The sequence below is a fragment of the Rhodococcus sp. O3 genome, from assembly GCF_048897285.1.
GTDB lineage: Bacteria > Actinomycetota > Actinomycetes > Mycobacteriales > Mycobacteriaceae > Rhodococcus.
Map to the genome: position 1 here is coordinate 1 of NZ_JBMBTE010000013.1, position 56,152 is coordinate 56,152.

Annotated in this window: 59 protein-coding genes (1 of these 59 cut by a window edge); 19 read left to right on the forward strand and 40 right to left on the reverse strand. The window is 68.1% G+C overall.

Translation table 11 applies throughout. The features are described from left to right. Positions 1-74: 74 nt before the first annotated feature. From ACN675_RS06415 to ACN675_RS06425, 3 genes are all read right to left on the reverse strand, one after another. Positions 75-1,031 (reverse strand): aldo/keto reductase, encoded by a 957-nt coding sequence (locus ACN675_RS06415; RefSeq protein WP_420750063.1) that lies wholly within the window; start codon positions 1,029-1,031, stop codon positions 75-77. A 70-nt stretch (positions 1,032-1,101) separates the two neighbouring features. Continuing rightward, positions 1,102-2,511 (reverse strand): acyl-CoA reductase, encoded by a 1,410-nt coding sequence (locus tag ACN675_RS06420; RefSeq protein ID WP_420750064.1) that lies wholly within the window; start codon positions 2,509-2,511, stop codon positions 1,102-1,104. A 7-nt stretch (positions 2,512-2,518) separates the two neighbouring features. Continuing rightward, complete coding sequence (locus ACN675_RS06425) at positions 2,519-3,814, reverse strand: hypothetical protein (RefSeq protein ID WP_420750065.1); 1,296 nt, start codon at positions 3,812-3,814, stop codon at positions 2,519-2,521. Positions 3,815-3,908: 94 nt separating this feature from the next. On the opposite strand from ACN675_RS06425, the gene ACN675_RS06430 reads away from it, so the two are divergent. After that, a complete protein-coding gene (locus ACN675_RS06430) occupies positions 3,909-4,583 on the forward strand; it encodes a TetR/AcrR family transcriptional regulator (RefSeq protein ID WP_420750066.1) in 675 nt (224 codons plus the stop codon). 93 nt (positions 4,584-4,676) lie between these two features. On the opposite strand, the gene ACN675_RS06435 is transcribed toward ACN675_RS06430, so the two are convergent. From ACN675_RS06435 to ACN675_RS06445, 3 genes are read right to left on the reverse strand one after another with little or no spacing between them, the layout of a single operon-like run. Further along, a complete protein-coding gene (locus ACN675_RS06435) occupies positions 4,677-5,306 on the reverse strand; it encodes a TetR/AcrR family transcriptional regulator (RefSeq protein WP_420750067.1) in 630 nt (209 codons plus the stop codon). A gap of 13 nt (positions 5,307-5,319) precedes the next feature. Then, positions 5,320-6,132, reverse strand: a complete 813-nt coding sequence (locus ACN675_RS06440) for an SDR family oxidoreductase (RefSeq protein WP_420750068.1) — start codon at positions 6,130-6,132, stop codon at positions 5,320-5,322. Next, positions 6,129-6,572, reverse strand: coding sequence for a VOC family protein (locus ACN675_RS06445; protein WP_420750069.1), 444 nt, complete (start codon positions 6,570-6,572; stop codon positions 6,129-6,131). The genes ACN675_RS06440 and ACN675_RS06445 overlap by 4 nt, the downstream gene beginning before the upstream one ends. A 101-nt stretch (positions 6,573-6,673) precedes the next feature. On the opposite strand from ACN675_RS06445, the gene ACN675_RS06450 reads away from it, so the two are divergent. The 4 genes from ACN675_RS06450 to ACN675_RS06465 are packed head-to-tail and all read left to right on the forward strand — an operon-like array spanning position 6,674 to position 10,743. Then, positions 6,674-7,975, forward strand: coding sequence for an acyl-CoA dehydrogenase family protein (locus ACN675_RS06450; protein WP_420750070.1), 1,302 nt, complete (start codon positions 6,674-6,676; stop codon positions 7,973-7,975). Continuing rightward, on the forward strand, positions 7,972-8,994 hold the full coding sequence (locus ACN675_RS06455) for a phosphotransferase family protein (RefSeq protein WP_420750071.1): 1,023 nt from the start codon (positions 7,972-7,974) through the stop codon (positions 8,992-8,994). The genes ACN675_RS06450 and ACN675_RS06455 overlap by 4 nt, the downstream gene beginning before the upstream one ends. Next, positions 8,991-9,773, forward strand: coding sequence for an enoyl-CoA hydratase/isomerase family protein (locus ACN675_RS06460; protein WP_420750072.1), 783 nt, complete (start codon positions 8,991-8,993; stop codon positions 9,771-9,773). Before ACN675_RS06455 ends, ACN675_RS06460 begins: the two co-directional genes overlap by 4 nt. Positions 9,774-9,777: 4 nt before the next feature. Beyond that, positions 9,778-10,743, forward strand: coding sequence for an NADPH:quinone oxidoreductase family protein (locus ACN675_RS06465; RefSeq protein ID WP_420750073.1), 966 nt, complete (start codon positions 9,778-9,780; stop codon positions 10,741-10,743). A gap of 64 nt (positions 10,744-10,807) precedes the next feature. On the opposite strand, the gene ACN675_RS06470 is transcribed toward ACN675_RS06465, so the two are convergent. From ACN675_RS06470 to ACN675_RS06530, 13 genes are all read right to left on the reverse strand, one after another. After that, the gene (locus ACN675_RS06470; RefSeq protein WP_420750128.1) at positions 10,808-11,302 is read right to left on the reverse strand and encodes a hypothetical protein; all 495 of its coding nucleotides are present in this window, start codon (positions 11,300-11,302) and stop codon (positions 10,808-10,810) included. Beyond that, entirely contained in the window at positions 11,299-11,904 is a 606-nt protein-coding gene (locus ACN675_RS06475) for a TetR/AcrR family transcriptional regulator (protein WP_420750074.1), read from the reverse strand. The genes ACN675_RS06470 and ACN675_RS06475 overlap by 4 nt, the downstream gene beginning before the upstream one ends. Before the next feature lie 132 nt (positions 11,905-12,036). Then, positions 12,037-13,185, reverse strand: coding sequence for a thiolase family protein (locus ACN675_RS06480; RefSeq protein WP_420750075.1), 1,149 nt, complete (start codon positions 13,183-13,185; stop codon positions 12,037-12,039). A 40-nt stretch (positions 13,186-13,225) separates the two neighbouring features. Next, entirely contained in the window at positions 13,226-14,035 is an 810-nt protein-coding gene (locus ACN675_RS06485) for an enoyl-CoA hydratase/isomerase family protein (protein ID WP_420750076.1), read from the reverse strand. Next, complete coding sequence (locus ACN675_RS06490) at positions 14,032-15,273, reverse strand: CaiB/BaiF CoA transferase family protein (RefSeq protein WP_420750077.1); 1,242 nt, start codon at positions 15,271-15,273, stop codon at positions 14,032-14,034. The genes ACN675_RS06485 and ACN675_RS06490 overlap by 4 nt, the downstream gene beginning before the upstream one ends. Further along, positions 15,273-16,040: an SDR family NAD(P)-dependent oxidoreductase gene (locus ACN675_RS06495; protein WP_420750078.1), complete on the reverse strand. Its 768-nt coding sequence runs from the start codon at positions 16,038-16,040 to the stop codon at positions 15,273-15,275. The genes ACN675_RS06490 and ACN675_RS06495 overlap by 1 nt, the downstream gene beginning before the upstream one ends. Then, positions 16,040-17,206, reverse strand: coding sequence for an acyl-CoA dehydrogenase family protein (locus ACN675_RS06500; RefSeq protein ID WP_420750129.1), 1,167 nt, complete (start codon positions 17,204-17,206; stop codon positions 16,040-16,042). Before ACN675_RS06500 ends, ACN675_RS06495 begins: the two co-directional genes overlap by 1 nt. Positions 17,207-17,303: 97 nt before the next feature. Beyond that, the gene (locus ACN675_RS06505; RefSeq protein WP_420750079.1) at positions 17,304-17,618 is read right to left on the reverse strand and encodes a hypothetical protein; all 315 of its coding nucleotides are present in this window, start codon (positions 17,616-17,618) and stop codon (positions 17,304-17,306) included. Continuing rightward, complete coding sequence (locus tag ACN675_RS06510; RefSeq protein ID WP_420750080.1) at positions 17,615-17,968, reverse strand: hypothetical protein; 354 nt, start codon at positions 17,966-17,968, stop codon at positions 17,615-17,617. Before ACN675_RS06510 ends, ACN675_RS06505 begins: the two co-directional genes overlap by 4 nt. After that, complete coding sequence (locus ACN675_RS06515; protein WP_420750081.1) at positions 17,965-18,672, reverse strand: ABC transporter ATP-binding protein; 708 nt, start codon at positions 18,670-18,672, stop codon at positions 17,965-17,967. Before ACN675_RS06515 ends, ACN675_RS06510 begins: the two co-directional genes overlap by 4 nt. Then, entirely contained in the window at positions 18,669-19,382 is a 714-nt protein-coding gene (locus tag ACN675_RS06520) for an ABC transporter ATP-binding protein (protein ID WP_420750082.1), read from the reverse strand. The genes ACN675_RS06515 and ACN675_RS06520 overlap by 4 nt, the downstream gene beginning before the upstream one ends. Continuing rightward, a complete protein-coding gene (locus ACN675_RS06525) occupies positions 19,360-21,495 on the reverse strand; it encodes an ABC transporter permease subunit (protein WP_420750083.1) in 2,136 nt (711 codons plus the stop codon). The genes ACN675_RS06520 and ACN675_RS06525 overlap by 23 nt, the downstream gene beginning before the upstream one ends. Continuing rightward, on the reverse strand, positions 21,495-22,892 hold the full coding sequence (locus tag ACN675_RS06530) for an ABC transporter substrate-binding protein (RefSeq protein ID WP_420750130.1): 1,398 nt from the start codon (positions 22,890-22,892) through the stop codon (positions 21,495-21,497). Before ACN675_RS06530 ends, ACN675_RS06525 begins: the two co-directional genes overlap by 1 nt. Positions 22,893-23,268: 376 nt before the next feature. On the opposite strand from ACN675_RS06530, the gene ACN675_RS06535 reads away from it, so the two are divergent. From ACN675_RS06535 to ACN675_RS06565, 7 genes are read left to right on the forward strand one after another with little or no spacing between them, the layout of a single operon-like run. Further along, positions 23,269-23,820, forward strand: coding sequence for a carboxymuconolactone decarboxylase family protein (locus ACN675_RS06535; RefSeq protein WP_420750084.1), 552 nt, complete (start codon positions 23,269-23,271; stop codon positions 23,818-23,820). A 4-nt stretch (positions 23,821-23,824) separates the two neighbouring features. Further along, positions 23,825-25,108: an aromatic ring-hydroxylating oxygenase subunit alpha gene (locus ACN675_RS06540; RefSeq protein WP_420750085.1), complete on the forward strand. Its 1,284-nt coding sequence runs from the start codon at positions 23,825-23,827 to the stop codon at positions 25,106-25,108. Then, complete coding sequence (locus ACN675_RS06545) at positions 25,089-25,418, forward strand: hypothetical protein (protein ID WP_420750086.1); 330 nt, start codon at positions 25,089-25,091, stop codon at positions 25,416-25,418. The genes ACN675_RS06540 and ACN675_RS06545 overlap by 20 nt, the downstream gene beginning before the upstream one ends. Positions 25,419-25,420: 2 nt before the next feature. Beyond that, positions 25,421-26,632 carry a metal-dependent hydrolase family protein gene (locus ACN675_RS06550; protein WP_420750087.1) on the forward strand — a complete coding sequence of 404 codons (1,212 nt, stop codon included), beginning with the start codon at positions 25,421-25,423 and terminating at the stop codon, positions 26,630-26,632. Further along, positions 26,619-27,032 carry a nuclear transport factor 2 family protein gene (locus ACN675_RS06555; protein ID WP_248673428.1) on the forward strand — a complete coding sequence of 138 codons (414 nt, stop codon included), beginning with the start codon at positions 26,619-26,621 and terminating at the stop codon, positions 27,030-27,032. The genes ACN675_RS06550 and ACN675_RS06555 overlap by 14 nt, the downstream gene beginning before the upstream one ends. Further along, positions 27,029-28,120 (forward strand): acyl-CoA dehydrogenase family protein, encoded by a 1,092-nt coding sequence (locus tag ACN675_RS06560; protein WP_420750088.1) that lies wholly within the window; start codon positions 27,029-27,031, stop codon positions 28,118-28,120. The genes ACN675_RS06555 and ACN675_RS06560 overlap by 4 nt, the downstream gene beginning before the upstream one ends. Then, positions 28,117-28,938, forward strand: a complete 822-nt coding sequence (locus ACN675_RS06565) for an acyl-CoA dehydrogenase family protein (RefSeq protein ID WP_420750089.1) — start codon at positions 28,117-28,119, stop codon at positions 28,936-28,938. The genes ACN675_RS06560 and ACN675_RS06565 overlap by 4 nt, the downstream gene beginning before the upstream one ends. A 63-nt stretch (positions 28,939-29,001) precedes the next feature. Here ACN675_RS06565 and ACN675_RS06570 read toward each other — a convergent pair whose 3' ends face one another. The 4 genes from ACN675_RS06570 to ACN675_RS06585 form a co-directional block, all read right to left on the reverse strand. Further along, the gene (locus tag ACN675_RS06570; RefSeq protein WP_420750090.1) at positions 29,002-29,550 is read right to left on the reverse strand and encodes a hypothetical protein; all 549 of its coding nucleotides are present in this window, start codon (positions 29,548-29,550) and stop codon (positions 29,002-29,004) included. A 161-nt stretch (positions 29,551-29,711) separates the two neighbouring features. Then, positions 29,712-30,494 (reverse strand): enoyl-CoA hydratase, encoded by a 783-nt coding sequence (locus ACN675_RS06575; protein WP_420750091.1) that lies wholly within the window; start codon positions 30,492-30,494, stop codon positions 29,712-29,714. Positions 30,495-30,504: 10 nt separating this feature from the next. Then, a complete protein-coding gene (locus ACN675_RS06580) occupies positions 30,505-31,680 on the reverse strand; it encodes an acyl-CoA dehydrogenase family protein (protein WP_420750092.1) in 1,176 nt (391 codons plus the stop codon). Further along, entirely contained in the window at positions 31,664-32,662 is a 999-nt protein-coding gene (locus tag ACN675_RS06585) for an acyl-CoA dehydrogenase family protein (protein ID WP_420750093.1), read from the reverse strand. Before ACN675_RS06585 ends, ACN675_RS06580 begins: the two co-directional genes overlap by 17 nt. Positions 32,663-32,845: 183 nt before the next feature. Between ACN675_RS06585 and ACN675_RS06590 the strand changes: the two genes are divergently transcribed. Both ACN675_RS06590 and ACN675_RS06595 read left to right on the forward strand, forming a co-directional pair. Beyond that, a complete protein-coding gene (locus ACN675_RS06590; RefSeq protein ID WP_197257483.1) occupies positions 32,846-33,499 on the forward strand; it encodes a TetR/AcrR family transcriptional regulator in 654 nt (217 codons plus the stop codon). Between the two features lie 57 nt (positions 33,500-33,556). Continuing rightward, a complete protein-coding gene (locus ACN675_RS06595) occupies positions 33,557-34,390 on the forward strand; it encodes an acyl-CoA thioesterase (protein ID WP_420750094.1) in 834 nt (277 codons plus the stop codon). Positions 34,391-34,635: 245 nt separating this feature from the next. On the opposite strand, the gene ACN675_RS06600 is transcribed toward ACN675_RS06595, so the two are convergent. The 4 genes from ACN675_RS06600 to ACN675_RS06615 all read right to left on the reverse strand — a co-directional run bounded on the left by ACN675_RS06600 (position 34,636) and on the right by ACN675_RS06615 (position 38,641). After that, positions 34,636-34,764: a hypothetical protein gene (locus ACN675_RS06600; protein ID WP_420750095.1), complete on the reverse strand. Its 129-nt coding sequence runs from the start codon at positions 34,762-34,764 to the stop codon at positions 34,636-34,638. A gap of 410 nt (positions 34,765-35,174) precedes the next feature. Beyond that, positions 35,175-36,038 (reverse strand): methylmalonyl Co-A mutase-associated GTPase MeaB, encoded by an 864-nt coding sequence (meaB, locus tag ACN675_RS06605; RefSeq protein ID WP_420750096.1) that lies wholly within the window; start codon positions 36,036-36,038, stop codon positions 35,175-35,177. A 34-nt stretch (positions 36,039-36,072) separates the two neighbouring features. Next, a complete protein-coding gene (locus tag ACN675_RS06610) occupies positions 36,073-37,212 on the reverse strand; it encodes a thiolase family protein (RefSeq protein ID WP_420750097.1) in 1,140 nt (379 codons plus the stop codon). Beyond that, a complete protein-coding gene (locus tag ACN675_RS06615; RefSeq protein WP_420750098.1) occupies positions 37,205-38,641 on the reverse strand; it encodes a class I adenylate-forming enzyme family protein in 1,437 nt (478 codons plus the stop codon). The genes ACN675_RS06610 and ACN675_RS06615 overlap by 8 nt, the downstream gene beginning before the upstream one ends. A 53-nt stretch (positions 38,642-38,694) precedes the next feature. Between ACN675_RS06615 and ACN675_RS06620 the strand changes: the two genes are divergently transcribed. Next, positions 38,695-39,459: an SDR family NAD(P)-dependent oxidoreductase gene (locus ACN675_RS06620; RefSeq protein ID WP_420750099.1), complete on the forward strand. Its 765-nt coding sequence runs from the start codon at positions 38,695-38,697 to the stop codon at positions 39,457-39,459. Then, positions 39,456-40,220 (forward strand): SDR family oxidoreductase, encoded by a 765-nt coding sequence (locus ACN675_RS06625; protein WP_420750100.1) that lies wholly within the window; start codon positions 39,456-39,458, stop codon positions 40,218-40,220. Before ACN675_RS06620 ends, ACN675_RS06625 begins: the two co-directional genes overlap by 4 nt. Here the strand turns inward: ACN675_RS06625 and ACN675_RS06630 are convergent. Genes ACN675_RS06630 through ACN675_RS06650 form a run of 5 tightly spaced genes read right to left on the reverse strand, consistent with a single transcriptional unit; the run spans position 40,187 to position 45,302 of the window. Then, positions 40,187-41,131 carry an alpha/beta hydrolase gene (locus tag ACN675_RS06630; protein WP_420750101.1) on the reverse strand — a complete coding sequence of 315 codons (945 nt, stop codon included), beginning with the start codon at positions 41,129-41,131 and terminating at the stop codon, positions 40,187-40,189. The two genes, ACN675_RS06625 and ACN675_RS06630, sit on opposite strands and share 34 nt — an antisense overlap. Before the next feature lie 7 nt (positions 41,132-41,138). Continuing rightward, positions 41,139-41,903: an enoyl-CoA hydratase/isomerase family protein gene (locus tag ACN675_RS06635; protein ID WP_420750102.1), complete on the reverse strand. Its 765-nt coding sequence runs from the start codon at positions 41,901-41,903 to the stop codon at positions 41,139-41,141. Position 41,904: 1 nt separating this feature from the next. Further along, entirely contained in the window at positions 41,905-42,993 is a 1,089-nt protein-coding gene (locus ACN675_RS06640; RefSeq protein WP_420750103.1) for an acyl-CoA dehydrogenase family protein, read from the reverse strand. Continuing rightward, entirely contained in the window at positions 42,980-43,888 is a 909-nt protein-coding gene (locus ACN675_RS06645) for an acyl-CoA dehydrogenase family protein (protein WP_420750104.1), read from the reverse strand. Before ACN675_RS06645 ends, ACN675_RS06640 begins: the two co-directional genes overlap by 14 nt. Beyond that, positions 43,866-45,302: a class I adenylate-forming enzyme family protein gene (locus ACN675_RS06650; RefSeq protein ID WP_420750105.1), complete on the reverse strand. Its 1,437-nt coding sequence runs from the start codon at positions 45,300-45,302 to the stop codon at positions 43,866-43,868. The genes ACN675_RS06645 and ACN675_RS06650 overlap by 23 nt, the downstream gene beginning before the upstream one ends. A 105-nt stretch (positions 45,303-45,407) precedes the next feature. Between ACN675_RS06650 and ACN675_RS06655 the strand changes: the two genes are divergently transcribed. After that, positions 45,408-46,427: a 2Fe-2S iron-sulfur cluster-binding protein gene (locus ACN675_RS06655; protein WP_420750106.1), complete on the forward strand. Its 1,020-nt coding sequence runs from the start codon at positions 45,408-45,410 to the stop codon at positions 46,425-46,427. Between the two features lie 61 nt (positions 46,428-46,488). Here the strand turns inward: ACN675_RS06655 and ACN675_RS06660 are convergent, their stop codons facing one another. The 4 genes from ACN675_RS06660 to ACN675_RS06675 form a co-directional block, all read right to left on the reverse strand. Then, positions 46,489-47,541 (reverse strand): CaiB/BaiF CoA transferase family protein, encoded by a 1,053-nt coding sequence (locus ACN675_RS06660; protein ID WP_420750107.1) that lies wholly within the window; start codon positions 47,539-47,541, stop codon positions 46,489-46,491. Beyond that, positions 47,538-48,494 (reverse strand): LLM class F420-dependent oxidoreductase, encoded by a 957-nt coding sequence (locus ACN675_RS06665; RefSeq protein WP_420750108.1) that lies wholly within the window; start codon positions 48,492-48,494, stop codon positions 47,538-47,540. The genes ACN675_RS06660 and ACN675_RS06665 overlap by 4 nt, the downstream gene beginning before the upstream one ends. Before the next feature lie 82 nt (positions 48,495-48,576). Beyond that, the gene (locus tag ACN675_RS06670; protein ID WP_420750109.1) at positions 48,577-48,978 is read right to left on the reverse strand and encodes a cobalamin B12-binding domain-containing protein; all 402 of its coding nucleotides are present in this window, start codon (positions 48,976-48,978) and stop codon (positions 48,577-48,579) included. After that, positions 48,978-50,555 carry a methylmalonyl-CoA mutase family protein gene (locus ACN675_RS06675; protein ID WP_420750110.1) on the reverse strand — a complete coding sequence of 526 codons (1,578 nt, stop codon included), beginning with the start codon at positions 50,553-50,555 and terminating at the stop codon, positions 48,978-48,980. Before ACN675_RS06675 ends, ACN675_RS06670 begins: the two co-directional genes overlap by 1 nt. Positions 50,556-50,640: 85 nt before the next feature. Between ACN675_RS06675 and ACN675_RS06680 the strand changes: the two genes are divergently transcribed. Both ACN675_RS06680 and ACN675_RS06685 read left to right on the forward strand, forming a co-directional pair. Continuing rightward, complete coding sequence (locus ACN675_RS06680; protein ID WP_420750111.1) at positions 50,641-51,471, forward strand: SDR family oxidoreductase; 831 nt, start codon at positions 50,641-50,643, stop codon at positions 51,469-51,471. 11 nt (positions 51,472-51,482) lie between these two features. After that, on the forward strand, positions 51,483-51,650 hold the full coding sequence (locus tag ACN675_RS06685; protein ID WP_420750112.1) for a (2Fe-2S)-binding protein: 168 nt from the start codon (positions 51,483-51,485) through the stop codon (positions 51,648-51,650). Between the two features lie 76 nt (positions 51,651-51,726). Here the strand turns inward: ACN675_RS06685 and ACN675_RS06690 are convergent, their stop codons facing one another. The 4 genes from ACN675_RS06690 to ACN675_RS06705 form a co-directional block, all read right to left on the reverse strand. Further along, a complete protein-coding gene (locus ACN675_RS06690) occupies positions 51,727-52,653 on the reverse strand; it encodes a L,D-transpeptidase (RefSeq protein ID WP_420750113.1) in 927 nt (308 codons plus the stop codon). Positions 52,654-52,808: 155 nt separating this feature from the next. Then, complete coding sequence (locus ACN675_RS06695; RefSeq protein WP_420750114.1) at positions 52,809-54,488, reverse strand: FAD-dependent oxidoreductase; 1,680 nt, start codon at positions 54,486-54,488, stop codon at positions 52,809-52,811. 151 nt (positions 54,489-54,639) lie between these two features. Beyond that, positions 54,640-54,864, reverse strand: coding sequence for a dodecin (locus tag ACN675_RS06700; RefSeq protein ID WP_197257443.1), 225 nt, complete (start codon positions 54,862-54,864; stop codon positions 54,640-54,642). A gap of 190 nt (positions 54,865-55,054) precedes the next feature. Next, positions 55,055-56,152, reverse strand: partial view of a serine hydrolase domain-containing protein gene (locus ACN675_RS06705; RefSeq protein ID WP_420750131.1) — the 3' portion only. 108 nt of this gene lie beyond the right edge of the window; 1,098 of the gene's 1,206 nt are visible here — the last part of the coding sequence; its start codon lies off the right edge, out of view; the stop codon is at positions 55,055-55,057.

Consider the following 56,152-nt stretch of genomic DNA (forward strand, 5'->3'; position numbering starts at 1 on the left):
GGTCGACGCCGCGACCGGTGCCCCGGTGATCCAGTGGTCGAGTGTGTCCATCGAGCTCACAGCCCTTCGTGACGTCAGGTTCGGAGCCGCGCGGGTCCCGGGGTTGCCGGGGTGTCGCGCGGGGCGGCCGGCGGGGGCAGAGTGCGCCTCTCGTACAGGCCGTCCAGGAAGTCGTGGGGGTAGCCTAGACGGATTCGGGTGGCGTCGTCGAGCCGGGTGAGATGGTCGTCGTCGAGATCGACGGCGAGGGCTCCGATGTTGTCCCGCAACTGTTCCACGGTGCGCGCCCCGATCGACGGGAGCAATCCGCGGCTGCGTACCCAGGCGATCGCGACGCGGGCCGGCGTGGTGCCCAGTTCCGCGGCGATCTCCCGGGCCGCGTCGCGGGCGCGGCGCACGACCGACGCGAGCTTCTCCTCCCGTTCGGACGAGAGTTCCCGGGCGAGCAGTCCCCGCGCGAGGGGGCTCCACGCGCACATCGCGAGGTCGTGGGCCTGCGCCATGGGAAGCAGTTCCCGTTCGGCTGTCCTTGTGACGAGGGAGTATTCGACCTGCAGGGCGCAGAAGGAGGTCCACCCGCGCAGTTCCGCGATCGCCGCGGACCGTGCGACCACCCACGCCGGCGTGTTGGTCACCCCGATCGCGAGGACCTTGCCGGAGCGCACCAGATCGTCGAGCGCGCGCAGCGTTTCGTCGACGGGGGTGAACCGGTCCCACGCGTGCACCCACAGCAGGTCGATGTACTCGGTGCCGAGGCGCCGCAGGCTGGTCTCGATGCTGCGGCGCAGGCTCTTCCGGTGGTTGCCACCGGAGTTCGGGTCGTCCGGGTCCGTGCACAGCGTGTATTTCGTACTCAGGACGACGGAGTCGCGCTCCCCGGCGACGAGCCGGCCGAGGATCTCCTCGCTCGCTCCGTCTGTGTAGTTGTTCGCGGTGTCGACGAAGTTCCCGCCGGCCTCCCGGTACTCCCGGTAGATCGCGCGGGAGGTCTCCTCGTCGGCGCCGAAACCCCAGTCGGTTCCGAAGGTCATCGCGCCCAGGCAGAATTCGCTCACACGAATCCCGGATCGGCCGAGTACCCGCCAGGGCATGGGTGTCGGTTCAAGCATCGTCGTCCACCACCCAGTTCACGAAGCGGTGCAGCGGGTACATGCCGTCGTGGGGGCTGCCCATGCTGCCGGTGAGGGCGCTGCCGAGGCGGACGATGCGCTGGACGCCGGCGGTGGCGAGCAGGTCGCGCACCTCGGTCTTGCGGTGGGCCGGGTAGACGCCGACCGTCTGGGTGGCGACCGTCGCGTAGGACGCGGCGTCGCGCATGTCCCGGACCGGAATGACGTTGACGGTCTTGTTCGTCGGATGGAAGTCCACCATTTCCGGCGAGCGGACCACGAGGCCGCTGCCGTCGAACGTGCCCCACACGCGGTAGTCCGGTTCGAGGAATCGCATTCCCTCGACCGCGTCCCGGATCTCCGCGTTGGGTTTCGGACCGGCAGCTTCCGCGAAATCGCGGTCCACACCGAGGCGCTCGTGCAGCAGGGCGCAGAATCGGTCGGTCTGCTCGACGTCGCCCTCGATGCAGATGTGCCGGGCCGCGAGGCACGCGTCCTGGTTGAAGATCGTGGCGTCGCGGGCGGCCAGTTCGGCGACCTCGCGCAGCGTCTCTTCGGATTCGAAGGCCTCGCGGCCGACGATCGACATCGACACCTTGGGGTCGAACGAGATCAGCTGGAATCCCGGACCCGCGTACTTGGCGGCGTTCTCGATCGCGGAACCGCCACCCCACGCGACGAGTTTGTCGAAGTACTGGGAGCGGTAGAGAATGTTCTCGACCTTCTCGTCGCCGCCGCGCCAGTACACCGCCGACATGGATCGGAGCACCGGATGGCCGGGAGCGATGTCGGCCATGGTGCGGAGCACGGCGACGGTGGTGAACGGGTCGGCCGAGGGCATCTTGAACAGGTTGACGCCCTTGGTCAGTGCGGCATCGGCGATGGTGGTCATCGCGGCGCTCGGGGAGTTGCCGGCCATCATGTGGACCAGGCGCGGCGGGAACGCCCGTACCCGGCTGACGTTGCCGTTCGGGTCGGTGCGCTCGGACCAGCCGTCGAGGACGTCGAGGCTGCCGAACGTGCGCTCGAGCCGGTATTCGAGTGCCTGCCTGGTCAGGAACTGGCCCGGACGCGCGAAGGTGTTCTCGATGATGCGCCGCGGAAGCGCACTGACCTGCACGGTCATCTCGAGTGATTCCTGCAGGTATTCGTTCTTGTCGAGGGTCAGGTGCTGCGCGGTTTCGACGAGGAAGTCGATGATCTCCGAGATCGGGACGTCGAACGCGGGGCCGACCTCCGATCGCGGTGCGAACAGGCCGTTGTATTCGAGTTTCGGTGTCACGAACGGAACACCGAAGTCGCGGGAGAGGTATTCACTGTCCTCGCCCCAGACGAGCTCGCCGCGAACGAAGTGGGGCACCCGGATCTCGGACGTGGCAGGGGCGGAAGTGGTTGCGGTCATGGTCGTCTCATTCCTCGATGAACCCGCGGACGTAGGCGTCCATGGTGCCGGCACACGTGATCTTGTCGTCGTCTCCGAGGTCGGTGAAGCGGGCGATGCCGGGCAGGACGGTCGGGCCGCTGCGTCCGCACGGGCAGTCGCGGAGGTCGACGGTGATGCGGTCGCCGGAGATCGTTCCGCCCCAGCGTCCGTCGACCGTCGTGTCGAAGAATGCGGCGCGACCGGTGACGGCGTCACCGTCCGGTTCGGCGAGCTTCGTGCCGTCCTTGTCGAGCACGAACAGGACGATCTCGTCGGGTACGTGGTAGCGCCCGCCGAGGCACCGCGGCATGCGGAGGTTGAGTTCCTGCATCGAGTAGTAGTGGAAGAAGCGTTCCGGGGCGATGTTCAGCATCCGGAAGATCTGCTCCTGGTAGTCGTCGGGCAGGGTGTTGCCCTTGAGGCCGCCGCCGACGGTCAGCGCGTTCGCCCCGGTGATGTCGCCGTCCCGGGCTCCCTTCTCCCGCAGGATCTCGACGAGCCGGAACAGCTGGGTGAACTGGGAGTTGAAGAAGACGCGCTCGTCGGGACGGGCCAGAATGTGGTCGGCCCAGTGGTGCAACCGGCGTTCCTGTTCCGCTGCGCGCACCTGTGCCTCGGCCTCGAATGCGGCGATCTCGTCGGGTGCGGCCGTGCCGTCCGCCATGGCCCGGCGCATCGCCTGCAGCCGTGCCATGTAGCGGTGATGACCGGTCGGCGGTGTGCCCTCGAACAGCGGGATGCCGTCGGGCCGGCGGTACTTGTCGATGATCATGTCGCGCATCGCGACGTGCGCGCTCTGACCGGTGTCGGGGCCGACAGGGATGACGTGCCAGGTCCGCTCCGGCGGCAGTCCCATCTCGGTCAGTCCGTCGATCATGTTCTGCATGTTGGCTTCACGGTCACGCAGGGACTTGTTGAGGAACGATCCTTTTCCGCTGGTGCCGCTCGAGCTGGACACGAGGTGGCCGGCGGCTTCGAGTGCCTCGATCCAGCCGTCCACGTCCGTGACACCCGAGACGTCGACGTCGGTGACGCGATGGGCCGACACGGAGTCGAGCCACCGATTCATGGTGGCCCACTGGCCTTTCGCGATCAGGGATTCCGGGTAGCTCTTGTACGTCGTGTGGGGGAAGAGCAGCGGGATCATGTCCTCACGGGAGGTGATCTGCGTGATGCCCTCCGCCTCGGCGCGCTGCGCCAGCAACGGAACCTGCTGCTTGCGCTGCTGGAAATGAGAATCGAGCGTGGCGATGACGTCCCGCTGCATGGTCGTCTCGGACATGTGGGCCTCCGGCCGGTGGGGGATTCGCTGCGATAACTTTACCCATCGGTCAAGTTAAATGTCCATAGCGGAATCGCCTGGCACACTTCGTTTCATGACACCGCAGAAGCCCGACGGTTCCGCCGCACCACGACGCGGTGGGCGCCCCACCCGGGAGCAGGCATCCCAGCTCGACCGTGCCGTCCGCGAAGCGGCGCTGAAGCTGTTCCTCGAACACGGCTACGAGGGCACGTCCATGAACGCCATCGCCGCCGAGGCCGGCACCACCAAACCGACGCTCTACGCCCGGTTTCCCACCAAGGAGGACGTCTTCCGGTCCGTGCTCGGATGGGCGATCCAGCGGCCGAACTGGCCCGTACCCGAACCGGAGGACCCGGACCTGGACGACCTTCCGGGCGCCCTGACCGCGATCGCCCAGGCTGCGCTGCGCCGCGCGCTCGATCCGTCGATGATCAAGCTCGAGCAGATCGCCATCGCGCACGCGTCGCGCTATCCGGACCTCGCCCGCCGCACGTACGGCACGGGATTCTGGCCGCGCCGGCAACTCGTCGCCGACCTGCTGCGACGGCACGCCGCGACCGGAGCGATCCAGGCCGACGATCCGGACGTGCTCGCCGAGCACTTCCTCGGAATGGCGACCGGTGCGCCCTCACGGCTCGCCTCGTTCGGCATTCTCCGCAGCGAGGAGGAACAGGAACGGCACACGGCGATGGCCGTGGAGATCTTCCTTCGCAGCCTGCGGCCGGACGCGCCCTCCGACCCGGCGTAGATCAGCGTCCGGAGACTGTGTAGCTCAGCGCCGGGAGGCTGTGTAGCTCAGCGCCGGGAGGCTGTGTAGCTCAGCGTCCGGAGGCTGTGTAGCTCAGCGCCCGGAGGCTGCGGTCCGGAGGCAGAACGCGGTGATCCGGTCGATGTCACCGGGAGCCGGCACAACCCGTCGCCAGAGGTGATCGACGAGCATGCCGATCGTCGCGTGTGCGGCGAGGTTCGCGTCGAACTGCGGGTCCGCACTGCCCAATTCGGCGAAGGGTGCGTGCAGCAGGCCCGCGAGCGGGCCGCTGGGCGAAGGCGGACCGGACTCGCTGTACTCCCCCAGGCCGGCCGTGTTCCACAGCACCGCCCGGGTGGCCGCGCCGACGTCGTCGGCGCCCTGCGACATCACGCCCTCGACCCAGCGCCGGACCTGCCCCTCCGGCGTGGTTTCCTTGCTCATCTGATGGGCGACATAGTCGCGGAGGCGTGCGGTGCCGTCCTCGAGGATCGCGGCGACAAGTGCGTCCTTCGACCGGAAGTGCCGGTAGAAGGCATCGTTCGACAGGCCGGATTCGGCGACGATGTCCGCGACTCGCGCGCGCGAGGCCGTGCCGGACTTCTTCATCACCACCACGGCCGCATCGAGAAGACTGCGAACCTCGTTGGCGTAGTTGTCCCCTCGTCTCGCGAGCGTGCGCTGCGCGATACGGTACGCGAGGTCGTCGGCCGGTTCCGTCATGGTCATCCCTGTTCTACGTGCTCATCGCGGCGCACACGCCTCCGTCGACGAGAAGATCTGTGCCGCTCAGGAAGCCCGCGTCATCCGAGAGCGCGAACGCTACCACGGCCGCGACCTCGTCCGCACGGCCCGTCCTGCCCAGTGGGGTCTGCTGCACGAACCCGGCCATCCGGGGATTGTTCTCCGCTTCCTGCCGCCCCTGCGGGGTGTCGATGATGCCCGGCGAGACCGAGCAGATCCGGGCCCCGCGCGGACCGAGCCGCACCGCCTCGCGGCGCACGAACCGCTGCACGCCGAGCTTGGCCAGCGCATATGCGGCGCCGCTGTGCTCGACGGTCGGACCCGCTGCGGCACGGATCCGGTCCAGGAACCGGTCGCCGAGCGGATCGTCGAGCACCTCGGCGACGTCGGGTGTCAGTCCCGATTGCGCCATCGACGCCGCCATCGACGCGAAGCACACGGTCGCGGTCCCGGCCGTGGCGAGCGGACGCAACGTCTCGGCCAGCCTCGCGGTCGCGACGAGATCGACGGTGAAAATCTGCCGCCAGTCCGCCATCGTCGGCGAGATTCCCGCCGCGTGCGCCACCGCGCGCAGCGTGCCGAGTTCGGACACGCGGTCGGCGAGGCGGGTGAGCGCATCGCCGTCGGTGATGTCGAGGACGATCGGCTCCACCGCACCCGCGGGGGCCAGGGTTTCGGCGGCGGCAGCAGCGGTTGCGGCATCGCGGTCGACGAGCAGCAGGACGTCCACCGTCCCGGAAAGTCGTTGCGCGCAGGCGTACCCCATTCCCCGTCCCGCGCCGGTCACGACGCCCACCGTGGTCATGCGCCGGCTCCCCAGCACCGCTGCAGCCCCTGCTCCGCGGCGCGGGTGACGAGTTCGATCCGCAGCCCGGTCGTTCCGCGGAGGAATGCGAAGAACAGGCCTCCGTCGGCCCCGGCCCGGGTGGCCTCGGTGACGAATCCCCGCGCGACCAGTGCGGTGGCGTCGGCCGCGACGTCGTCGGACCAGTATCCGGCGTGGTGGATTCCGCCGCCGGCCTCCCACATCGTTCCCGGGACGCTGCGCACGACCTCGAGGCGGGGTTCGGTGATCGAGTAGGCGCATCGCAGATCGACGGTGCGGTCGCCGGCGGGAAGCGTCACGGGCACCGCGCCGCCGACCTCCGGTCCCCACTCGTATCCGAGGAGCGCGGTGAACTCCTCGCGGGTCGACTCCGGGTCGTCCGCCACGACGCCCAGGTGGAACAGGTCTTCGGCCTTCATCGCTCGCCTTTCCGCACATCGTCTGTGCAGTGCCGTTTCCCGTCTCAGAATTGCATTCTTGATTGCAAGAGTCATATTCTCACTCGTGGAGAGGAGATGCAATGGCATGGGATTTCGAAACCGACCCCGAGTACCAGGCGAAACTCGACTGGGCTGACGCGTTCGTGCGTGAAGAGGTCGAACCCCTCGATCTGGTGTGGGAACACGAACAGTTCGTTCCGCTCGACGGCGCCCGGCGCAAGGCGATCGAACCGCTCAAACAGGAGGTCCGGGAACAGCGTCTGTGGGCGACGCACCTCGGGCCCGAACTCGGCGGTCAGGGCTACGGCCAGCTGAAACTCGCGCTGCTCAACGAGATCCTCGGTCGATCGAGCTGGGCGCCGATCGTGTTCGGCTGCCAGGCACCGGACACCGGCAACGCCGAGATCATCGCTCACTACGGCACTCCCGCGCAGAAGGAGCGCTACCTGCAGCCGCTGCTCGACGGCGAGGTGTTCTCCTCGTACTCGATGACCGAACCGCAGGGCGGTGCCGACCCGGCACAGTTCCGGACCCGGGCCGTCAAGGACGGCGACCACTGGGTGATCAACGGCTGGAAGTACTTCTCTTCCAACGCCCGGACCGCCGAGTTCCTCATCGTGATGGTCGTGACGGATCCCGACGTCCCGGTGCACAAGGGCACGTCGATGTTCCTCGTCCCCACGGACACCCCGGGTGTCGAGATCGTCCGCAACGTCGGGCTGTACGGCGAACCGATGAACGAGGGCACTCACGCACTGATCCACTACAACAACGTGCGGGTGTCCGCCGACGCGCTGCTCGGCGAGGAGGGCGGGGCGTTCGCGGCCGCGCAGGTACGCCTCGGCGGCGGCCGCATCCACCACGCCATGCGCACGATCGGATTGGCGCAGAAGGCGATCGACATGATGTGCGAACGCGCTCTCAGCCGCGAGACAGCCGGTAGCCGCCTCGCCGACAAGCAGACCGTGCAGGGTTACATCGCCGACTCCTACGCGCAGCTCACGCAGTTCCGGCTGTTCGTGCTCAACACCGCGTGGAAGATCGACAAGTACAACGACTACAAGAAGGTGCGCAAGGACATCGCGACCGCGAAGATCGTGATGCCCACCGTCCTGCACGACATCGCTTGGCGCGCAATGCAGGTGCACGGTGCGCTCGGTGTCACGAACGAGATGCCGTTCTTCCGGATGATCCACGGCGCCGCGGTGATGGGTCTGGCCGACGGACCGACCGAGGTGCACAAGACGACCGTCGCGAAGCAGGTTCTGCGCGACTACGAGCCGATCGACGACATGTGGCCGTCGGAGTGGATCCCGAAGAAGCAAGAAGCTGCCCGGGCGAAATTCGCCGACTACCTCGAACTCGAAGTGGGGAACCTGTGATCGACACCGAACGCCTCGCCGCATGGATGGACGAGCAGGGCCTGCCCGGCAAGGGAGCCCCGCTCGAGGCGAAGTACCTGTCCGGCGGTACCCAGAACGAGATCTACAAACTCACGCGTGACGACTTCACGTGCGTCATCCGGATCCCGCCGGCCGGCGCCCCCGTCGACCGCGACAGCGGAATCATGCGCGAGTGGCGCATCATCCAGGCGCTGGACGGCACCGACGTGCCGCACACGAAAGCCGTGGCCGCGTGCGAGGACACGTCGGTGCTCGGACGTTCCTTCTACCTCATGGGGTTTGTCGACGGCTGGTCCCCGATGGATCACCGCGGCACCTGGCCCGCGCCGTTCGACTCCGACGTCGAGGCACGAAAGGGACTGGCCTACCAGCTCGCCGAGGGCATCGCCCTGCTCTCGAAGGTCGACTGGAAAGCGCAAGGCCTCCAGGATCTCGGGCGGCCCGAAGGCTTCCACGATCGGCAGGTCGACCGCTGGACCCGATTCTTCGAACGGATCAAGACGCGCGAGATCGAAGGTATGGATGTCGCCACCGAGTGGCTGCAGACCCACCGCCCGCTCGACTACGTCCCGGGTCTGATGCACGGCGACTACCAGTTCGCGAACGTGATGTACCGCAACGGTGCTCCCGCGAAGCTCGCGGCGCTCGTCGACTGGGAGATGGGGACCGTCGGCGATCCGAAGCTCGACCTCGGCTGGATGCTCATGAACTGGCCCGAGGACACCAGCGCCATCGAGGACAGCGCGGTCAGCTACGTCGATCTGACCGGGATGCCGAACCGCTCGCAGATGCTCGCGCACTACGCCGACGTCTCCGGCCGTCAGGTCGACGACCTCGACTACTACCTGGTGCTGGCGAAGTGGAAGCTTGCCATCGTCCTCGAACAGGGCTTCCAGCGCGCGGGCGACGACATCAAACTGCAGTCGTACGGTCCGGTCATCGTCAACCTCATGAAGTCGGCGGCGGAACTCGCCGAGTCGACGGACTACAAGGGATGACCGGCGGATTCGACGGGCTCGTCACGGAGAGGCGCGGGCAGGTTCTGGTCCTGCGCCTCGACCGTCCCGAGGCCCGCAACGCCCTGACCGGTCCGATGATGCGCGGTCTCGGGGCCGCCGCACGCGAAGCCGAGAACGATCCGGAGATCCGGGCGATCGTCCTCACCGGGTCCGGCGACCGCGCGTTCTGCTCCGGCATGGATCTGCGTGTGTTCGCCGAAGGAGGGTCGGTGGGGTTCGACAACCCGGACGACGCCGACGCCTACCGCCGGCTGTCCGCCGGGGAACTCGCCGTCCCGGTGGTGGGCGCCGCCAACGGCACCGCCGTCGGTGGTGGGCTCGAACTGCTCCTCGGATGCGACATCATCGTCGCCGCCACCGAGGCGAAGTTCGGTCTCCCCGAAGTGAAGCGGGGCCTGTTCCCGGGTGGTGGGGGCACGACGATCGGGACACGCATCCCCGTCGGCGCCGCACTCGAGATGACGTTGACCGGAGATCCGATCACCGCGACCCGTGGCTACGAACTCGGACTCGTCAATGCGGTGGTCGCCCAGGACCGGGTTCTGGACACCGCGCTCGGATACGCGGAGCGGATCGCTGCGAACGCGCCGCTCGGGCTCGCCGCGTGCAAGGAGCTGGTCCGGCTGTCGGTGTCCGACTCCGCGCTCGCTGCATCCCGGCTGAAGGAATGGCAGAGCACCGTCTTCTCCAGTGCGGACGCCAAAGAGGGTGCGGCGGCGTTCGTCGAGAAGCGCGCCCCCGTATGGCAGGGCAGGTGATCGCATGCGTGCAGCGATCTGCCCCGAATACGGATCCATCGAGGTCGTTCGCGTCGGCACCCTCGATCCGCCCGCACTCGAGCCGGGCAAGGTCCGGGTGCGAGTTGCCGCGGCCGCGGTGAACTTCCCGGATGTCCTGCTCGTCGCCGACAAGTATCAGGTCAGCGTTCCGCCGCCGTTCGTTCCCGGCAGCGAATTCGCCGGTGTCGTCGAGGAATTGGGCGACGGGGTCGAGAACTTCGCGGTCGGTGACCGGGTCGTCGGCACCGGCATCGTCGGGGCGTTCGCGGAACAGGTCGTCGCCCCGGCGCGGAACCTGACACCGATCCCGGACGGCGTCGACGCCCACGTCGCCGCTGCGTTCGGTGTCGCGCATCGGACCGCCTATCACAGTCTGCGATCGGTGGCCCGGGTCCGCCCCGGCGACGAGGTGATCGTGCTCGGCGCCGGCGGCGGGGTCGGGCTCGCGGCCGTCCAGCTCGCCGTGGCCATGGGGGCGACCGTCACCGCGGTCGCGTCCACCCCCGACAAGCTGGAGGTCGCCGCGTCCTACGGGGCGCGTCACCTCGTCGACCACCGCACCGTGGATGTGCGGACGGCGCTGCGGGAGGCGCTGCCCGGTGGCGCCGACGTGGTCCTGGACCCGGTCGGCGGCGACCTGTCCGAGGTCGCGCTGCGGGCGCTGCGGCGCGGCGGACGGTTCGTCACGATCGGCTTCGCCTCAGGCGAGATTCCGCGGATCCCGCTGAATCTCGTACTCGTCAAGGGCGTGCGGATTCTCGGATTCCAGTTCCAGGACCTGGATCCGGACGAGATGCGGCGCAACGAAACCGAATTGCGTGAGTTGCTCGCGACCGGCCGGGTCGTCCCTCACATCGGCGCGCGCCTGCCTCTCGACGACACCGTCGAGGCGCTGCGCATCGTCTCCGACGGCCGGGCGATCGGAAAGGTCGTCATCGACGTGGCGTAACCGCCCGGTGTGCCTTTCCGGCGGCTACAGGCGCCGGAAAGGCACACCGGCGGCGAAGCCGCACTCATCCCACCGATGCGAATCCGAACGATCGTTCCGCTCCACCGCTGCGGAACTGTTCGACCACACCGGGTGCGGTGGACGGCACCGACGCCGCCGCGAGGGCGTGGGACTTGAAGGCGCGTGCCGCCAGGCTCAGCTGGTGCTGGATCGAATCGAACTTCCGATCCAGATCCGACGGCAGGGCATCGCCCCACACTGCGATGCGGGTGAGGCCGTTGTCGAGCGCGTCGATCATGCCCTCGCGGATCCGGCTGTCCGCTTCGTACAGATCCGCCGACACCGCAATGGATTCGGGCATCGGGCCGATGGGCGAGGACAGTGCCGACTCCAGATCGACGGTGTTCGCGCCGAGGATCCGGATCGGACGCACGTCCTTGGGATCGGCCACGGCGACCGTGACCTCCCAGCCGGCCATCACGTGGTCGAAGAGCCAGCCGCCGGCGTACTGGACGGCGTCGGCGACATTCGGTGCGACGACGGCCAGCCGCCTTCTCAGCTGGTGGCGTCGGGCATGAGCTGTCGAGTAAGCGACTGTATGTACTCCCGGAACACCGCGGTAAGAGGAATCGATGGATCGAGCAGCCATGAGGTTTCCATTCCGTTGAGAAAGGCGACGATCTCTACAGCCTTGGTCGCGGGGTCCACGTCGGCGCGATACCGCCCTGCGCGTTGGCCGCGCCGGATGCCGTCCTCGACGGTGTCCAACGAAGCCCGGTATCGATCGAGCAGGCGACCGTGCAGGGGTGCAGCCGGATCGAGGTTCTCGATCACCAGCGTGGCGAACATCCCCACCAGTTCAGGTGAGCGCTCGAATCGCTCCGGCACCCTCCCGAGCTGTTCGAGCAGGTCGCCGGACCGATCCGCGTGTGCATCGTCGTCGCGGTCGCGGGCATCGAGCACCGCATGCAACAACTGGTCCTTGGACTCGAAGTGATGCAGCAGCCCAGCGGTGGTGACACCGGCCTCTCCAGCGATCTGGGCGAGGGTCGTGTTCCGCCAGCCGTTCCGCGCCAGCAGTCGCTGCGCGACGGAAAGAATGAGCTGACGGCGATCCTCGCCCTTGGAGAGGAGTGTGTCGTACGGCCTCGGTGCTGACACCTCGCTCCTTTCGGACCAACCTACTTAGTACACAGTAGGTTGGATTTCCGGATGTGACAAGGGTCTCATATCGAGCAGTTCCGTGCAGCAGCTCACACGGATTCCGAGTACCCTTCCCCAGGATTCTCCCGGCTATCGGTCCACGAGTTCGACGACGGTCGCGTTGGCCGTACCACCGCCCTCGCACATGGTCTGCAGCCCGTACCGGAGCCCGTTGTCGCGCATGTGGTGGACCATCCTCGTCATGAGGATGGCTCCGGAACCTCCGAGGGGATGTCCCAGCGCGATCGCGCCACCGAGAGGATTCACCCGCGCCGGATCGGCACCGGTCTCCTCGAGCCAGGCCAACGGCACCGATGCGAACGCCTCGTTCACCTCGAACACCCCGATGTCACCGATTCCCAGTCCCGCCTTCCGCAGCACCTTCTCGGTCGCCGGGATCGGACCGGTCAGCATGAGCACCGGATCGGAGCCGGCGACCACCCCGGCGCGGTACCGCACGATCGGGGTGAGACCCAGTTCGCGCGCCTTCTCAGGCGTGGTGACCAGCAGCGCCGCTGCGCCGTCGGCGATCTGCGAGGAGTTCCCCGCGTGGATCACCCCGTCCTCCTTGAACACCGGCTTCAGGCCCGCGAGCTTTTCGACGGTCGTGCCGCGCCGTAGCCCCTCGTCGCGCGCGACCGTCCCGTCCTCGGTCTCGACCGGCACGATCTGGGCGTCGAACGCACCCCGGTCGATCGCCGCCGCCGCCCACTCGTGGGACTGCGCCGACAGTTCGTCGAGCCGGGTCCGCGAGAACCCCCACTTCTCGGCGATCATCTCGGCGCCGAGGCCCTGGTTGAACTGGAAATTGTCGTAGCGGGCGAGCGCGCGCGGCCCGTACGGCATGCCGTCGGCCCTCGCCGCGCCGAGCGGCACCCGGCTCATCGACTCGACACCGCCGGCGACCACGACGTCCTGCTGCCCGGACATGACCGCGTGCACGGCGAAGTCCAGGGCCTGCTGGCTCGACCCGCACGCCCGGTTCACCGAGGTGCCGGGAATGCTCTCCGGCCAGCCCGCCGCGAGCACCGAGTACCGGCCGATGTTGCTGGACTGGTCGCCGACCTGGGACACACAACCCCAGACCACGTCGTCGACGATCACCGGGTCGATCCCGGTTCGCTCCGCGAGCGCCGTGAGCACCACCGCGGACAGGTCCGCCGGGTGCACACCCGCCAGCCCGCCGTTGCGCTTGCCCACCGGTGTCCGGACCGCCTCCGCGATCACCACTTCACGCATCTACTTCTCCCATTGTCATCCGAGGACAGGTCACGCGGCGCTACTGTGCGCGGCTGACCGTCCACTGTCCCGTGAATCGCGGTTCCCGCTTCTCGACGAACGCCGAGAACGCCTCCGGCGCGTCGGCCGTCGCGAAATTCGTTGCCTGTGCGCGTGACTCGTTCGCGAGGGCGTCGCGCAGAGTCCGGTCGGCACCCTCGTTGAGCAGTGCCTTGGTCTGGGCGAGCGCAACCGGCGGCCCCGCGACGAGCTTGCGCGTGAGTTCGTCGACGAACACGTCGATTTCGTCACCGGGAACCACCCACGTCACGAGATTCATCGCGTGTGCCTGCTCGGCATCGATCGTCTCCGCGAGCAACGTCAGACGCTTCGCCTGCTGAAGACCGACGAGCTTCGGCAGCAGCCACGAACCACCGAGATCCAGCGACAGTCCCCGCTTCGTGAAGATCTGCGAGAACGTCGATTCCGGGGTGGCCACCACCAGGTCGCACCCGAGCGCCAGGTTCCAGCCCGCACCCACCGCCACACCGTTCACCTTGGCGACGGTCGGCACCGGCAGGTCGTGCAACAGCAGGGCGACGTCGGTCAGCACCCGCATCTTGCGCATCGGGTGCGAGGTGCCGGGATTCGCGATGTCCGCGCCCGAACAGAACGCGCCGGCAGCACCGGTGATCACCAGGGCACGCACGTCCGGGTCGGTCCCGGCGTCGTCGAGTGCGTCGCGCAGGCACCCCCACAGTTCGGTGTCGATCGCGTTCTTCCGGCGTGGCCGGTTCAACGTCAGTGTCCGGACGCCGTCGCGGTCGTCGCGCAGCAGCACCGGTCCCTCGGACCGGGACTCGCCGGTCACCGCCGGTACTCCGGGCCGATTGCGCCCTGGCGGCGCAGTTCCTCGATCTCGGACGGCGAGTATCCGAAGTCGGACAGCACGCGGTCGGTGTGCTCACCGAGACCGGGGACCGGGTCCATCCTCAGTTCGCGCCCGGCGATGATCGGCGGTGGCAGGATCGCCTGGATCGAACCGGCCGGCGTGTCGAGCGTCCGCCACCGGTCGCGCTCGCTCAACTGGGGATGAGCAAGCACCTCACTCGGAATGTTGTAGCGCGAGTTGCCGATTCCCGCTTCGTCGGCCGTCTTCTGTACGTGGGCGAGATCGTGGCGGGCGCACCACTCGCCGATCGCCTCGTCGAGCACGGCACGGTTGCGGACACGGTCGGAGTTGGTCCGGAACCGTTCGTCCTCCGCCAGATCGTCGCGCTGCAGGATCTCCCGGGCGAGCCGCTGCCATTCCCGGTCGTTCGTCGTGCCCAGGACCACCGTCTGCTCGTCCGCCGTGCGGTAGGCGCCGTAGGGTGCGACCGCGGGCGAACTCATCCCGAGCGGTTGCTGGTTCACGCCCGAATGCTGGGTGTAGGTCAGGGGGTAGCCCATCATGTCGGTCATCGTGTCGAACAGACTGACCGACACCGCCTCGAGACCGCGGTTGCGCTCGGGATTCCGCGCCTTGCCGAGCAACAACGCCAGGATCGACAGGGCCGAGTACAGGCCGGTCGAGATGTCCGCGAAGGGCGGCCCCGGTTTCGCCGGCTCACCCGGGAAGCCGGTCACCGCGCACGATCCCGCTTCCGCCTGCACGAGAAGGTCGTACGCACGTTTGTGGGACAGCGGTCCCCCGGAGCCGTAGCCGTCGATCTCGACGATGATCAGCTCCGGGTAACGCTTCTCGAGTTCCGCGGCGGTCAATCCGAGGCGCGCGGTCGCACCGGGCGCCAGGTTGGACACGAGCGCGTCCGCCGACGCCAGCAGCCGGTGCAGCACGTCCAGTCCGGCATCGGACTTCAGATCGAGCGTGACCGACTCCTTGCCCCGGTTCGCCCACACGAAGTGCGCGGCAAGACCACCCACCACATCGTCGTAGTCCCGGGCGAAGTCCCCGCCCTTCGGGTTCTCCACCTTGATGACGCGGGCCCCGAAGTCGGCGAGCACCCGGGTGGCCATCGGCGCCGAGACCGCCTGTTCGAGGGTGACGACGGTGACCCCGTCGAGCGGACCGGCCGCGGCACCGGCGGATGCCGGTTCCGGTGTCATCACATCACCATTCCACCGTCCACCGGCAGCACCTGGCCGGTGACGAAGGAAGCGGCATCGGACGCGAGGAACACGAACGCTCCCGCAACCTCCGACGGTTCTGCCCAGCGGCGCAACGGAATTCGGTTGAGCATCTGCTCGGCGAACTTCGCGTCGGTGCGGATGGTGTTCGTCATCGGGGTGGCCGCGAGCGGCGCGATGGCGTTGACGAGAATGTTCTTGCGGGCCAGTTCGCGCGCCAGGGACTTGGTGATACCGATGATGCCGGCCTTCGCCGCGGAGTAGTTCACCTGACCGAGCGTGCCCGTGATTCCGGCCGACGACGTGACGTTGACGATCCGGCCGGTGCCGTCGGTCGGGAGGAACGGCAGCGCCGCCTTGGCGCAGTTGAACGCGCCCAGCAGATGGATGTCGAGCATCTTCTGGACGCTCTCGGTCTCGAGGTCCTTGAACATCGCCGGTTCGGTGACCCCGGCGTTGTTCACCAGGATGTGCAGCGCGCCCTGGCCGAACCCGGCGGCCCGGGCTGCGGCGGCGTCGGCGGCGGCGCGGTCACGCACGTCGAGTCCGACGCTGTCGGCCTTGCCGCCGTTCGCGGTGATGCGCTCGGCGACGGCGGCCGCGGCGTCGGGGTCGATGTCGGTCACCATCACCGAGGCACCGGCCGCGGCAAGTGCTTCCGCGACCGCGGCGCCGATACCACCGGCCGCACCGGTCACCAGCGCCGACCGCCCGGTCAGGTCGAACAACGGATTGCTTCCTGCCATCAGTAGCTCCTCGGCATTCCCAAAGTGTGTGATCCCAGATAGTTCAAAATCATTTCCTGGCTGATCGGGGCGATTCGCATCACCCGAGCCTCACGGAAATAGCGGGCGACGTTGTACTCCTCCGAGTACCCCATGCCCCCGTGCGTCTGCAGCGCCCGGTCGGCCGCGGTGAAACCTGCTTCGGCGCAGAGATATTTGGCGGTGTTCGCCTCACGTCCGCACGGCCTGCCGTTGTCGTAGAGCCAGGTCGCCTTGCGCAACACCAGTTCTGCGGCATCGAGATGTGCCAGCGAGTCCGCGAGCGGGAACTGGATTCCCTGGTTCATGCCGATCGGCCGGCCGAACACCTCACGCTCGTTGCCGTACTTGACGGCGCGGTCCAGAGCGACCCGCCCGATGCCGAGAGCCTCGGCCGCGATGAGCATACGCTCCGGATTCAGACCGTCCAAAAGATACTGGAATCCCTTGCCTTCCTCGCCGACCCGGTCCTCGACGGGGACGCGGAGGTCGTCGATGAACAGCTCGTTGGAGGACACCGCGTTGCGCCCCATCTTCCGGATCGGCCGGACTTCGACACGGCTTCGATCCAGATCGGTGAGGAACAGCGTCATGCCGTCGGTCTTCTTCTCGACCTCGTCGTAACGCTGGGTTCGGGTCAGGAGGAGAATCTTCTCGGACTCCATCGCCTTGGAGATCCACACCTTGCGCCCGTTGACGATGTAGTGGTCGCCCTCGCGGCGAGCGAACGTGGTGATGCGCGAGGTGTCCAGTCCCGCACCGGGTTCGGTGACACCGAAGCACACGTGCAGATCACCGCTGGCGACCCGTGGCAAGGTCCGCTGCTTCAGCTCGTCGGATCCGTGCACCACTACCGGGTGCATCCCGAAGATGGACAGGTGGATCGCGGTCGCGGCATTCATGCCACCGCCGGATCGCGCGACCTCTTCGAGAAGAATGGACGCCTCGGTGATGCCGAGGCCGTGCCCGCCGTACTCCTCCGGAGTGGTGATGCCGAGCCACCCGCCGTCGGCCAGCGCCTTGTAGTACTCCGTCGGAAACTCGTGCGCGAGGTCCTTTTCCATCCAGTACTGGTCGCCGAAGTTCTTCATCAGCTCGGCGACCGACCTGCGGATCAGTTCCTGGTCCTCGGTCAGCTCGAAACTCATGCCACCGGGCACAGCCATGTTCTCAACTTCTTTCGTCGGTTTCCCGTGGGCCCGCCGGATCGGGCCCGGCGGCCCCACGGGACGTGATCGTCGGTACTCAGTCGGAGGCGGGAAGCGCCTTGGCCGCCTTGACGCTCAGCGGAACTCCGTTGTAGGTCAGCTCACCCACACCCGGCGAGGTGCACAGGACCTCGAGAGTGTCGTTCTCGTCGACGTACCGCTTGCCGATGAGCGTGACGAGATCGGTGATGCCGGCGGTCGAGGGGCGGCCGCCGGTTGCCGGAACCATCGGGCTCCCACCGCACGCCAGTACTCCCCCGGCGTCGGCCGGTGCACGGACGACGACCACACGGACCGTGCATTCGGCACTGGCGAGCTGTTCTCCGGCGCGGAGCGGAGTCGAGGTGGTCATGCTTCAACCTCACTTTCGGACGTGCGCTCGGCGAGCATGCCGAGATCGAAGGACTGACGTGCCATCCAGAACCGGAGGAATCCGGTGAGCGAGTAGCGCAGGTACAGTGCCGCGCCGACGACCGCGACAGCGACGCCGAGAATCGAGACCACGATCGCGTCGCGCTGCACGAGCGCGTCGGACGTGTTGTGCGACATGAAGTATGCCACCACTCCGAGGATCGGGCCGATCACCATGAGGGCGATGCCGAGCCGCAGCCACAGCGACGACCGGCCGGCGGCGGGATCGGGGATCTTCAGCTCGGACAGTTCACGGGTGAATCGGTCCGCACGGGATTCGGTCGAGGTCATGAGGGACTCCCTAGGTAGAGGGCGGCGAGCTCGGATCGGAGACCGCTGTCGGGATGGCCTTGTTTCTGGATGCGTCCGCGCACGAGAACTGCTGCGTGGTCTGCGAAATCGAGTACGGCATTCGCGAACTGCTCGACGACGAGGACCGCCACGCCGCTGCGGGCGATCTCGGCGACCTCGTCGTAGAGCCGGCCGACGACCAGCGGCGCCAGCCCCATCGACAGTTCGTCGAGCAGCAGGACCGCGGGATCGGTGGCCAATCCCCGGGCGAGCGCGAGCATCTGCTGCTCGCCGCCGGAGAGCGTCCCGGCGGTCTGCGTCGCACGCTTGGCGAGGATCGGGAAGCGCGAGAACGCGACCTCCTCGATCTGCTCGCGGGGTGTGCCCGTGAACGTCATCATCAGCAGGTTGTCGCGGACGGACATGTTGGGGAACACGCCGCGACCTTCCGGGATCAGGCAGACCCCGGCCCGCGCCAGGTCGCGCGGTGCCACTCCGGTGACGTCGCGCCCACCGAGCACGAGCTGCCCGGAACGCAGCGGGTGGACCCCGGCGGCGGCCTTGAGCGTGGTGGTCTTGCCGGCACCGTTCGGGCCGAGCAGTGCCACCACCTGCCCGGCGGAGACGCTCAGGTCGATCCCGTGCAGCACGGTGATCTCGTCGTAGGCGGCGCGGGCGTCGCGCAGCTCGAGGATGGCGGTCATGCTTCCCCCAGGTAGGCCGCGAGTACCTTCTCGTCCTTGCGGATCACGTCGGGCGCTCCGACGGAGATGATCCGGCCGAGATCGAGAACGTAGACCTGATCGCACACGTTCATGACCAGTTCCATGTCGTGCTCGACGAGCAGAACCGCGGTTCCGTCGTCGGCGAGGGCCCGCAGGAGACCGGCGAACAGCTCGGTCTCCTGGGGGTCCTGTCCCGCGGCGGGTTCGTCGAGCAGGATCAGGCTCGGGTGGACCGCGAGCGCCCGCGCGACCTCGACGAGCCTGCCCATGCCGGTGGACAGCGCGTCGGCCGTCGTGTCGGCGAGGTGGTGAAGGCCGAGCCGGTCGATGATCTCGTTCGCGACCTGATTTGCTCGGCGACGTTCCGGGCCGAGTTCTGCTGCGACGAGCAGATTGTCGCGGACGCTGAGCCGGCCGAACAGTTCCAGTCGCTGGAACGTCCGGGCGAGACCGTGACGGGCGCGGCGCGCCGGGCCGGCCCGCGTGACGTCGTGTCCGTCCAGGTACACGCGGCCCGCCACGGGCCGGCGCAGCCCGGTGATGACGTCGAACAGGGTGCTCTTGCCGGCACCGTTGGGGCCGATGAGCCCGGTGACCTGCCCGCGTTCGGCTTTCAACGCGACCCCGTCGAGGGCGCGGTGGCCCCCGAACGCGACGGCGATGTCGTCAACCTCGAGTTGCGACGGCACGATCGAGCACCTCCTGATCCTCTGGAGTCCAAGGACGTTTCACGCCCCACCACTCGACGGGTATCTCCTCGACCGGACCGTCCGGTCCCGGCGGTGCCTTGCGCCGCGAGTTCGACCAGACGCGGGCGGCGAGAACACCGGCGACGATGCCCGCGAAGAACACGTACCCGTTGATCATGTCGCCGAGGCGCAGCAGCCACAGCGCGGCGATCCATCCCACGAGCGTCGAGACGACGAGCGTGTCGCGGAACGTCGCTTCCCATTCCTTGCGCATCGAGGGCACGACGCCCTCGTCGACGGCCCCGGACCCGTAGGCGAGTCCGGCCGCGGCGGGCAGGGTCTGCACGAGGTTCTGCGCGCCGGGCCACAGCGCGACGATCGCGTTGAGCGGCCCGGCGATCATCGTGCCGGTGAACAGACCGTTGCCGACGACACCGAGACCACCGACGACAGCGATGAGGAAGATGCCCAGTCCGGCAATGAAATTGAACTGTTCCGGTGCGACGGATTGCAGCTGCATCCCGTAGAGCGCACCGCCGAGTCCGGCGATGCCGGCAGAGATCGCGAACACGACCGTCTTCATCATCAGCAGGCTGCCGCCGAGGGTCGCGTAGGCCGCTTCACTGTCACGCAGCGCGATCAGTTGCCGGCCGAGCCGGCCACGGCGCAGGGCCGCGACCCCGATGGTGACGAGGGCGAGGCAGATCGCCGCGAACACGGTCAGTTCCGCCGGGGTGTCGACCTGGAAACCGAACAGGCTCGGCCCGACCAGATCGATCGAACCCTGATTGAAGAACGCGATCTCCATCCCGAAGACCTCGAAGGAGGGCATCGAGAAGATCCACCGGTCCAGCACGACCGCGATGGCCGCGGTGCCGAGCGCGAGGTACACCCCCGACAACCGCAGCGCCGGGATCGCGACGATCGCACCGGCGACGCCCGAGACGACCATCACGGCGAGCAGCGCCCACCACTGTCCGTCCGCACCCAGGTGTGCGCACACGATCGCCCCGATCCCCGCCATGCTCAGCTGGGCGAGGGAGATCTGGCCGGCGTAGCCGACCAGCGGAACGAAGGACATCGCGATCACACCGAACGCGAAGATCTGCCCGTAGGTGATGAGATCGCCCTCGCCGAGCACGGTGGCGAGGATGATGCCGAACGCGACGATGACACCGGCGAAGGCGAACGTTCCTCGTACCGTCGGCACCGGCACCTGGCTGAGGTTCCGGTCGCGGCCCCGCAGTCGGCCGTGCGGGAACAGCAGCAGCGCGAGCAGCAGCAGGATCGCCGGTGCGGCCAGACGCAGGCCCGGCAGGTAGTCGTTCTGCGGCAGGTAGCCGGCCATGTAGGCCTCCATGCACCCGACCACGACCGCACCGACGAACGTCATCGGCAGGCTCTCGAGGCGCCCGAAGATCGCCGCCGCGTAGGCGCTGACGATCAGCAACGACAGCTGGGTGGCCTCGAGCGCGACCATCGGGGCGATGAGCACGCCGCCGAGGGCCGCCAGCACGGTTCCGAGGATCCACGCGACACGATTGGCGCGGACCGGGTCCGCACCGGTCAGACCGACGAGTGCACGATCGTCGACCGTCGCCCGCATCTCGGCGCCCGTGCGCGTGTTGAACATCAGCACGCGCAGTCCCAGCGCCACCGCGACCGCGACGATCATCGTGAGTGCCTGGTGCCAGGTGATCGTCGCCGAACCGATGTGGAACGCCTGATGCTCGTTGAAGAACGTGGGCAGCGACCGTGCCTTGATGGGATTCCAGATCCACCGCGCCAGCGCGATCAGGCCGCTGAGCATCGCGATGGTCATGACGAGCTTCTCGGCCTCGCCGAGTCGCTGGACCGGACGCAGCAACCGTTCGACCAGAAGACCGAACGCCGGCGCCAGCACCAGCAGCACGACGGCGACCGAGAGCCACACCGGCCAGCCCCAGCCGACGCTGAGCTGCCAGTAGGCGAAGGCCGCCATCATGCCCGTGGCCCCGTGCGCGAAGTTGAACACACCGGTGGTCGTGTACGTGACGACCAGGCCACTGCTGATGATCGCGTAGACCGCGGCCGTGGTGAGGCCGACGATCCCGAAGGTGATGAACTGTTCCATTATTGGACGTCGCTCATGCTCTTGCCGACTTCCGCGAGCGTCAGCGGCGCTCCGAAGTCCTGCGTGATCTTGCGCGGCGGGAGGTCACACCGGTACAGACCGTTGTCGGGGTTGAAATCGGCGGTCTCCCAACCGTCCGGGGTCGCCTTCTCGACGTTGAAGCACGCCTTCGGCGGCAGCGGCGTCTGCAGATCCGACGGTGCGTGCAGTCCACCACCCGTCCATGCCGTCTCCTGACGCGCGGTCTCGTACACGCATGCGCGGGTCAGTTCGTCACCGCAGGCGGCGGCGGCCTTGGCGAACAACAGCCAGGACGACCAGGCGCGCATCGCCGGCAGGGTGATCTGCGCGTCGGGCGCGTACTCCGCGTACAGCTCCTTCAGCTGCTCGACGGCGGGTTCGTCGCTTTCGAGCGGCGCCATCCCGCTGAGGTCGACGAGGTTGTTCTGGTACTCCGCGGAACGGCCGAGGAGGTCGATGAACTGCGCGTTGTAGGCGTTGTTGTTCGCATCGATCCAGTCGAGCTTGTAGTCCATGTTGGTCAGGACCTCTTCGAGCTTGGCGAGCTGATCGAAGCTGCCCATGAAGACCAGGCCCTTGACGCCCTTGCTCTTGATGGTCTGCGCGTAGGGGGTCCAGTCCGACACCCCCATCGCCGGGTACAACTCGTTGTAGACCACGGTCGCGCCCAGCGATTCGAAGGTCTCCTGGGTGACCGCGCCGATGACCTTGGTGACGGCCGAGTCGCCGTTGATCATGCCGACGGCGGACTTGGACTCGGGGTAGGCCTCGTCGACGACCCACTGGCGGAATCCGGCGTAGTTGTCGTATCCCGGGATCTTCGCCGGCGAGGCGCTGATCTCGAGGTCGGCACCGGCGGCACCCTCCTGCACGGTCTGGGCCGTGAACGTCGGAAGCAGACAGTTCAGGCGCTCCTTGACACCGAGACCGTCGAGCGCCGCACCGCCGCCCACGAGGGCGAAGTCCTCGCGGCACGCCTCGATCATGCGCTGGCGCGGTTCCATCAGCTTGGCGTCGCGGGTGTTGGCGACGAGGGTACGGCCGTTGATGCCGCCGTTGTCGTTGCACCAGGAAGTGAAGACCTTTGCGGCATCGACGAATTCGGGGTTCTTGGTGAATCCCATATCGGTGAAGACGCCGACTTCGATCTGCTCCGCGGTGACGCCCTGGGCGGAGGCCGTCGAAGCGTCGCCGTCCTGGCACACCTCGGTCAGGTCACCGAAGTCCGCGGAGAGCGCCGACGATCCGCCACCGCTGCGGTCGTCACCGCTGCCCGTCTCGGATCCCGTGCGGCCGCCGCACCCGGCGACGAGCACCGCGATCGCGGCCAGCGCCACGGCGGCCCGTCCGGTGCCCGCGACGAATCGTCGACGCACCTCGGGTACCGGAGTCTGCTGTAGTTTCACGTTCTTCCTCCCCCTGCAGGCCCGTTCGGGCCGACCGGTAGTTGACAGGAGAGCGACGCCGTCCGCAGGGTCGCGGTTGCGCCGTGAATTCCCGGGCCATAGTGCTCTCGCCTGATAGGGAAACTATCCTCTCGCTGTAGGAGAATCAACATATTCTACTGGTCCGGAACGGGGAGAAGATTCGCGGAGCTCACCCGCAAGATCATCCGGACGAGACGCCGGAACACTCCGGCGGCAGACCGCCTACCTGCACCTTCAGGCCGGACATTGACTATCCGGCGAAACCCTGGAAATCTACTGAGCAGAAATGAGAATGTAATTCTCGCCGACGAGAGGAGGTTGGTGCATGGCCCTGCTTCCGCCGCTCCCCGCAGAGGAGTGGGACGACAAGACCCGAGCAGCGTTCATCGGGATGCTCGCGCGGGATCGCCAGAATCCGGAAGGAGCCGGCACAGCCCTGTCCGCGCTCGCGCACCACCCGGACCTGACCAAGGCGTTCCTCGGCTTCAGCGTCTATCTGCTGTGGCGGTCGACGCTGCCGCCGCGGTTGCGGGAGCTCGCGATCCTGCGGGTCGCGCACCGCCGCGACTGCGAGTACGAATCGCAGCACCACATCCCGATCGCGCAGGAAGCCGGGCTGAGCCTCGACGAGATCGAGGCAGCACGCGTCGGTGAGGCCACCGACGAGTTCGAACGCACCCTGCTCGCCGCGGTCGACGAACTCGAGGACAAGAACCGGCTCTCCGAGCAGACGTGGAACGCGCTCGGCGAGCGGCTCGACAAGCGGCAGCGAATGGACTTCATCTTCACGGTCGGCGGCTACGGCCTCATGGCCATGGCTTTCAACACATTCGGTATCGGACTCGGACACGACACCGAGCCCGGACAGGAAAGGTAGATCCGTGCCCCATTTCCCGAAACCAGCCGAAGGCAGCTGGACCGAACACTGGCCCGAGCTCGGCACCGCACCGGTCGACTACACCGACTCGTACGATCCGCAGTTCTTCGAGGACGAGCGCAACGCGATCTTCAAGCGCACCTGGCTCAACGTCGGCCGTGTCGAAAAGCTGCCCCGCAAGGGCAGCTACTTCACCAAGGAACTGCCCTCCGCCGGCCCCGGCACCTCGCTGATCATCGTCAAGGGCAACGACGGTGAGATCCGCGCCTTCCACAACCTGTGCCGCCACCGCGGAAACAAGCTGGTCTGGAACGACTTTCCCGGCGAGGAGGTCGCCGGCAGCTGCAAGCAGTTCACCTGCAAGTACCACGCCTGGCGCTACAGCCTCGAAGGCGATCTGACCTTCGTCCAGCAGGAGGGCGAGTTCTTCGACCTCGACAAGCAGGACTACGGACTCAAGTCCGTGCGCTGCGAGATCTGGCAGGGCTTCATCTTCATCAACCTCGACGACAACGCCCAACCCCTCGACGAATACCTCGGCCCGCTGGCCAAGGGCATCGAAGGCTACCCGTTCGACGAGATGACCGAGGTCTACAGCTACCGGGCCGAGATCGGCTCCAACTGGAAGCTGTTCATCGACGCCTTCGCCGAGTTCTACCACGCCCCGATCCTGCACATGAAGCAGGCGACCAAGGACGAAGCCGAGAAGCTCGCCGGCTACGGCTACGAGGCGCTGCACTACGACATCCAGTCGCCGCACTCGATGATCTCCTCCTGGGGCGGCATGGCCCCGCCCAAGGACCTGAACATGGTCAAGCCCATCGAACGCGTCCTGCGCTCGGGCCTGTTCGGACCCTGGGACCGCCCCGACATCCCCGGCATCTCCGGCGACGAACTGCCCGAAGGCATCAACCCCGGCAAGTACCCGGTCTGGGGCCAGGACTCCTGGGAGTTCTTCCCCAACATGACCCTGCTCATCTGGGCACCGGGCTGGTACCTGACCTACCACTACTGGCCCACCGCTCCGGACCGCCACATCTTCGAGGCCAACCTCTACTTCGTGCCCCCGAAGAACGTCCGCGAGCGCCTCGCCCACGAACTGGCCGCGGTCACCTTCAAGGAATACGCCCTGCAGGACGCCAACACCCTCGAAGCGACGCAGACGATGATCGGCACCCGCACCGTCACCGACTTCCCGCTCTGCGATCAGGAAATCCTCCTCCGCCACCTGCACAAGACCGTCGGAGACTACGTCAAGGAGTACCGTGATGGCGCTGCTGCCAACTGAATTCGCCGACCTCGAACCCTTCGCCGCAGACTGGGTCCTGGCCACCGAACCCGAGCGCTACGCCAAGCGCCTGGCCTCCACCATGCCCGAGATGCAGAAGTTCTACGACGCCGCCTTCCCGCGCATCGAGGACGCCATCACCTACTGCGACAAATTCGACTACGACGACCTGCCCGACGACGCCCGCGCCCTCGTGCACCTGATGCAATCACTCATCATGGTCTCCTTCCCCGTCGAAGTCTGGAAACAACCCCGCGTCCCCGACAGCGGCGCAGCCTGGGCCGACATCATCCAAGAACCGGTGGTGTAGCAGTGATTACACTTGAGGCCGCCGGACTCCTCGACGTCGACAGCGGAAAGATCGTGCGCCCCGGCATCATCCGCGTCGACGGCGACAAGATCGTCGGGATCGGCGGTGAACCCGAAGGCGAGATCGTCGATCTGGGCGACCAGATCCTCCTGCCCGGCCTGATGGACATGGAAGTCAACCTGCTCATGGGCGGGCGCGGCGAGAAGCCCGTCTACTCCACAGTCCAGGACGATCCCCCGCTGCGCATGCTCCGCGCGGTCGGCAACGCCCGGCGCACCCTCCGCGCCGGATTCACCACGGTCCGCAACCTCGGCCTGTTCGTCAAGACCGGCGGCTACCTGCTCGACGTCGCACTGGGCAAGGCCATCGACGCGGGCTGGGTGGACGGCCCGCGGGTGGTCCCGGCCGGTCACGCGATCACCCCGACCGGTGGTCACCTCGATCCGACGATGTTCGCGGCGTTCGCCCCCGGCGTGCTGGACCTGACCATCGAGGAAGGCATCGCCAACGGTGTCGACGAGGTCCGCAAGGCGGTGCGCTACCAGATCAAGCACGGGGCGAAGCTCATCAAGGTGTGTGTCTCCGGTGGCGTCATGTCACACACCGGAACACCGGGCGCACAGCACTATTCCGACGAGGAGCTGCGGGCGATCGTCGACGAGGCGCACCGGCGCGGTCTGCGCGTCGCGTCGCACACCCACGGCGCGGACGCCGTCCGCGCGGCCGTCGACGCCGGAATCGACTGCATCGAACACGGATTCCTCATCGACGACGACGCGATCGACAAGATGGTCGCCGCGGGCACCTATCTCGTTCCCACCACCCGGCTCGCCGACGCGATGGACGTCTCGCACGCTCCGCCGGATCTGCAGGCCAAGGCCGCCGAGATGTTCCCCAAGGCCCGCACCTCGGTCAAGGCGGCCTACGAGGCGGGCGTGAAGATCGCGCTCGGCACCGACGCACCGGCCATCCCGCACGGCAAGAACGCGGACGAACTCGTCGCACTGGTCGAACGCGGCATGTCCGCACTGGACGCATTGCGCGCCGCGACGATCACGGCCGCCGAACTGATCGATGTCACCGACCGCGGCCGGCTGGCCGAGGGCCTGCTCGCCGACATCGTCGGCGTTCCGGGCAATCCGCTCGAGGACATCACCGTCACCCAGAACGTGCAGTTCGTCATGAAAGGCGGAAAAGTCTATGTCAACAACTGACGACCTGGTCGAGATCAACCAGCTCCTCGCACGGTACGCGGTCAACATGACCAAGAACGACGTCGAAGGAGTCATGGCGGTCTTCACCCCCGACGGCACCTACAGTGCCTTCGGGGATGCCTTCACGCTCGACCAGTTCCCCGAGCTGGTCGCCGCGGCACCGAAGGGCCTGTTCATGACGGGCACCGCTCTCGTCGAGCTCGACGGCGACACCGCGACCGGAACCCAGCCGCTGTGCTTCGTCGACCAGACGACCCACAACATGCGCATCGGGTACTACAGCGACACCTACGTCCGCACCGAGGACGGCTGGCGTCTGAAGACCCGGTCCATGACCTTCCAGCGTCGCAGCGGAGCCCACGACTCGGGTATCCCGCACGCCTTCGAGCCGTCGGCATGAACGTCGACGAGTTCCGGTCCGCCCTGCGCGCCTGGCTCGACGAGAACGACCTGACCCCGCCGCCGGACCATTCGCTCGACGGTCAGGTGGCACAACTGGGCCGCGTGCGCAGGGCACTGTTCGACGCGGACTGGATGCGGTACGGCTGGCCCGTCGAGGTCGGCGGTCTCGGGGGCGACGCGGTGCTGCGGGCCGTGCTCGGCGAGGAGGTCGCCACCCGCGACCTCGCCGAACCCGGGATCTACTCGATGATCGAGGTCCTCGCCCCGACGATGATCTCCTACGCCCGGCCCGAACTCGCCGCCGAGATGGTTCCGCTGTTGCTCAGCGGTCGCGAGCAGTGGTGCCAAGGCTTCTCCGAGCCCGGCTCGGGCAGCGACCTCGCGTCGCTGAGCACCCGCGCCGTGCAACGCGGCGACGAGTGGGTGATCAACGGCCAGAAGGTCTGGACGAGCTTGGCGCAGTATGCATCCCGTTGTGTGCTGCTCACCCGCACGGCGCCCGGCCACGACGGGATCACCGCGTTCTTCGTCGACATGGACACCCCCGGCATCACCGTCAAGCCGCTGCGCACGATGCACGGCATCGACGAGTTCGCCGAGGTGTACTTCGACGATGTCGTGGTTCCCGCGGACCGCATGCTCGGCCGGCCGGGCGACGGCTGGCGGGTCGCGATGGACCTGCTGCCGCACGAACGCTCGACGTGTTTCTGGCACCGGATCGCGTACCTGTTCACGCGTTTGGACAAGTTGCTCGACGAGACCGAACTCGATGCCGACGACGATCTCGGCTCGGCGTATCTGGCGCTGCACACGGTGCGCTGCCGGTCGCGCCTGACCCAGCAGCGGCTCGCCGACGGCGCCGCGCTCGGACCGGAGACCTCGATCGACAAGGTACTGCTGGCAACGGCCGAACAGCAGTTGTTCGACACCGTGCGCGATCTGCTGCCGGGTGTCCTCGAACTCGAGGACTCCCTGTGGCGACCGGAATTCCTGTACTCGAGGGCCGCCACCATCTACGGCGGCACGGCCGAGATCCAGCGCAACATCATCGCGCGTCGCCTGCTCGACCTGGGGAGGGATCGATGACCGACGCCACCACCGTCGCCGACGCCGCGCAGGCCGAGGAACTGGAACTGCTGGGTGACGCCCTGCGCGGGACCATGACCTCGACACCCGCGCACGAACTCGATTCGGCGCTGGCCGATCTCGGCTGGGGCGACATGCTCACCGAGATGCCGGACGTCGCGATCCCGCTGGTGTTCCGACTGCTCGGCCAGACCGGCGCGCATGCACCGGTGATCAACGACGTCGTGCTGCACGCGGCCGGCCTGCCCATCGCCGGCACCCTCCCGCTGCCGTACGCCGGCGGCAGATGGATCGTGTGGGAACGCTCGGGTTCCACCGGCACCGCTCTCGACGAGGAGATCCCGCTGCACACGGCCGACGCGGGCGAGGAACTCGACCCCGCGGCGATCGCCGCCGGCCGGCGTGCGCTCGGCTGGTGGCTGGTGGGGACGAGCCGGACGATGTTGTCGCTCGCGCGAACCCACACCCTCGACCGCGCCCAGTTCGGCACGCCTGTCGCGGCGTTCCAGGCGGTGCGGCACCGGCTGGCGGAGACCCTCGTCGCGATCGAGGGTGCCGAGGCGACGCTGCTCGCCGCGACCGACGACCTCGGGTCGCTGCTGGCGAAGGCCGCGGCCGGGAAGGCGGCCCTGACGGCGGCCCGCCACTGCCAGCAGGTACTGGGCGGGATCGGATTCACCGCCGAACACGATCTGCACCGGCACATCCGCCGGGCCTTGGTCCTCGACGGGTTGCTCGGCAGTGCACGCGAACTCACCCGCGAGGCCGGTGCTTTCATCCGTTCGACGGGATCGGCTCCGCGCCTGGTCCACCTGTAGGGCAACGAAAAGCACGAAGGAGGGGCGCCCGCGGTGCGGGCGCCCCTCCTTGGTGTTGCGGGATCAGCAGCCCGGGACGGGAGCGCCGCCGCCCTGGATCGCGAGCAGCGTGCAGAAGGTGGTCGCGCTGACCTTCCACGTGCCGTCCTGCTGGATGGCGTTGCCGGACTGGTCCGGAAGGACCGGAGCACCGTTCATGAGCAGCGTCCACTTGACGTCGGCGTTCTCCGGGTCGGAGAGGGTCACGCCCTCGACCGTCGCGGTCGTGGCCATGGCCTGCGGGTTCGACGTCATCGCTTCGAGGGTCGGCAGGAAGACGTCGCCGTTCTCGACGAGCGCGGCACGCTCGGCCGGCGGGGTCGCGCCGTTGAAGAACGTGACGTAGGCGTTCGTGACCGCCTCGGTCGTCGCCGGATCCGCCGCTTCACCGGCTGCAGCCTCGGTGGTCGTCTCGGTGACGGTGACCTCGGTCGTCTCGGTCGTGGTGGTCGCCGTGGTCGTGGTGCTGTCGCTGGAGCTGTCGTCGTCGCTGCTGCAGCCCACGAGGGTGACGGCCGCAACCGCCACCATCCCGAAGGTGGCGACAGCACGACGGATGTTCGAAACGCGCATGACGGATCCTCTCCGGTGGACGAACCGGTTTCGTCCACCACTGTGTTGGAACTTCCCCCCAGGTCCCTGCGAGAGTACGTTGCCGACTCGCCCCGGGAAGGCCTTTTCGCCCCTCGAATCCCGTTGCCGTCCAGATGGTCCGGCAGCGGGCGGGGGCGACGTTACTCGATCTTCGACTTCATCTCGTCCAGGTTCACCAGGATCGGGAATCCACCGACGCTCAACGCGTTGCCGTGACCGGTCTGGTGGACGTCGAACACCGACTGGATGGCCGCGTAGAAGCCCTGCACGTCCAGGGTCTGATTGACGGCACGCTTGGCCTGCCGCAGGCCGAACGGAGGCATCGACGCGATCTTCGTCGCGAGTGCGCGGGCCTCCTCGTCGAGACGATCGCGGGGCACGACCTTGTTGACCATCCCGGTCTGCTCGGCTTCGTGCGCCGTGACCGGGCGGCCGGTGAACAGGATCTCCTTGGCCTTGCGGGGCCCGAGTTCCCATGTGTGTCCGTGGTATTCGACCCCGCCGATCCCCATGAGCACCACCGGGTCGGAGAACGACGCGTCGTCGGACGCGATGATGAGGTCGCACGGCCAGCACAGCAGCAGCCCACCGGCGATGCAGCGGCCCTGGACGGCGGCGATGGACGGCTTCGGGATGTTCCGCCAGCGCAACGAGTACTCGAGATAGCGGCGACTCTCGTTGGAGTAGATCAGTTCGAGCGTGATCTTCAGATCGTCGGGGACCTTGGTACCGAGGTCGTGCCCGGCGGAGAAGTGCTTGCCCTCGGCCCGCAACACGATGACGGAGACGTCCGGGTCGGCGGCGGCACGCATCCAGGCGGCGTCGAGTTCGTCGAGCAACTCCGCGTTCTGGGCGTTGGCCGCCTCGGGCCGGTTGAGCGTGATCGTGGCGATCTTCTCGGCTACCTCGTACAGGATGTACACGGCTGCAACCTCACCCCCGGGGAAGGCCGAGCACACGCTCGGCGACGATGGTCCGCTGGATCTCCGACGTGCCACCGGCGATGGTGCCCGCGAAACTGCGGACGTAACGCTCGAACCAGCCGGTCGAGAAGTGGTCGTTGTTCCAGGGATTGAACGGTGCCGTCCAGGCCGGGTGGACGAGACCGTCCTCCCCCGCCGCGTCGAGGGCATGTTCGGATGCGGACTGCACCGCTTCGGATCCGAGCAACTTGAGCACCGAAAGAGCAGCGACGTCCTGTTCACCGCGGGCGGCCCGTGCCAGCGCGGCCGAACCCAGCAGCCGCAGGCTCTGCAGGTCCATCGCAAGGGTCGCGTAGCGGTCGCGGTCGAGCACCGTGACCGGCCGGAAGTCCTCGACGAGATCCTGCAGGCGGTCCGCGAAGCTGAGCCAGAGCAGCGTACGTTCGTGTCCGAGTGCGCCGTTCGCGACGCCCCAGCCGCCGTCGAGCTCACCGACGAGGTTCTCCGCGGGCACCCGGACGTCGGTGAAGAACACCTCGTTGAAGTCGAGGTCGTCGGACGCGGCGACGGACGGGAACGGCCGGCGCACGACCCCGGGGGTGTCGGTCGGGATCAGCAGGACGCTGATCCCCTTGTGCTTCGGCGCATCCGGGTTCGTACGGACGAACGTGAGCAGCACGTCCGCGTCGTGTGCGCCGGACGTCCAGACCTTCTGCCCGTTGACGACGAAGTGATCTCCGTCGAGCACGGCCCGGGTGCGCAGTCCCGCGAGGTCGGAACCGGCGCCGGGTTCGCTCATGCCGAGTGCGGCGGTGATCTCCGCGCGCAGGATCGGAACGGCCCAGCGCTGCTTCTGTTCCGGCGTGCCGAACGACAGGATCGACGCGGCGATGATCCCGAGTCCCTGCGGGTTGAAGCTGTGGTAGATCCGGCGGCGGGAGAGTTCCTCGAGGTGCACGTACTGCTGCAGGATCGTGGCGTTGCGTCCACCGAACTCGGGCGGGTTGCCCGGCAGGAGCCAGCCGTTGTCGAACTGCAACCGCTGCCACCGCCGGGCCCAATCCGGCACATCCGCGCTCGAACCGGGACGGACGCCGGTGGCGGCACCGTCGGGCAGGTTCTCGTCGAGGAAGGCCACGAATTCGGCGCGGAAGTCCTCGACATCGGCATCAAAGGTGAGTTGCACGGTACTCCTCGGCGATCAGCGCCCGATGCTCTGCCGCACCCCCGAGCAGATGCTCGCCGGCCTTGGCGCGCTTGAGCGCGAACTGAAGGTCGTTCTCCCAGGTGAATCCCATGGCACCGAACAGCTGGATGCCGTTGCGGAACACCACGGACTGGCATTCGCCCGCGGCGGCCTTGGCCATCGACGCGGCCACGCGCCGGCGGGGGTCGTTCTCCGCGATCGTCAGGGCCGCGTAGTAGGCCAGCGCGCGTGCCCGTTCGATCGCCACGTGCATGTCGACGGCCTTGTGCTTGACAGCCTGGAACGAGCCGATCGGAACTCCGAACTGCTGACGTTCCCGGACGTGCTCGAGCACCATGTCGAGGATCCGTTGGCACGCACCGACGACGGTGAGCGCGAGGCCGGTCAGCGCCAGGTGGCGGGCCGGTTCCACGTCGACGTCGACGCGCCGGTCCTCGGAGATCCGGACTCCCCGGAACGACACCTCGGCGAGGTGCAGCACCGGGTCGAAGACCGGGCTCCGTGTGACGACGGCCCGCTCGGCCGGCACGACGAACACCCCCGCGTCGGTGACGACGGCCAGCCGGTCGGCGCGGTCGCCGTCGAGGACGTGGTGCGCGGTGCCGTCGAGGATCCAGTCGTCCCCCTCGCGGCGCACCGCCACACCCTTGTAGATCGCGGCACCGACCAACCCGGAATCGTCGAATCCCGGTGCGAGAGGAGCAAACTGGGTCATCGTCGCGAGATACGGGGTGGGATCGGTCGCCCGCCCCAGTTCCTCGAGGACGATTGCGAGCTCGACCGTGGTGTCCGGCTCCGTCAGTTCGGTCCACCCGAGGTCGATGTAGGTCTTCCACAGAGAGGACGGGTCGGCGCCGTTGTCGACGATGTTGCGGACCAGCGTGGGCGAGCATTCCTTGGCCGTGACCTCACGGACGGTCTTCTGCCATAGCCGCTGATCGGAGTCGAACTCGAAGAGCATCCCGGCCTGCCTCCTTGGCTGAGCTGTGGTGCACGATGTCGAGGCGAGAATAACATTCTCGTTTGACGAAAGTAATAGTCTCGATTAATCGACGACACAGGCGCGGTCGCCGCACTGCGCAAGGAAACTCTCCGGTACAGTTGCTCGCATGTTCGGTACACGTGTCACAGAACAGAGCCGGTGGTGACCGGCCCCAGCGAAGAGCCGGCCTGGAAGCAGCGCGCAGTCGAGCGCTCCATCAGGACCGCCAAGATCCGGGCCGAACAGCGAGTGCAGCGCTTCCTCGACGCGGCTCAGTCGATCATCGCCGAAAAGGGCAGCACGGATTTCACCGTGCAGGAGGTCGTGGACCGTTCCAAGCAGTCGCTGCGCAGCTTCTACCTGCAGTTCGACGGCAAGCACGAGCTGTTGCTCGCGCTCTTCGAGGACGCTCTCAGCCGCTCCGCCGACCAGATCCGCGCCGCGGCGTCCGGCCAGGACGCACCGCTCGACCAGCTCCGCGTCGCGGTCGAGCTGCTGTTCGAGTTCTGCCGGCCCGACCCGAGCGCGCAGCGTCCGCTGTTCACCGACTTCGCACCGCAGCTGCTGCTCACGCATCCCGCCGAGGTCAAGGTTGCGCACTCCTCGATGCTCGCGCTGTTCACCGAGCTCATGGAGAAGGTCGCCGCCTCCGGCGAGCTGCGCCCGGGCGCGAACCCGCGCCGCCTGGCCGCGATGACGATGCAGACCGTCATGTTCATCGCGCAGTCCGCGGGCGCCCCCGACGATGCGACCATCAAGCCGATCTCGGCCGAGGAAGTCTGGACCTTCTGCTCCCGCGGATTCGCCGGTAACTGAGGAATCGCTGGCGAGAATCGTATTCTCAATCGGGGATAGTTCGCTTACACTGGCGACGTGCCCGATCTCTGGAACGACCTTCTGGCCTGCCTCGAGCTGCGCGCCGACGCCTCGGCAGACCGTCCCGACAGCGACACCACCACATCGGCCGTGTTCGAGGGAACGAACCAGCACCTCGAATATCACCGTTTGTTCGGCGGTCAACTCCTCGGCCAGTTCGTCCGTGCCGCGGAGGCCACGTGCCCGACGAAGCGCATCAAGTCGCTGCACGCCCTGTTCCCCCGCGAGGGCAAGGCATCGGAACCCGTCCGATACGAGGTCACCCGCCAGCACGAGGGACGCTCGTTCGCCACGCTGAGCATCGTCGCGAGCCAGTCGTCGGGTGTCATCGGCACCGCGTCGGTCTCGATGCACGCGGGCGAGGACGGCCCCGAACTGCAGACCGTCGAGCCCGTTCCGCCGGTGCTCGGTGAGAACGACCGCGCCCGCGTCGACCTCATCCCATGGGAGATCCGGACGACCGAGGACCTCAACGCGTACGAGGCCTCGCCGCCCGAGTACGAAATGTGGATGCGCACACCGGAAGTCGATCAAGCGCTGGCACCGGCCCTGACCGCGTACGCAACCGATCTGACCCTCATCGGAACCGCCCTGCGACCGCTGGAGGGGCTGGCCCAGACCGGTAACGGCACCGTCTTCACCTCGGCCGTCACCTCCCACACCCTGTGGTTCCATCGGCCGTTCCGCACCGACGAATGGCTGCTGGTGCGTCAGCACAGCCCGCTCATCGCCCACGGCCGGTGCTTCGGCCGGGGCGACGTTCTCGACGAGAAGGGGACGCTCGTCGCCTCCTTCGCGCAGGAAGCCCTGCTGCGCCTGCCGCTCACCTGACCCGATCGAGGTCCCGCTGGATCCGAAAGCCTTGTCCGGCACAGCCGTCGACGTATCCGTGCGAAGCGTGCGTACCGGGTGGTCCAGTGGGCCGCCGGCAACATCGGCACGCGTGCCCTGCGCGGGGTCATCGAGCACCCGAGCCTGGAACTGGCCGGGCTGTACGTCCACACCGGAGAAGGCCGGCCGCGACGCCGAATCCTCGCCTCCGGCAGCAACATCGTCACCACTCGCGGCGAGTTCCATCATCCGTCGGCGATGGATGCTGTGGCCCGCGCCGAGGTCGAGGCCGCGTGCGCGCTCGGCGGCACGTCGATCCACAGCACCGGAAGCAGCCCGGGATTCGTCACCGAGGCACTGCCGTTCGCACTCACCTCGATCCAGCGCAGCCTCGACCGGCTCGCGATCGACGCGTTCGCCGATCTCTCGCAGCGCAATTCACCCGGAATCCTGTTCGACACCATGGATTTCGGTCGCGAGCCCGCCACCTTCGAGGACTACCGCATCGACCACATCCGGTCGAACTTCGGTCCGTCGCTGCACTCGGTCGCCGACGCGCTCGGGCTGCGGTTCGATTCCGTCGAGGCCCACGGCGAACTCGCCCCGGCACGCACGCACGTCACCATCGCGGCGGGGCACGATCGAGCCGGGTACCGTCGCCGCGCAGCGAATCACGGTCGCAGGCATGCGCGACGGCCGAGCGCTCCTCCAGTTCCGTGCCACCTGGTACTGCACCACCGCCGAACTGCCGCAGGTGCTCGCCGCCGTGGGGTGAGCGAAGACCTCAGGGACGGCCGAGCAGCCGTGCGGCCGCGCTGTACGGATCGGTGTTCCCGTCCGCGACCGCGGCGGCCAGGTCGTCGAGTTCCGGCAGCGAACGCAGCTGCGACAGGGCCAGGGACAGAATCTGGGACCGGGCCCGGGCGGCTCGGCGCTCCCCGCTGTCGGCGCGCTGATGCAGTTCGATGGCATCCACCAGCGCGTCGACGCCCTCGCCCTTCGATGCGACGAGCGTGAGGATCGGAACGTCCGTCTCCGCCTTCAGATCCCGAACCGTCCGATCGGCACCTTCCCGGTCCGCCTTGTTCACCACGAGCAGGTCGGCGACCTCGAGCAGACCGGCTTTCGCGGCCTGGATCGCGTCGCCGCCACCGGGATTGAGGAGCACGACCGTCGGATCCGCGACGGCCGCGATCTCGATCTCGGACTGTCCGACCCCGACACTCTCGAGCAGCACCACGTCGTAGCCGAGTGCGGCGAGCAACCGGATCGCGGCGGGTACCGCGGCGGACAGTCCGCCGAGATGGCCGCGCGCCGCGAGCGAACGGATCAGCACATCGGGGTCGTTGACGTGGGCGGCCATGCGGATCCGGTCGCCGAGCAGCGCTCCCCCACTGTAGGGAGAGGACGGGTCGACGGCGAGCACCGCGACCCGCAACCCGCGCTCGCGGTACGCGGTGACGAGCACACCGACGGTCGTCGACTTGCCGGCGCCGGGTGGTCCGGTCACCCCGACCACCCGCACGGGCACCGGGTCGATGGCGGCGAGCACCTCGTCGCGCCGATCGCCCTCGACCATCGTCAGCAGCCGTCCCACCGCGCGCACGGATCCGGTGCGCGCGGCGGCGACGAGTTCGTCGATCGTCACGGCACACCGGATCCGTCGCTCGTTACTGCGGCTGTCACGGTGCGGGCACCTCGATGACCGTGGCCGAGCCCATACCTCCACCCGCGCACATCGCGGCCACGCCGACTCCGCCGCCGCGGCGGCGCAGTTCGTGCACCAGGGTCACGAGCATGCGCGCACCGGTCGCGGCGACCGGGTGTCCGAGGCCGCAGCCGCTGCCGCTGACGTTGACCTTGTCGGGATCGATGTCGAGGAGCTTGATGGTTGCCACGCACATCGCGGCGAACGCCTCGTTGATCTCGAACAGGTCGACATCGCAGAACGTCATGCCGGCGCGACGTAGCGCCTTCGGAATCGCTTGCACCGGAGCGAGACCGGTGCGGGCGGGATCGACCGCGACCGACGCCCACGACCGGATGTAGCCGAGCGCGGGCAGGCCGAGGCTGTCGCTGGCGATCGCGAGGGCGGCGGCGCCGTCGTTCGCGCCGCACGCGTTGCCGGCGGTGATGCTGAAACCTTCGATCTCCGGGTGCAGGACCTTGAGCGAGGCAAGCTTTTCGAGGGTGGTGTGGCGGCGCGGATGCTCGTCGACGGCGAACACCCCGTGCGGGGTCTCGATCGGGACGATCTCCTCCTTGAAGCGGCCCTCGTCGATGGCGGCGATCGCGTTGCGGTGCGAGCGCAGCGCCCACGCGTCCATCTCCTCGCGGGTCACACCGGCCTCGACAGCCGCGTTCCAGCCGACGGTGATGGACATGTCGCGGTTGGGGGCGTCCGGGCGGTCCGGGTGGGTCGGCGAGTTCCACGGCACCCAGTCCTCACCGGAGCGCATCAGGGAGCGCGGCGACGTGGAGGCCGAGTTCACGCCACCGGCGATGATCAGCTGGTCCATGCCCGCCCTGATGCTCGCCGCGGCGGTCTGGACCGCGGACTGTCCGGCTGCGCAGTGCCGGTTCAGGGCCAGACCCGGCACGTTGGTCAGTCCCGCCGTGATCGCGGCGTGGCGGGCGATCACGCCGCCGCCGTAGAGCCCTTCGCCGAGGATGACGTCGTCGATCGCGTTCGGGTCGAGGTCCTTCGCGGTCTCGCCCACGATGTGGTCGGCGAGGTCGAACGCGCTGGTGTCGCGGAGCGTGCCCTTGACGGCCGTACCGATCGGGGTGCGCAGCGCGGAGACGATGACGGCTTCAGGCATTGGTGTTCTCCAGTTCGGTCAGTAGGGTCCGGCGCAGGAGTTTTCCTGTTTCGGTCTTGGGAAGTTCGTCGCGGAACACCACGGTGTCCGGCGTCTTGGAGGACCGCAGCCGGTCCTTGACCCACGCGGTGATCTCGTCCGGATCCGCGTCGCCCACGAGCACCGCGACGATCCGCTGTCCCCATTCGGGGTCGGCGACACCGACGACCGCGGCCTCGATGATCCCGGGATGCTCGAGCAGGACGTCCTCGATCTCGGCGGGGGCGATGTTCTCGCCACCGCGGATGATGGTGTCGTCCGCGCGCCCCTCGATGAACAGGTAGCCCTCGTCGTCGACGTGGCCGAGATCGCGGGTGGCGAACCAGCCGTGTTCGTCGAGCACGCTGCGCCCGCCGTATTCGCCGGAGATCTGCTCGCCGCGGACGAACACCAGTCCGGTTTCCCCCGGGGCGACGAGTTCGCCCGCCTCGGTGCGGATCTCGATTTCGATGCCGGGCAGGGGGCGGCCGACGGAGCCGAGCCGGTCGCGCACGGCCGGATTGTCGGAGGCGAACGCCGTCCGGTGATCGTCGGGTCCGAGCACCGCGACCGAGGAAGCGGTCTCGGTGAGCCCGTAGGCGTTCACGAACCCGGTGTCCGAGAAGGCACGCAGAGCGTGCTCGAGGACGGGACGGGGGGTGCGCGATCCGCCGTAGGCGAGGCTCTGCAGCGACGGCACGTCGGCCGGTGCGTCGCCGAGCCCTGCGACGATCCGGGCCAGCATGGTCGGCACGAGCATCGCGTGGGTGACCTTTTCCCGGCGGACGGTGTCGAGCCAGTTCTCGGGGTCGAAGGCGTCGAGGTAGACCACGCGACGGCCCGTGTACAGGTTCGACAGCAGATTGGTCAGGCCCGCAATGTGATACGGCGGGACGGACACGAGCGAGACGTCGGTCTCGTCGGCGGAGGCGAACTCCATCGTGTTGAGCACGTACGCCAGCAGGTGGCGGTGCCGCAGCACCGCGGGCTTGGGATCCGAGGTGGTGCCGCTGGTGTAGATGATCGCCGCGAGGGCGTCGCCGTCCCATTCGGGTGCGACCTCGTCGGCGTCGGCGGGGGTCGCGGTGGAGTCGACGAACGCGTCGAGGTCGCCGGGGGCGAGTTCGAGCGCCCCGGGGTGCCGGTCCCGCAGCGCCGTCAGCTGGGCTTCACCGAGCCGGTAGTTCAGTGCCACGAACGGCACCCCGGCGAGCGCGGCACCGAACAGCGCCACGGGGTAGGCCAGATGGTTCGTGCCCTGGTACAGCACGGCCGGGTACCCGCGGAAACGGCTCGCGGCGGCGCGGGCCCGGTCGTGGAGTTCGGGTCCCGTGAGGGAGCGGCCGTCGTAGGTCACGACAGCTCGATCGCCGTTGCTTGCGGCCATTTCTAGAATCATGCTGATGTTCATGAGAACATTATTCTCTCAAGCAGAGAGCTGTAGTTGCAAGAAGGGAAACCAACATGCAGATCACCGGTAGTTCAGCGATCGTCGTCGGCGGAACCGGCGGCCTCGGCGAAGCCACCGTGCGCCGTCTCCACGCCGGCGGAGCGAAGGTCGTCGTCGCCGACGTCAACGACGACAAGGGCAAGGCGCTCGAGGAGGAGCTGGGCGTGCGCTACGTCCGCACCGACGCCGGCAGCGAGGAATCCGTGCTCGCCGCGATCGCCGAAGCCGAGTCGCTCGGACCGCTGCGCGTGTCGGTGGACTGCCACGGTGGCCCGGCCGGCGGCGGACGGCTCGTCGGCAAGGACGGCAGCCCGATGCCGCTCGAGAACTTCACCAAGACCATCGAGTCGTACCTGGTCTCGGTGTTCAACGTGATGCGCCTGACCGCGGCCGCCATCGCCCGGCAGGAGCCGCTCGAGGACGGGCAGCGCGGTGTCATCGTCAACACGGCGTCGATCGCCGCGTACGAGGGCCAGATCGGTCAGCTCCCCTACTCGGCCGCGAAGGGCGGAGTCGTCGGCATGACCCTGGTCGCCGCGCGTGACCTGTCGCCGCTCGGCGTCCGCGTCGTCACGATCGCGCCCGGCACATTCCTCACGCCCGCCTACGGCAAGGCCGGCGACCAGCTCGAGGCCTACTGGGGTCCGCAGGTGCCGCACCCCAAGCGCATGGGCCGCTCCCCCGAATACGCGACGCTCGTCGCGTCGATCGTCGAGAACGACTACCTCAACGGCGAGGTCATCCGCCTCGACGGCGCCCTGCGGTTCCCGCCGAAGTGACCGCTCTCGACGGCACCGCCCTCGAAGGCAAGATCGCGTTCGTCGCCGGTGCCAGTCGTGGCATCGGCGCAGCGGTGGCCGCCGCACTCGCCGAGGCGGGTGCGGCGGTCGCGGTCGCGGCGCGCACGGAGAACGAGGGCCGGCTGCCCGGCACGATCCATTCGGTCGCGGACCGGATCGTCGCGGCGGGCGGTCGTGCCCTGCCGGTGCCGTGCGATGTCACGGACGAGGAGTCCGTCGAGGCGGCGATCGGCGCGACTGTCGCCACATTCGGCGGACTCGACATCGTGGTCGCCAATGCCGGGGTGTTGTGGCAGGGCCCGATCGAGACGACCCCGCTGAAGCGGTGGCAGCTGTGTCTCGATGTCAACACCACCGGCGTGTTCCTGGTGACCAAGTCGGCGATTCCGCATCTGCGTGCGCGTGGCGGCGGATCGCTGATCGCGGTGACCACCACCGGCGTGACGATGACCGACCGCGGATCCAACGCGTACTGGGTGTCGAAGGCCGCGGTCGAACGGCTCTATCTGGGGCTGGCGTCGGACCTGCGCGGCGACAACATCGCCGTGAACTGCCTGAGCCCGTCCCGGGTCGTGCTCACCGAGGGCTGGACCGCCGGTGGCAGCGGCATCGAGATTCCACCGGAGATGGTCGAGCCACCGGAGACGATGGGGGCGGCGGCGGTGCTGCTGGCCGCGCAGGACGCCTCCGGGATCACCGGCACCGTTCAGCGGTCGGAAACGCTGCTGTCCCAGCGGTAGTCCGGTCGCAACACCGCATCCACCGCAGTGCACTGCGTTTCGAAGAAGATGCGGGCGACCGCGCTGCGCGCGGAGACAAGATCGAAACCGTGGAACGCCCCGTCGACGACATGGAGTGCGCACGGCACCCCGGCGTCGGCGAGGCGTTCCGCGTAGTCCCGGTTCTCCTGCAGGAACAGATCGTTGCCGCCGACTCCGATCCACGCGGGGGGAAGGCCACGCAGATCCGTACAGCGGGCCGGGACCGCCTCTTCCGGGTCCGCGCCGCCGAGATAACTCGACCACCCGAACCGGTTGCACTCCGGATCCCACAGGCGGAGATTCTCGGGTCCGGTGACCGTCCGGTCGTCGAGCATCGGATACACCAGCAGCTGGAACACCGGGGTCACGAGTCCGCGGTCGCGGGCCCGGATCGCCAGTGCGGCAGCCAGTCCCGCGCCGGCACTCGCACCGCCGACGACGATCCGGTCCGGGTCGGTCTCCGGCTGCCGCACCGTCCATTCGAGTGCGCGCACGCAATCCTCGAGCGGGATCGGATAGGGATGCTCCGGAGCGAGCCGGTAGTCCACCGACACGACGGTGACGCCGAGCCGGTCCGCATAGCGCCGGCACAGCGCGTCGTCCTGTGCGGCACAGCCGATCACGTACCCGCCGCCGTGGATCCACAACAGCACCGGCGATCGGTCCGCGACTTTCGCGGGCCGGAACACCCGCACCGACACCCCGTCCCCGAGATCGACGACCTGGGCGCCGGACCCGCGAATCGCCTTGGACAGGAAGCGGATCACCGGAAGCGTCCGCGGCGTCACGGCCCGGCGCGGCGCGAGCAGCGCGGCCAGCCGAAGATCCGGATGAAATGCGCTCCACGCCCGTGTGCCTTTCCGGCGGCCCTGACCGCCGGAAAGGCACACGGGGCCGTCAGGCCTTTTTCGTGAGCCTGGCAATGTTCGCGCGGAAGTCGTCGCTCTGGAACGTCAGGTCCTCCGCGGTCATCGCGTAGTCCAGGCTCGCGAGGATCGCGCGCTCGAGGTGGATGTTCACCAGCCGCTTCGTGCTCTCGACCGCCTTCTGCGGAAGCTCGGAGATCTTCTTCGCCGCGGCGAGGGCCTCGGTGAGCGGATCGGCGACGACGTGGTTGGCCAGACCGAGCGCGAGCGCCCGCTCCGCCGGGATCCGCGTGCCGAGGAGCGCGAACTCCTTGGTCTGCAGCAGGCTGATCTGCAGCGGCCACGTGAGCGGCCCGCCGTCGGCCGCGACCAGCCCGACCTGCACGTGCGGATCGGCGAGGTACGCATGCTCCGCCATGTAGACGACGTCGCTGAGCGCCACCAGGCTGCAACCGAGGCCGACGGCCGGGCCGTTGACGGCGGCGATCACCGGAATCCGGCAGCGCGCCATCCCGATCACCAGCTCGCGGCCGTCCGCGATGGTCTTCGCACGCAGATCCGCGTCCTCGGCGAGCTCCGCGAGGTACGCGAAATCGCCGCCCGCGGAGAACGCCTTGCCGACACCGGTGATCACCGCGGCGCGCGCGGTGCGGTCGGCGGACAGTTGCGGCCACAGCTGCGCGAGCCCGTGGTGCAGGTCGTCGTTGACCGCGTTGAGCGCATCCGGGCGGTTCAGCGTGATGATGCGCAGCGGACCGTCCGCGCGAACGTCGATCTCTTCCGGCATGTCGTACATGTCAAACTCCCAATCCGAGGATGCGCGAGGCCACGATGTTCTTCTGGATCTGCGACGTTCCACCCATGACGGACTGCGCGCGGCTGTACATGTACGTGCCGAGCATCTCCGCGTCACGGGTGCCGGCCTCCGACAGGGCCGCGTGACCGACGGATTGCTCGACCCACGTCATGAGCAGCTTGTCGAGCGAGCCTTCCGAGCCGTGGGTCAGGCCGTCGAGCTGCTCGGACAGCCGGCGGCGCACGTGCAGCCGCAGCATCTCCGATTGCACTGCCGCCCAGGCGAGTTCGTCGGACGGCGGTCCGTCGGACCGGGCCGCGAGCTCGCGGACGGTCTTCGCGTAGCGGGCGGCGAACCCGAGTGTCGACGGTTCGCGCTCGTGCCCGACGACCGTCATGGCCAGCTTCCAGCCCTCGCCGAGGTTGCCGACCATCCGCGACGCCGGGACACGCGCACCGTCGAAGAGCACCTGCCCGAACTCCTTGGTGACGCCGCTGATCATCTTCAGCGGTCGCTGTTCGATCCCGTCCTGGTGCATGTTCACGATGAACGCCGAAATGCCCTTGTGCCGCGGCTTGTCCGGTTCGGTGCGGGCGAGCAGCAAGCACCAGTCGGCGACGTCGGAATAGCTCGTCCAGATCTTGTGCCCGTGGATGACGTACTCGTCGCCGTCGCGGGTCGCGGTGGTCGTCAGCGACGCCAGGTCCGATCCGGCGCCCGGTTCGCTGAAGCCCTGGCACCAGCGTTCGGTGCCGTTGATCATGCCGGGCAGGAACTCCTCCTGCAGTTCCTTGCTGCCGTGGTGACCGAGACCGATCACCAGATAGCCGAGGCTCGGCCGGGCCGGTGCACCGGCGATCGCGAGTTCCTCGTCGAGGATCACGTCGTATACGGGCGGCATGTCCTGTCCCCCGAATTCCTTCGGCCAGGACAGCCCGAAGAATCCGGCGTTGTACAGCGCCCGATGCCACTCGGGCTGTTTCGCCCAGTACTCGTCGCCCGATGTCGGGAATTGCTTGGCCGTGGTCGCGAGCCAGGACCTCAGACGGTCGCGGAACGCGGCTTCCTCCGGCGAATCACGAAACTCCAAGGTCGATCTCCTTCAGGCTCACGGGGAACAGTTCGGTGGACGCGAGCGCCCGCCGCAGGTAGACGTGCGCGAGGCACTCCCAGGTGTTGCCGATGCCACCGTGCACCTGGATCGAGGTCTCGCAGATCGTGAAAGCAGCTCGCGCGCAGTAGATCTTCGCGACACGGGCGGCCTGGATCGCCGCGGCCGCATCGAGTTCGTCGACCGCCCACGCCGCGTGCCGCAGCACGCTGATCGACCCTTCGATCAGCGCCCGGCTCTCGGCGAGCATGTGCGCGACCGCCTGGTACGACCCGATGGTGTGGCCGTACTGCTCGCGCATCTTCGCGTAGTCGACGGCGAGGTCCTGCGCACCGCGGGATACGCCGACGAGGTCGGCGGTGGTCGCGACGAGTGCGAGCGCGTACCAGCGGTCTGTGTCGTCGGCGGACAGCTCACCGAGCGGCTCGCCAGGCTCGCCGAGTTCCGCGAAACGGCGGGTCAGGTCCGCGGCGTCGGCGATGTCGGCACCGACGCTCGCCGAAAGGATCTGCCTGTCCCGCAGGATCACCGCATCGGTGAGGCCGCGCGCGTCGACCGCTTCGGAGCCGACACCGATCGTCCACGGCGACTGGTCGTCGCCGAGGTGACGCCGCAGGTCGTCGGCGAGGACGGGACCGAGGAACGGTACGTCGACGAGACCGCGACCGAACTCCTCGGCGACGATCGCGACCTCGACACCGGACGCGCCGTCGGAGCGCAGGGCGCGCCAGCCGGTCGTGTCGACCGCCTTCTCGAGCCGGGCGACCCGGCTGTCGTCGTCGAGATCCTGGACCGATCCCGGACCGAGGTCGTCGGCGAGTTTCGCTGCCGCATCACGTAATTGTCGTTGTTCACTCGTCAGACGGACGTCCATAGCGCTCCTTGAGTACTCGGCGCAACACCTTGCCGGAGGGCAGGCGAGGGATTTCGGGGACGAACAGGACCCGGCTCGGACGTTTGTAGGACGCCAGCCGGTCGCCGACCAGGGCGATCAGTTCGGCTTCGGTGACCGGCCCGCCGGTCGTGACCGCGGCGAGGACGGCCTCGCCGGTCACCGGATCGGGCACGCCGAACACCGCGCAATCGGCGACCTCGGGATGTCCGTGCAGCACGCTTTCGACCTCGGCGGGCGCGACCTGGAATCCCTTGACCTTGATCATTTCCTTCGATCGATCGGTGATCCGCAGCCAGCCGTCCTCGTCGAGGTAGCCGACGTCGCCGGTGCGGTACCAGCCGTCGTCGAAGGCGTCGGGATTCGCGTCGGCCGGAAGGTAACCGGCCATGAGGGAGTCGGCGCGGGCCTGGATTTCGCCGACACCGCCCGCCGGCAGCACCTCCCCGGTGTCCAGCGACACCACGCGCACCGTCACGCCGGGGACGGGACGCCCGACGCTGTCGAGCCGCGCACCGTCGACCGGGTTGCAGGCGATGACCGGGAGTTCGCTCGCGCCGTATGCCGGCACCCATCCGACGCCGGTGCGGCGGGTGACGGTGTCGGCGACGCTTGCCGTGACCGGGGTCGCGCCCCACATGATGTAGCGCAGCGACGACAGGTCGTACGACTCGAGATGCGGGTGCTTCGCGATCGCCAGCGCGATCGGCGCGACGGCCATCTCGACGGTGATCCGGTCGCGTTCGATGTGCCGGAGCATCACGTCGATGTCGAAGCGGCGATGCAGCCGGAACCACGCACCGACCTCGAGGGCGGTGACGATGTTGAGGATGCCGAGGATGTGGGAGGGCGGCGTGAGCACCTGCATCCGGTCCGCGGACGTCAGTTGCAGCGCGTGACGCCAGTGCGCGACCGCGGCGGCGAGGGAGCCGTGGGTGTGCCGGACGGCCTTGGGCAGCCCGGTCGTGCCCGAGCTGAACACCAGGACCGCCTCGGTGTCCGGGTCGTGGGCGGTTGTCGTGCCGTCACCGGTCGCGGGCGGGATCGGCTCGTCGAGGTTCAACATGTCGGCGTGCACGGCGAGGACGGGATTGTCGCCGACCGCCGCGACCGGGCGGGTCACCTCGAGGGCGTGCACGACCTCGTCGTGCTTGTAGGCCGGGCTGAGCAGCACCACGGACGCCCCGAGGCGCCAGATCGCCTGCACGGCCACGACGAACTCGGGCCGGTTCGACGACATCAACACGACCCGGTCGCCGACACCGACGCCACGTTCGGCGAGCCGGACCGCCAGGCCCGCCGCGAGCGCGTCGAGCTCGCCGCGACTGTAGGCACGGTCCTCGAACACCAGTGCGGTGGTGGCGTTCCGCGTCCGGTCGATCGTGGGGTCCGACAACTGCGCCTCGTCTCGGGTGGGTGTTCGACGTTGAGAAGATCCTATATCGTAGGTGAGAATATAATTCTCCACGCAGTAGAACAATCCCCGAGGAGGAGACGATCCATGGCGAGACCCCCTATGTTCCAGCGGGCGCGGGTGACCCGGATCGTGAAGGAGACCTCCGACGCTCGGTCGTTCGTCCTGGCTCCCGTGGACGGCCCGTTCACCTACCGGGCGGGGCAGTTCCTGAACTTCAAGGTCACCGTCGACGGCACCGAGCTGTACCGGTCGTACTCGATGTCCAGCGCCCCCGAAAGCGACGACGAACTCACGGTCACCGTCAAGCGCGTACCCGGCGGCAAGGTGTCGAACTGGCTGCTCGACAACGTCTCCGAGGGCGACGAGGTGGAGATCAGCCGCCCCACCGGCACCTTCCTGCTGCGGGAGAGCGACAAGCCGCTCCTCGGATTCAGCGGCGGCAGCGGCATCACCCCGATCCTGTCGCTCGCCAAGTCCACCCTGGCCACCACCGACCGCCCGGTCCGGCTGCTGTGCGCCGACCGCGACCAGCCGTCGGCGATCTTCGAATCCGTTCTCGAGGCGCTGGTTGCGCAGTACCCGGACCGGCTGACGGTCGTGCGCCATCTCGACGACGAGAAGGGCCTGCTCGACGCCGAGGCCGTCCGCGCGTTCGTCGGCAGCGACGTCGACGCGGACAGCTACCTGTGCGGCCCCGAACCGTTCATGGATCTGATCGAGTCGACACTGCCCGGCCCGGGCCGCGTGTTCAGCGAGCGCTTCGGCACCCCGCCGGTACCGGCTTCCACCGAGCAGCCCGCCGCCCCCGCCGCCGAGGAATCCGGCGAGCTCGAGGGGACCGTGACGATCTTCGTCGGACGCAAGAAGGGATCGGTACCGCGCCACGCCGGCGAGACCATCCTCGAAAGCGCCCGCCGCGCCGGACTGACCCCGCCGTTCTTCTGCGAGATGGGCAACTGCGGCACCTGCATGGCGCTGGTGACCGAGGGGTGCGCGACGATGCGCACCAACGAGGCACTTTCGGACGACGAGGTCGAGGAAGGCTACGTGCTCACGTGCCAGGCCGTGCCGGACACCCCGTCGATCAAGGTCAAGTACGAGTGACCGAAACCCCCCGTGCGTGGTTTCGGTAGCACCGGCTACCGAACCCCACACGAGGGGGAGGTCAGGTGTGCGCAGGAAGTGCGCCGTGCTCACCGAGCCGCGGCGGCGCACCGTAGACCGGTTCGTAGCCGACCACCTTGATGGGACTGCCGACGAGCCGGAAATCGCCCGCGGTGACCACGGCCTCGGGGGTCTGGGCGAGCGCCTCCGGCAACGACCGGACCGCCGCGGACGGCACGCCGAGCGGCCGCAGTCGTGCTTCCCACCCCGCGGCGGTGTCGGTCGCGAGCGCCGCGGTCACCGCGGCGAGCACCTCGTCGCGGTTCTGCGCCCGCTCGGCCATCGTCGCGAATCCGTCGATGCCCGCTTCCTTCGCGAACGACCGCCAGAACCCGTCGTGGGTGACGAACAGTGCCAGATAGCCCTCCGCGGTCGGAAAGAGCTGCGCCGGAACATAGTACGAGTGCGCGCCGTACGGCATGCGCCGCGGCTCGGTGCCCTCGTTCAGGTAGGCGGACGCGCGGTAGTTGAGCTGCGAGAGCATGACATCGCGCAACGACACGTCGACCTGCCCGCCCCGCCCGGAGACGATCTGGGCGAGCAGACCCAGCGCCGCGGTCAGGCCCGTGGAATTGTCCGCCGCCGAATAGCCGGGCAGGGTCGGCGGACCGTCCGGGTCGCCGGTGAGCGCGGCCACCCCGGTCACCGCCTGGATGACGTAATCGAACGCCGGATCGTCGCCGGAGTCGAGACCGTACCCGGTCAGCGCGACGCACACGATCTTGTCGTTGAACCTGCGCAGAGCGTCGTACGTCAGACCGTACTTGCGGATCGCCGACGGCTTGAGATTGACCAGCAACGCATGGGATTCGGCGGCGAGCTCCCCGAGCCGGCGTTGCCCCTCCTCGCTTCCGAGATCGAGGCAGATGCTGCGCTTGCCGCGATTGAGGCTCGCGAAGTACGCGTCGCTGACCTGACGCGAGAGGTCGCCGGTGGGGGGTTCGACCTTGGTGACCTCCGCGCCGAGATCGGCCAGCATCATCGTCGCGTACGGTCCGGCGAGGATGTGGCCGACCTCGAGGATCTTGATCCCCGCGAGCGGACCCGCACTCACCGCAGTTCCTTGACGAGTTCCGAAACGACCTCGCGGGTACGGTATTTGGACGCGACGAGTTCGTCGCGGGTGTTGCCGATCGGCAGCAGCCGCATCGACAGGTCGGTCACCCCCGCCTCCTCGTACTTGCGGAACCCGGCGAGGATCGCGTCCTCGTCGCCGACGATCGCCATGGCGCCGATGTCCTTCGACTCGCCGTGTTCGAGGAGCCGCTGGTAGTTCGGGGAGATCTCGGCCTCGGCGAGGATCCGGTTGGCACGTTCGCGGGCGATGTCCACCTCCGACGGTGCGCACAGGCACACCGGCACACCGGCGATGATCCGCGGACTCGGTCGCCCGGCGTCCGCAGCGGCCTTGGTGATGCGCGGGGCGATGTGCTCACCGATCGCGCGTTCGTCGGCCATCCACAGCACCGTGCCGTCGGCGCGTTCCCCGGCGATCTTCAGCATGACCGGTCCGAGCGCGGCGACGAGCACCGGCATCGGTGCCACGGGTGCGATGTCGAGCGGATTGTGCACCGTGAACGTGTCGTTCTCGACGTCGATCGAGCCGGGCAGATCCTTGATCGCACCGAGCACCTCGAGATAGTCCCGGGTGAACTTGGCGGGCTTGTCGTAGGGCAGACCCAGCATGTCCTGGACGATCCAGTGGTGCGACGGGCCGACGCCCAGCGCGAGCCGGCCACCGAGCGCGGCATGGGTCGACAGCGCCTGGCGCACCAGATGCACCGGGTGCTGCGCCTGCAGCGGCACCACGGCGGTGCCGATCTCGATCCGCGACGTGCGGGTACCCATCAGCGCGACCGCAGTCAATGCGTCGAAGTCCGTGGGGATCTGGGGCACCCACACGGTATCGAGTCCGGCCGCCTCCGCCCACTCGACGTCCTTCAGCATCCGATCGACCTTGCGAGCGGTGTCACCCTGTTCGGGTCCGACCATCACTCCGATCCGCACGATTCCTCCACGTTTGTCGAGATCCGTTCCGCTGCAACTTCGGTAAGGCGTCGCGGCGGTGTTGTTGTTGACGTTGCTGCGCTCAGGCCGGGGTGTCGGTACCGGTCAGCTTGCGGACCTCGGTCACCAGGACGTCCAGCGGTGTGCTGGTGGGGAACACGGCCGCAGCCCCCGCGGAGAGCAGCTTCGGTACGTCGCCCTGCGGGATGGTGCCACCGACGATCACCGCGATGTCGCCGGCGTCGGCGGCCTTGAGTGCCTCGATCGCGCGGGTGGTCAGCGCGATGTGGGCACCCGAGAGGATGCTCAGGCCGACGACCGCGACGTCCTCCTGCAACGCGATGGACACGATGTCCTCGATCTTCTGGCGGATGCCGGTGTAGATGACCTCGAATCCGGCATCGCGCAGGGCGCGCGCGACGATCTTGGCGCCACGGTCGTGGCCGTCGAGTCCAGGCTTGGCGACGAGGATGCGGGCGGTCATCAGAACACCACCGGCTGCTGGAATTCGCCCCACACGGCCTTGAGCGCGGAGACCATTTCGCCGACGGTGCAGTACGCGTTGGCGCAGTCGATCAGTTTGTGCATGAGGTTGTCGGTTCCTTCCGCTGCGCGGGACAGGGCGGCGAGAGTGGTCTTGACCAGCTCGGGATCGCGTTCGGCCTTGACCTTGGCGAGCCGCTTCAGTTGCAGCTCACGCCCTTCGGCGTCGAGTTCGTACGTGCCGATCTCCGGTGGCGCTTCGTTCGAGGTGAACTTGTTGACGCCGACGACCGTGCGCTCGCCCGCCTCGATCTGCAGGTGGAGCTTGTAGGCCTCGTCCGCGATGAGGCCCTGCAGGTAGCCGTCCTCGATCGCGCGCACCATGCCGCCGTGCTCCTCGAGATCGCTCATGATCTCGACGATCTTGGCTTCGGTCGCGTCGGTGAGCGCCTCGACGAAGTACGAGCCGCCGAGCGGATCGGCGACCCGCGCGACCCCGGTCTCGTACGCGAGGATCTGCTGCGTGCGCAGCGCGAGCGTCGCCGACTCCTCGCTGGGCAGCGCGAACGGCTCGTCCCACGCGGCTGTGAACATCGACTGGACGCCACCGAGCACCGAGGCCATCGCCTCGTAGGCGACACGCACCAGGTTGTTCTGGGCCTGCGGGGCGTACAGCGACGCACCGCCGGCGACGCAGCCGAACCGGAACATCGACGCCTTCTCGGTCTTCGCCCCGTAGCGTTCGCGCACGATCGTCGCCCAACGGCGGCGTCCCGCACGATATTTCGCGATCTCCTCGAAGAAGTCGCCGTGGGTGTAGAAGAAGAACGATATCTGCGGGGCGAACTGGTCGATCGTCATGCGTCCGCGTTCGACGACGGTGTCGCAGTAGGTGGCGCCGTCGGCGAGGGTGAACGCCATCTCCTGCACGGCGTTCGCACCGGCGTCGCGGAAGTGCGCGCCCGCCACCGAGATCGCGTTGAACCGTGGGACCTCCGCGGCACAGAACTCGATGGTGTCGGCGATCAGCCGCAGCGACGGCTCGGGCGGCCAGATCCAGGTGCCGCGCGAGGCGTATTCCTTCAGGATGTCGTTCTGGATCGTGCCGGTGAGCTTTTCGCGGGGCACGCCGGACTTCTCCGCGGCGGCGACGTAGAACGCGAGCAGGATCGCGGCCGTGCCGTTGATGGTGAAACTGGTGCTGATCTTGTCGAGCGGGATGCCGTCGAACAGGATCTCGGCGTCGGCGAGGGTGTCGACGGCGACGCCGACACGTCCGACCTCCTCACCGTATTCCGGGTCGTCGGAGTCGTAGCCGCACTGGGTGGGCAGGTCGAGCGCGACGGACAACCCGGTGCCACCCTGGTCGAGGAGGTACCGGTAGCGCCGGTTGGATTCCTCGGCGGTCCCGAATCCGGAGTACTGGCGGAACGTCCACAGCCGACCGCGATAGCCGGTCGCGAAGTTGCCGCGGGTGAAGGGGAATTCGCCCGGTGCAGGCGGTTCGCCGACTCTGTCGGCCGGTCCGTACACCGCATCCAGGGGGATTCCCGACGAGGTCTCAGCGAAATCGGTCACGCCGGATACGATACTTGCAGAAAATGAGAATGCCAATATCATCAGCGAGAACGCTGCGTGTGAGCCACCGATTGCAGGGAGAACGATGTCGAGCCAGCCGAATCCACTGTCCGACCGCACCATGGTGATCTCCGGCGCCAGCCGCGGGATCGGCCTGGCCATCGCGGTCGCCGCGGCCAGACAGGGCGCCAACGTCGTTCTGCTCGCCAAGACCGCCGAGCCCCACCCGAAACTCCAGGGCACCGTCCACACCGCCGTCGCGGACATCGAGGCGGCCGGCGGCAAGGCCGTCGCCGTGGTCGGCGACGTCCGCAACGAGGACGACGTCCAGCGGCTGATCGACACCGCGGTCGAGCGGTTCGGCGGCATCGACATCTGCGTGAACAACGCGAGCGCGATCGCGACGGGCGCGACCGAGGACCTGCCGGTCAAGCGGTACGACCTCATGCAGGAGATCAACTGCCGCGGCACGTTCCTCATGACGAAGGCCGCGGTTCCGCACCTCCGCAAGTCCGCGAACCCGCACATCCTGACCGTCGCACCGCCGGTCAACATGAACCCGTACTGGCTCGGGGTCCACCCGGCCTACACCCTGTCGAAGTACGGAATGTCGCTGCTGACCTTGGGTTTCGCCGCCGAGTACGCTGCGGACGGGATCGCCGCGAACTGCCTGTGGCCGCAGACCTTCATCGCGACCTCCGCGGTCGCGAACATGAAGGACGGGGACACGCTCCTGTCGTCCTCGCGCAGCCCAGAGATCATGGCCGATGCCGCGGTCGAGATCCTCGGCCGCCCCGCGGGGGAGACCACCGGCCGGTGCTTCGTCGACGCCGACGTGCTCACCGAGGCCGGGGTCACCGACCTGTCGCGCTACGGCGGCGGCGACACCCCCCAGATCGACCTGTTCCTGGACTGACGGAGCGTGCCGTGTACATCTGCCTGTGCCACGGCGTCACCGGCGACACCGTGAGCGAAATCGTCGACCGGGGTGCGCGCAGTTCGAAGGAGATCGCTGCGGCGTGCGGGGCCGGCTCCGATTGCGGTCGGTGCCGGCGGACCGTGCGGGCGATCATCGCGCAGCACAGCGCGTCATAGCACCGCAACGACAACGCGCCCCCACCTCATCGGAGGCGGGGGCGCGTTCTCGTTGCGTATCAGGAACTTTCGTGGATCAGAGGTTCCAGTCCCCGAGCCCGTCCCAGCCGTTCAGCACACCGCCGTCGGTGTTCTGCACGATGACCGGATCGCCCTTCTGGGCGTTCTCGAAGAACCACTTGCCGTCCTCGGTGCTCACGTTGAGGCAGCCGTGGCTGACGTTGGTGTTGCCCTGCGCCCACTCCGACCACGGCGCGGCGTGAACGAAGATGCCGCTGTTGGAGATTCGCGTCGCGTACTCGACGTAGGTGCGGTAGCCCTCCGGGGAGTCCACGGGCACACCGTAGGTGGACGAGTCCATGTACATGTCCCGGAAACGCTCGCCGACGATGTACGTGCCGTTGGGGGTTTCGTGCCCGGGCTTGCCGAACGACGTCGGCATCGTCCGCACGACCTCGCCGTTGCGGGTCACCGTGACGGTCTTGGTGTTGTCGTCCGCCACGGTGATCTGCGCGTCACCGATCGTGAACGACGAGTGGGTGTCGCCGGCGGTGACGGTGACCTGCGTGTGGGCGGGCCAGAACTCGAACGGACGCCACCGCACCTGGCGATCGGAGGCCCAGTAGAAGTGGCCGCCGACGGCGGGGGTCGTCATGATCGAAATGGCGCGTTCCGCGGCCGCGCGATCGCTGATCGGCTCGTTGAAGCGGATGATGATCGGCTGGGCGACACCGACCGTCTCACCGTTGGTCGGGTTCACCGACGGCGCCGAGAACGGCGCCACCACGGGAGCCGGCGGCACCGTGGGCACCTGCCCGCCCAGTCCGGGGAAGACCTCTTGAATGCTCGGCAGCTCCGGGCCCCCGGGCCACAGCGGCGCCGCGCCGGCGGGACCGACGAGCGTGAGTGCGGCGGCGGTGGTGCCGATCAGTGCGGTGGCAACTCGCCCGGACCATCGTCCGGCCCGGTTCCCACCGGTCACCCGAACCTGCTTCAAGGACATGCTCCAACCCATCGTGTAGACCGTGCGCTGCCTCTCTGCCTGCCCCGATCGCAGCGCTTCGTGCCCACCCATTAGACACAGCGCCATGCCGGACCGCCAATCGAGCGGCCCGGCTCACACTCGCATTTCGGCGCGTCTGTGCAGGTCGGAGGGTGTCAGGATTCCAGCCGCGAGGCCTCGAGCATCTCGGCGACGGACACGAACTTCTGCCGCGCCTTCCCAGCCGCTGCACCACGGGAACGTTCCTGCTTGTCGATCCTCTGCCAGCCGCTGTAGTCGACGAACCCGGGCCGGCGCTCGGCGACGAGCGTCGCGAGCTTCTCCCGGTCCTCGGCCGGGGTGGCGAGGCGGCCGGTGACGAAGTCGTCGATGAGCCGCTCGACGGTCTGCGCCGAGCACTGCTTGTTGGTTCCGATCACGCCGCTCGGGCCGCGCTTGATCCAGCCGGCGGTGTAGACGCCCGTGAGCGGCTCCCCGGTCTGCGGATCGACGACGCGACCCTCCTTGTTGGGGATCACGCCGCGACGCTCGTCGAAGGGCAGATCCGCCAGCGGCGTGCCGCGGTAACCGATCGATCGGAGCACCAGCCCGGTTTCGAGCGTCTCGCGTTCACCGGTGGGCCGTGCTTCGAGGCGTCCGTCGACCTCGACGAGTTCGTTGCGTTCGAGGGTGATCGACTCGACCTTGCCGTCGCCGTTGATCTCCACCGGCGAGGCGAGGTAGCGCAGCACTATGCGCTTGTTGCCCTCGGTGGGTGTGCGACGTGCGAATCCCTCGGCCTGCTCGACCTTCAGGGCGATGCGCGGTTCGCACTCGGGATCGTCGACAAGCGCACGGCTGACGGGGTCGAGCTCGACCTCGGCGGGATCGACGATCACGTCGATGCCGCGAAGTTGCCCGAGGGCGAGGAGCTCCGGATTCGTGTAGGCGGCCTGGGCGGGACCGCGACGGCCCACGATGACGACCTCGCGAATGTTCGAATTGCGCAGGGCCTCCACGGCGTGGTCGGCCATGTCGGTGCGGGCGAAGATCTCCGGATCCATCACCAGCGCGCGGGCGACGTCGAGCGCGACGTTGCCGTTGCCGATGATCACCGCGCGCTCGCCGGACAGGTCGAACTGCCGGTCCGCGTAGTCGGGATGCCCGTTGTACCAGGAAACGAACTCCGTTGCGGCGTGCGAACCGGGCAGCTCCTCACCCGGGACATCCAGATGCCGGTCCCCGGCGGCGCCGACCGCGTAGATCACGGCGTGGTGGTGGGCGAGCAGTTCGTCGTGGCTGATGTGGGTGCCGACCTCGACGTCGAAGTAGCACTGGGTGTTCTTGTGGCCGATGGCGCTGCGGAACAGGTCGCCGACCGCCTTGGTGCTCTTGTGATCCGGCGCGACACCGGCACGGACGAGACCGTACGGCGTGGGGAGACGATCGAAGATGTCGACCTCGACGCGCGGGCGGGACGTCAGTTCCATCGCGGCGTAGCAGGCGGCAGGTCCGGACCCGACGATCGCGACCCGCAGGGTGCCGAGCTCGGCAGGAATCTTCCTGCGCTCACGCAGTTCCGGCCAGTCCGGTCCGATCGGGTACCGCTCGTAGTAGTCCGCGGCGATCTTCAGGTAGGGCTCGTGTTCGGCGGCCAGCTCGTTGTCCGCGGAGATGGCGTCGACCGGGCATTCGTCCACGCAGGCACCGCAGTCGATGCACGTTTCCGGATCGATGTAGAGCAGTTCGGTGGTGGCGAACTGCGGCTCGTCGGGTGTCGGGTGAATGCAGTTGACCGGACAGACCTCGACGCACGACGCATCGTTACAACACGCCTGGGTGATTACATAAGCCACGGGTTTACCTGCCTGAGAGTGCCGGTGTGATACGACGTTTCACATCCAGACTATAACGTGTTGCAGTTATGGTCGAGAATTGCCGATCACCGGCGATGCGCAGGGTTCCCGAGGGGGTTCCGGTGCGGGACCGGAAGGCGCAGCCCGCGGTCTAATCCGCGAACTCGTCGCCCGATTCGATCCGGAAACCGATCTTGAGGGTGACCTGCGTATGCGCGACCGCACCGTCGTCTATGTGACCGCGCACGTTCACCACTTCGAACCATTCCAGGTGCCGCGTCGTCTCGGCGGCTCTTGCCACTGCTCTCGCGATGGCATCGTCGACGCCTTCGGTCGACGACCCGACCACCTCGATGACTCGGTAGACATGGCTCATTGTGGTGCCTCCCTTTCATACCAGACACAGCACCTGTATCCAATAGTGCGAGTGCACCCCGGTCACCGTCTGCGAAACGCGCGAAACCGCAAATGTCGCAAGGCGACAGCGCGCAATTTCGCAACGCGTTAGTGTCCGAATTGTCCGTGTGCGAGGGGCGGGACGGAAGCCCGACCGAAGGGTCCGTACGTCAGGCCTTCCGAGCCAATTCGCGCGCCACCGGACCGAGCCGCGCCAGTCGAAGATCACCGAGCGGCATCGCACCGGCACCGAGCCGATTGGTGGTGAACGCCAACGACAATCCGTTGTCGAGGTCCGCGAACGCACCCGACCCGCCGACGCCGTAGTGACCCAGTGCCCCACGCGGCCGCTCCCGGCTCGCGAACAACGGCTGGTGGTAACCCAGCCGCCAGGCCATCGGCACCCCGAGCACGTAGTCGCGCCCGCGCACCCGGACCTCGTTCATCGCCTCGATCGTCTCCGGCTTCAGGAAGCACACACCGTCGATCGTGCCGCCGGCGGCGATCGCGCCGTACATCCGTGCCAGGGACCGTGCCGTGAACACCCCGTTCCACCCGGGCATCACCGAGTCGTGCACGGCAGGGTTACGGACGAGATCGTCGAACCCGTCGGGCATCGCGGCCTCCGCCAGACCGCGCGTCGGCGCGACCTTGGACAGCACCGACGCGCTGATCTCCCAGTGGAGCCCGGCCGGGTTGATGCGGGGAAACAGCTTGGCGATCCGCTGCCGCTCCGAGGTCGGAACGCGATACCAGAAGTCGGGAGTTCCGAGGGGCTCGGCGATCTCCTGCCGGACCACGTCCTCGAAGGGCAGTCCCGTTGCCCGCCGGACGATCTCCGCGACCAGCCACCCGTAGGTGACCGCGTGATAGCCGGTGCCCTGGAGACGGCGACGGGACGGGCGGGCGGCGGCGAGCGCGGCGACCGTCGTGTCGTAGTCGAGGATTCCGTCGCGGCCGGGAACCAGTCCACGGACCCGGTGCAGACCGGCGCGGTGCGTCATCACGTCCGCGACGGTGATCGATTCCTTGCCGGCCGCGGCGAACTCCGGCCAGTACTGCGCGACCGGAGCCCAGTAGTCGATGATTCCGCGTTCCGCGAGCCGGTGCACGACCGTCGAGGCCACGCCCTTGCCCGTCGAGAAGGACAGCGACATGGTGTCGCGGTTCCAGCGCCGGTCCGGACCCGACCACCCGGCCCAGATGTCCAGGACCTTCTCGCCGTGGAGGTAGGCGGACAGAGCACCGCCACCGTCCTGGGGCTGCCG

Bases quoted from the DNA above. Each gene is read 5' to 3' on its own strand.
- ACN675_RS06415 (WP_420750063.1), bottom strand. From the start codon at position 1,031: ATGACCTTCGGAACCGACTGGGGTTTCGGCGCCGACGAGGAGACCTCC.
- ACN675_RS06420 (WP_420750064.1), bottom strand. From the start codon at position 2,511: ATGACCGCAACCACTTCCGCCCCTGCCACGTCCGAGATCCGGGTGCCC.
- ACN675_RS06425 (WP_420750065.1), bottom strand. From the start codon at position 3,814: ATGTCCGAGACGACCATGCAGCGGGACGTCATCGCCACGCTCGATTCT.
- ACN675_RS06430 (WP_420750066.1), top strand. From the start codon at position 3,909: ATGACACCGCAGAAGCCCGACGGTTCCGCCGCACCACGACGCGGTGGG.
- ACN675_RS06435 (WP_420750067.1), bottom strand. From the start codon at position 5,306: ATGACGGAACCGGCCGACGACCTCGCGTACCGTATCGCGCAGCGCACG.
- ACN675_RS06440 (WP_420750068.1), bottom strand. From the start codon at position 6,132: ATGACCACGGTGGGCGTCGTGACCGGCGCGGGACGGGGAATGGGGTAC.
- ACN675_RS06445 (WP_420750069.1), bottom strand. From the start codon at position 6,572: ATGAAGGCCGAAGACCTGTTCCACCTGGGCGTCGTGGCGGACGACCCG.
- ACN675_RS06450 (WP_420750070.1), top strand. From the start codon at position 6,674: ATGGCATGGGATTTCGAAACCGACCCCGAGTACCAGGCGAAACTCGAC.
- ACN675_RS06460 (WP_420750072.1), top strand. From the start codon at position 8,991: ATGACCGGCGGATTCGACGGGCTCGTCACGGAGAGGCGCGGGCAGGTT.
- ACN675_RS06465 (WP_420750073.1), top strand. From the start codon at position 9,778: ATGCGTGCAGCGATCTGCCCCGAATACGGATCCATCGAGGTCGTTCGC.
- ACN675_RS06480 (WP_420750075.1), bottom strand. From the start codon at position 13,185: ATGCGTGAAGTGGTGATCGCGGAGGCGGTCCGGACACCGGTGGGCAAG.
- ACN675_RS06490 (WP_420750077.1), bottom strand. From the start codon at position 15,273: ATGACACCGGAACCGGCATCCGCCGGTGCCGCGGCCGGTCCGCTCGAC.
- ACN675_RS06495 (WP_420750078.1), bottom strand. From the start codon at position 16,040: ATGGCAGGAAGCAATCCGTTGTTCGACCTGACCGGGCGGTCGGCGCTG.
- ACN675_RS06500 (WP_420750129.1), bottom strand. From the start codon at position 17,206: ATGAGTTTCGAGCTGACCGAGGACCAGGAACTGATCCGCAGGTCGGTC.
- ACN675_RS06505 (WP_420750079.1), bottom strand. From the start codon at position 17,618: ATGACCACCTCGACTCCGCTCCGCGCCGGAGAACAGCTCGCCAGTGCC.
- ACN675_RS06510 (WP_420750080.1), bottom strand. From the start codon at position 17,968: ATGACCTCGACCGAATCCCGTGCGGACCGATTCACCCGTGAACTGTCC.
- ACN675_RS06515 (WP_420750081.1), bottom strand. From the start codon at position 18,672: ATGACCGCCATCCTCGAGCTGCGCGACGCCCGCGCCGCCTACGACGAG.
- ACN675_RS06525 (WP_420750083.1), bottom strand. From the start codon at position 21,495: ATGGAACAGTTCATCACCTTCGGGATCGTCGGCCTCACCACGGCCGCG.
- ACN675_RS06535 (WP_420750084.1), top strand. From the start codon at position 23,269: ATGGCCCTGCTTCCGCCGCTCCCCGCAGAGGAGTGGGACGACAAGACC.
- ACN675_RS06545 (WP_420750086.1), top strand. From the start codon at position 25,089: ATGGCGCTGCTGCCAACTGAATTCGCCGACCTCGAACCCTTCGCCGCA.
- ACN675_RS06555 (WP_248673428.1), top strand. From the start codon at position 26,619: ATGTCAACAACTGACGACCTGGTCGAGATCAACCAGCTCCTCGCACGG.
- ACN675_RS06560 (WP_420750088.1), top strand. From the start codon at position 27,029: ATGAACGTCGACGAGTTCCGGTCCGCCCTGCGCGCCTGGCTCGACGAG.
- ACN675_RS06565 (WP_420750089.1), top strand. From the start codon at position 28,117: ATGACCGACGCCACCACCGTCGCCGACGCCGCGCAGGCCGAGGAACTG.
- ACN675_RS06570 (WP_420750090.1), bottom strand. From the start codon at position 29,550: ATGCGCGTTTCGAACATCCGTCGTGCTGTCGCCACCTTCGGGATGGTG.
- ACN675_RS06585 (WP_420750093.1), bottom strand. From the start codon at position 32,662: ATGCTCTTCGAGTTCGACTCCGATCAGCGGCTATGGCAGAAGACCGTC.
- ACN675_RS06610 (WP_420750097.1), bottom strand. From the start codon at position 37,212: ATGCCTGAAGCCGTCATCGTCTCCGCGCTGCGCACCCCGATCGGTACG.
- ACN675_RS06615 (WP_420750098.1), bottom strand. From the start codon at position 38,641: ATGAACATCAGCATGATTCTAGAAATGGCCGCAAGCAACGGCGATCGA.
- ACN675_RS06620 (WP_420750099.1), top strand. From the start codon at position 38,695: ATGCAGATCACCGGTAGTTCAGCGATCGTCGTCGGCGGAACCGGCGGC.
- ACN675_RS06635 (WP_420750102.1), bottom strand. From the start codon at position 41,903: ATGTACGACATGCCGGAAGAGATCGACGTTCGCGCGGACGGTCCGCTG.
- ACN675_RS06645 (WP_420750104.1), bottom strand. From the start codon at position 43,888: ATGGACGTCCGTCTGACGAGTGAACAACGACAATTACGTGATGCGGCA.
- ACN675_RS06655 (WP_420750106.1), top strand. From the start codon at position 45,408: ATGGCGAGACCCCCTATGTTCCAGCGGGCGCGGGTGACCCGGATCGTG.
- ACN675_RS06670 (WP_420750109.1), bottom strand. From the start codon at position 48,978: ATGACCGCCCGCATCCTCGTCGCCAAGCCTGGACTCGACGGCCACGAC.
- ACN675_RS06680 (WP_420750111.1), top strand. From the start codon at position 50,641: ATGTCGAGCCAGCCGAATCCACTGTCCGACCGCACCATGGTGATCTCC.
- ACN675_RS06690 (WP_420750113.1), bottom strand. From the start codon at position 52,653: ATGTCCTTGAAGCAGGTTCGGGTGACCGGTGGGAACCGGGCCGGACGA.
- ACN675_RS06700 (WP_197257443.1), bottom strand. From the start codon at position 54,864: ATGAGCCATGTCTACCGAGTCATCGAGGTGGTCGGGTCGTCGACCGAA.